Genomic DNA, 54,739 nt, shown 5'->3' on the forward strand with positions numbered 1-54,739 from the left:
CTTCATTTACTTTCTGTGCCTCCGCAAGCGCATCTGCAAATGTTTTCCATGTTTCTTCCGTATAGTCTGCTTCAACTTTTTTCTCTGCCTCTGCGATTACAGATTGTAATTTTGTCTTGTCTGCTTTCACTTCAGGTTTTACATATAATTTAGCATCAGCCCAGTCTACACAATCGTCATTTTTATTTTCCACTTCGTCTGCAACGAGAATTAATTTATTTACATCGCTGACATCTAAGCTGACAAATTTCGCTTCATCCGGCTGTTTGATTACTCCTGACTCATAAAGCATATTTTCTTTCGCAACTTCTTCCTTATAAATAAAGAATTTTGCACCATCACGTCCCGTTTTTCCTGCTTTGATATAATCAATACCCAACCATGTCTGGAAATATTTTTCTGTTCCTGCAACCTTACTTAAATCATAAGTAATCTGTGCATTCGCATTTGCACTTAAACCTTTTGTAAATATTGTCTGCACACCATCAATTTTCATGCTGATATCCGTTTTCGATTTATCTGTTCCTGTGTCCGCTTTATTAATGTGAACGCCTCCCCAGCCGGATTCAGCCTTCTCATACTTCAATACCTGATAGCCTTCTCCTGCTTCCATGGCGCCTTCGACACCATCTCCTGTTAGATAGTATGTATCTAATTTCAACATATCTTCTCCAACCGTTACTTCCACAGTTGTTTGAACTTTTGAACTATCTTTTGCAGTTACTTTCAATGTCGCTGTTCCATTTCCAAGGGCGCGAACTTTTCCATTTTCGTCTACCCTCAATACTTTCGCATTAGAACTTTCAAATGTCACACTCTTATCTGTAGCATTTTCAGGCTCTGCTTTTACTTTTAGTGTAAATGTATCACCCGCATTTACTCTTTCCGGAATACCTTCTATTGTAAGTTTCGTAACAGGTACATTTTCCGGTTTTTCTCCGGCAAGTTCCTTTAATAACTTCAAATCATTTTCAGAGAGTTTTCCGTCATTGTCCAAATCTCCTGCACGAAGATAGAGAATATCCGCTTCTTCTCCTGCAAGATAAGCTTCCATTTTCTCTATATCTGCCGCTGTAACAAGTCCGTCTGCACTTCCGTCAATATCTCCGCTGACTGCCAATGTCAGTGTATCTTTGATTGTTCCGTTGACTGTAAGCGTCAATTTATATCCGGTTGCTGCCGGAGAAGTATCTGACTGTTCTCCTCCCATTGCCTCAGCCATTGTAATCGTTGCCCCGTCAACTTCCTTGAACATTTTCTTCAAATCTCCTGCTGTTGTACCTGAAGCGATACCGTACAGAATATTGTTTTCTCTATCCATTTTTGCCTGTGCATCTTCTTTTAACTCGAAGCGGTCTTCTTTCTGCTCCCCGTCATCTTTTACAAGTTTCGGATCTCCCCATGTAACCATATCGTGTCCGTTACTTCCGAGCATATCGGCATATAACATAATTTCTTTTGCCCCTTTGACATCAATGTCAAAGTAATGTGCATCCTGTCTATGTTTTAATACTTTTGAACGTTCAGCTTCTTTTCCGTCAACGTAAACGGCAAGTTCTACACCGTCTTTTGACTTATCTTTATGACAATCAATTCCTCCGTATACCTGAAGTCTTGAAGCATTCAGACCTGATATATCGAAGTATAGTTTAGATTCTGCATTTACTCCGTATCCGGTTGCAAATGTTGTTCTCTTTCCATCTATCCAAAGGTCAAGGGCGGTTCCGCCGTTGTCCTCATTTACATGAATTCCGGCATAACCTGATGTACTTCTTGCCGTGTCATATCCTACGTCTGTCAAAAGAATTTCTTTGCTCACTTCCATTTTGATTGTGTATGTCCTGCTGTATCCGTTTTTGGCAATTGCTTTTACCGTTGCTGTTCCCGGTACTGCTTCTGCCTGTGTAATTTCAACTTTTACATCTTCGGATGCTGCTTCTGCCGTTACCTGTGGAACTTCCCCCTCCATTCCGTAAGCATCATAAGTATAAGAAGTTACCTCATTGTTAAAGTTTGGAAGGTCTTTTCCTCCCACCTTAATTCCTTTCAAAAGAGTTGTTTCATCTTTTACCGTCACTTTACTTTCTTCAATCATCTGCTCTTTCGTTTCTCCTGAAAGCGCTTTCAAATGATATGTATATGAATACATCTTTGAACTTGGAAGTCTGTATTTTGAAAGAGCTGCAGGGCCGCAACTTGCTGTTCCAAGCCCCATCTGTGCGTAATCAATAGTGAGAACCGTATTTTTTGTTCCTTCCAACTGATACGGATGATCCGCTTTATTCAAATCTTCCTGTGTATAATGTAACGCGCTCATCTGAAGCAGATGATCTGTTGCATCAACAAGTAAACCATTTCCGTCTCTATCCGTTAAAGCCATAAAACGTACGTCTGTCTTATTCCCTGTTTCCTGAGGATATACAAAATTTACAAATTGGTCTTTCACCTTGCTTTCGTAAACTCCTACATCATATCCTGTTTTACGGTCACTGTAACTATCCGCTTCTCCACGTCCGTACCATGTCATATTTTCCAGACTTCCGTCCAACTGTACTCTGTTTCCTACACGAAGCAAATCTCCCATCTGATTTGAAGGAATCAGTGTACTCTTTACGAAAATATCTCCTGAAGAGTAAATTGTATATGTCAAACTATCTTTGGAGTCTGAACAGTTTGTCAATGTACGGTCTATTGTCACATAAATCGCTTTCTCGCTTTTTGTCACATGAACCGCATCCACTTTTGCATTTTCATTTGCTTTCTTCCAATTCGCATCTACAGCCTCTTTTTTATCATTGTCTGTATATGCTCTCCAATAATTCGGAAGTAAATCTTCTGCAATCATTTCTTTTCCGTTTACTTCAAAAGAAGAAAGACTGCCTTTTTCTTTGTTAAATGTAACTGACCAGCCATCTTGTGTTACCGTTACTTCTTTTTCCGTTTCTTTTACCGCTGAATCCTCAAACACTTTCATTGCCGCTGTATCCAGTCCCCGATCTGCCACCTCTTTTTCAAAGTTCAAATCAAACTGTGCTTCCGCAACAACATCTCCTGCTTTACCCCAACTTGTGTCTGCCTTTGTTACAAATTGAATGTGTAAGAAATACTCTTCTCCTTCTTTTGCATCCGCAGGAACGGTATACGGAATTTTCACATCTTTTGTTGTAAGCGGAGCAATATTCACATCTGTGATTTCTCCGTTCTGAACAGGCATTCCGTCTTTTTCCAAACTCCAAAGCATTTTGTATTCATTTGCATTCGTGTCTGTATACTCATTGCTGATAGAAATAGTCTGTGCTTTTTCATCTGCTATTTTCATCTGAAGAGCCTGATAAACACGTTTTACTTCGTATGCTTCCGGCTGTAATGTACGGTCTGCGGAAATAATACCGTTCACACAGAAATCTGCATTTCCTGATTTCCATGATGCATATTCACCTTTATTCCAGTCACCGTCATATCCCCAGTATGTTGTTTTTCCATCCCATTTTCCGTCTTTAATTACAGGTGTGTTAAACGTCTGGTCTACCCAGTCCCAAATAAAACCTCCCTGTAAAATACCATATTTTCTGATTTTTTCCCAATAATCAATCATTCCGCCACCGCTATTTCCCATTGTGTGCAGATATTCACACATGATATACGGTTTTGTATAATTTGTTTTGATTTTATCTATTTCAGGATACATATTTGACTCTACATCTACGCCTGTATTTGCATTCCAGCCCTGATAATGCACTACGCGCGTATCATCATTGTTTTGGAAATAATCAATTTCTTTCTGAAGAGAATCTCCTGTACCTGTTTCATTTCCCGGTGACCACATAATTACACTCGGATAGTTTTTATCACGTTCCAACATATTAATTGCTCTGTCTTCTGCCGCTTCCACATATCCTGAAAGACTTCCCGGAACATTATACTGACTTCGACCATTATGCGATTCTACGTTTGCCTCGTCCATAACATAAATTCCATATTCATCGCACAATTCATAGAAAACAGGGTCGTTTGGATAATGAGATGTACGAACTGCATTGACATTCAACGATTTCATCAGTTCGATTTCTTTTCTCATATCTTCTTCGGTCAGATAACGTCCTGTTTCTGCATCATTCTCATGACGATTGACTCCATATAATGTGATAACCTGTCCGTTTACACGCAGTCTTGCATTATTTGTTCCTTTATTCGTAATTTCTACTTCACGGAAACCTACTTTCGTTGATGTAACTTCCGTTTCTTGTCCGTCTTTTTCCAAAACAAGTACAAGACTGTATAAATTTGGATGCTCCGCAGTCCACTTTTTCGGATTTGTAATCTGTCCTGATAATCTAACGGTTGTTTCTTTTTTATCTCCAAAAGTTGCTTCCGCAGTGAGAGGTGTATTCGCCACAAGATTTCCTGCTGCATCGTAAAGATAACCTTTTACGCTATACCCCTCTTTTTTGCCATCAAAATTTCTCAAATCCACATCTACATTCAATGATGCATTTTCATATTTTTCATCTAAATCTGTCACAACCGTGAAATCTCTGATTTCCGTCTGCTCTTTTGCCGTCATATAAACATCACGGAAAATTCCGGCAAGTCTTAAGAAATCCTGATTTTCAATATAACTTCCGTCACACCAGCGATATACTTCCACTGTAATTACATTTTCATTACCTTTTGAAAAATCCAGTGCGTCCGTAATATTGAACTCATTTCTTGTAAAACTGTCCTCAGAATATCCGATATATTCTCCATTCACCCAAAGATACATTGCAGATTCTACGCCTTCAAAGTTCAGAAAAATTTCTTTTCCTTCCCAACTTGAATCTACCGTAAATTTTTTACGGTAAGTTCCCACCGGATTACATTCCTCAGGTGCTTGACCAACTTTATAGTTTTTGTAATTCTTCCCCTCCGCATTCATCCACGGATAATTTTGATTGGAATAGATAACCGGATCATATTTAAAAGAACCGTCTTTATTCAAATATGTTTGCCAGTTTCTCGGAACACTAATATTATCCCAGTTACTGTCATCATAGTCTTTTTTATTGAAATTTTTGTCTTTTTCTGCGATACGGTCAGAAGGCTTAACCGCCCAACTGAATTTCCAGTCATCACCATTTAGTAATTGATAGTAACTTGAAGATTTCTTATTACCTTTCTTTGCTTCTTCCACATTATCATATCTATAAAATGTGGCACGGGCTTTTTCCCTGTTCACTTGGAATATACCCGGATTGTTTGTCCACTCTCTTGTATCCGATTTTGCTGCCAAAACATTAAGCATATCTCCGCCAAGTCCCCCAAGCCCTGACAAAGCCGAGCCTAAAACAAGTGACCCTGCCAAGAGAGTTGAAATTAACCGTTTTTTTCTCATGTCGCTTCTCCTTTCTCATTCACAATTTATTCTATTAAAGTATATTCCTCTGACATTCTATAATTCAATACAATTTCTTTGGAAAAAAGTTCGATTTTCTACGAAAAAAATTAAAAAAAATTGATGCCTGACAGATTTTCTCTGATAAAGCATCAATTTTCTTATCATTTATTCTATTTTGCACCGTTAATTCGAGCCATTGCTCTCTTAAGCGCCGCTTCCGCACGGGCAACATCAATTGAATCACTTTTACTGTTCAAACGTTCTTCCGCACGTTTCTTTGCCTCTTCTGCACGGTTGACATCAATTTCGTCCGGCCACTGTGCATCTTCGGCAAGAACGGTAATTTTTTCCTGAAGAATTTCCAAAAAACCTCCGAGAATAACCGCCTTTTTCACTTCCGTTCCTTGATGAATTTTCATTACACAAGGCTCTAAAATAGTTGTCAACGGAATATGATTTTTGTAAACTCCCATTTCTCCTTCTACGGATACAAATTCAAGGAAGGACGACTCTCCCTCATAAAATACCTCGTCAGGAGAAATAATTCTCAATTCAAATACATTCTCTGCCATAGGAAACACCTCCTACTTCACGCGTGCTAATACATCGTCAATATTACCTGCGTTTAAGAAATATCCTTCCGGAACATCATCATGTTTTCCTTCAAGAATTTCTTTGAAGCCTTGAATTGTTTCGCTGATTGGAACATATCTTCCTTCAAAACCTGTAAACTGTGTTGCTACGAAGAATGGCTGTGACAAAAATCTCTGGATTTTTCTTGCACGAGATACTGTCAATTTATCCTCTTCTGATAATTCATCCATACCAAGCATTGCAATAATATCCTGCAATTCTTTATATTTCTGAAGGATTTCCTGCACACCACGGGCAACTTTATAATGTTCTTCTCCTACAATATGTGGATCTAACATACGAGATGAAGATTCCAACGGGTCTACAGCCGGATAAATACCAAGTTCTGTAATCGCACGGGACAATACGACTTTCGCATCCAAGTGGGCGAATGTTGTAGCTGGCGCTGGGTCAGTTAAGTCATCGGCAGGCACATATACTGCCTGTACAGATGTGATAGAACCGTTCTTTGTAGATGTAATACGTTCCTGTAATGCACCCATTTCTGTCTGTAATGTAGGCTGATAACCTACCGCTGAAGGCATACGTCCAAGCAAAGCGGAAACTTCCGAACCTGCCTGTGTAAAACGGAAAATATTATCAATGAATAAAAGAACGTCTTTTCCACCCTTATCACGAAAATACTCTGCCATTGTAAGTCCGGTAAGTCCTACACGCATACGCGCTCCAGGCGGCTCATTCATCTGACCAAATACCATTGCTGTTTTATTGATAACACCTGATTCCATCATTTCATAGTAAAGGTCGTTTCCTTCACGAGTTCTCTCTCCTACACCTGTAAATACAGAATATCCACCGTGTTCTGTAGCAATATTTGTAATCAATTCCTGAATTAATACTGTTTTTCCTACACCTGCACCACCAAACAGACCAATTTTACCACCTTTCTGGTAAGGGCAAAGCAAGTCGATTACTTTGATACCCGTTTCAAGCATCTCAGCCTCTGTTGCCTGTTCTTCAAATGCAGGAGCTTTTCTATGAATCGGTGCATACTCTACATCTGTCGGTGCAGGTTTCTCATCGATTGCTTCTCCAAGTACATTAAAGATACGTCCTAATGTATTTTCACCTACCGGCACGGAAATAGGTGCTCCTGTCGCAACTGCTTCCATACCGCGAACAAGTCCGTCAGTCGGACCCATGGCGATACATCTTACCGTATCATCACCCAAATGCTGTGCAACTTCCACAACTAATTTTTCACCATTACTTCTTGTAATATCAATGGCTTCATTAATTTCAGGAAGGTTACCATCGGCGTATTTAATATCCAATACCGCACCGATAATTTGAGTGATTTTACCTATATTTCTTTCTGCCATTTTTTCACTCCTACCTTTTTTCTAAAGATAAACGCCGATGCTATAGTGCATCTGCACCGGCTATAATTTCTGTCAATTCCTGTGTAATAGCACCCTGACGGGCTCTATTATATTTCAATGCCAAGTCTTCAATTATTTCTTCCGCATTATTTGTTGCAGAATCCATCGCCTGCATACGAGCACCGTTTTCACTCGCAACCGCTTCCACGAACGCACCATATAAGATACTTGTCATATACTTCGGAACGAGAAGACTGATTGCTCTCTCCTCGTCCGGCTCAAAGTTCATCAGCACGTTGTTGTTTTCTGACTTATTTTCTTCCGTTGCATCCGAAGTGTCAACCGGAAGTAATTTCTTAAATGTCGGAATATGTGTCACCGTATTTTTGAAAAATGTATAAGCCACATAAATCTCACCAATCTCTCCATTGGCAAAATCCGTAAGCAGTCTTTTACTCAGTGCTTGTGCATCTGCATAAGTTGGCTCTTCTATCATGTCGGAACAGTCAAGGGCAACATCATACCCTTTTCTTACAAGGCTCTCTGCCCCCTTCTTACCGACAAGATAAAGACGAACGTCTTCTTTTGCGATACCGCTTTCCGTAATGAGTTTCACTACATTTGAGTTGTATCCTCCGGCAAGTCCTCGATTAGATGTAACGACAACAATCCCGACTTTCTTTGACTCTCCTGCTTTCAAATACGGATGTTCAATATTCCCCGCCTTTGCAAGCATGGAAGTCACTGTGGAATACATACACTCAAAGTATGCCTTTGAATTCTCTGCACGCATTCTTGCTTTTTGCAGTTTTACGGTAGAAATAAGTTTCATGGCTTTTGTAATCTGCTGTGTACTCTGCACACTGCTCTTACGCCGTTTTATTTCTCTCATTGATGCCATGACAATTCTCCTCTATTTAGAATTCTTTTTTGAACTCATTAATTGCATTTACAAGTGCTTCCTCTGTCTTATCTGAAATCACTTTTTCCACTTTGATTGCTTCCGGAATTTCCGGATATTTTGTCTGAATAAATTCAAACAATCCTTTTTCAAATTCAAGAACACGCTCTACCGGAATATCTAACAGATATTTCTGTGTTGCGGCATAAATGATGATAACCTGATACTCAACCGGCATCGGCTGATACTGAGGCTGTTTCAACATTTCCTTAATACGCGCTCCCTGTGCAAGACGTTCTGTTGTATCTGCGTCAAGTTCTGAACCGAACTGTGCAAACGCTGCCAACTCACGATATTGTGCAAGGTCGATACGGATTGGACCTGCGATTTTCTTCATCGCTTTAATCTGTGCCGAACCACCAACTCGAGATACGGAAATACCAGGGTTAATAGCCGGTCTGAAACCTGCGTTGAACATTTCTGTTTCAAGGAAAATCTGTCCGTCTGTAATTGAAATAACGTTTGTCGGAATGTAAGCAGATACGTCACCTGCCTGTGTTTCAATAATTGGAAGTGCTGTAAGCGATCCTCCTCCCAACTCATCTGACAATCTTGCCGCTCTCTCTAACAGTCTTGAATGAAGATAGAATACATCCCCTGGATAAGCTTCACGTCCAGGTGGTCTTCTCAGAAGTAAAGAAAGTGTACGGTATGCTGTCGCATGTTTGGACAAATCATCGTATACAATCAGTACGTCCTCTCCTTTTTCCATCCATTCTTCACCCATAGCACATCCTGCATATGGCGCAATATACTGAAGTGGGGCAAGTTCACTTGCTGTAGATGCAACAACTGTTGTATAGTCCATTGCACCGTATTCTTCAAATGTCTGTACGATGTTTGCAACTGTAGACGCTTTCTGTCCGATTGCAACATAAATACATTTTACCCCTTGTCCTTTTTGGTTAATAATTGTATCAATGGCGATTGCAGTTTTACCTGTCTGTCTGTCACCGATAATAAGTTCACGCTGACCTCTTCCGATTGGCACCATAGAGTCAATCGCCTTAATTCCTGTCTGTAACGGTGTATCTACTGATTTACGGGAAATAACACCTGAGGCAACTCTTTCAATCTGACGATGTGCTTTTGCCTGAATAGGTCCTTTTCCATCAATAGGTTGTCCAAGTGCGTTTACAACACGACCTAACATACAATCTCCAACCGGAACTTCTACTACTCTTCCGGTTGTTTTTACGGTATCTCCTTCGTTAATGTTTCTGTTATCTCCCAAGAGAACAGCACCAACATTATCTTCTTCAAGGTTTAACACCATACCGTATACTTCTCCGGGGAACTCTAAAAGTTCTCCCTGCATTGCGTTTTCTAGACCGTGGATACGCGCAATACCATCGGCTACTTGAATAACCGTTCCCACATCAGATACTTCTAAATCTGACGCATATCTTTTAATCTGTTCTTTAATGACAGAACTGATTTCTTCTGGTCTTAAATTCATGGAGCGAATCCACCTTTCTTTTATATTTTATATCTGAATACTTCTCAACTGCTTAGACAACTCATAGAGTTTCGTCTTAATGCTGCTGTCCACAACCCTGTCGCCAATGCGGATAACCATTCCACCGATAAGACTTTCATCTACGGAATAATTCATCTCAAAAGTTTCGTAACGGGTTGTTTCTAAAAGTCTTTTTTCCACTGCACTTTTCTGTGCGTCTGCCAATTCAACCGCAGTTGTAATAAATGCAGTTCCTATTTTCTTTTCTTCTTTTACAAGTGCGATAAAATAGTCAAATACGGACGAAATGTCTTTTGAATGCCCTTTTGAAATTAAAAGTGCAATAAGCCCGATGATTTCTTTTGACACATGACTTGTAAAAGTTTCTTCGATAAGTTTTATCTTATCTTCTTTAATAATCTTTGGATTATCCATTAATTTCTGAAGTTCCTGATTTTCAGAAAAAACGGTTGCCAGTCCTTTCGCCTCCTCAGCAAAAGCGTCCACACGGTTCTCTTCCACAGCTACAGAAAATAATGCATCTCCGTATGTTTTAGAAACTAATTTAGCCATGTACTGTCACCCATTTCTTTTAATGTTTCTTCAATCAGACTTTCCTGTACATTTGTGTCAATGGAAGCAGATACGACCTTTCCTGCCATCATAGATGCAATTGTAATCATTTCCTGCTTCATTTCATCTAATGCACGTTTCTTCTCCAATTCGATTTCCGCATTTCCGCGTTCTATAATACGGGCTGCCTCTTCTTTTGCTTCAGCAATAATTTTTGCTTCATTTTGCATTGCCTTTTTGCGTGCGGCACTTAAGATTTCCTGTGCCTCTTTATCCACTTCTTTTAGTTTCTTTTCGTATTCTTCCTTATATGCAGTCGCATCCGTTCTTTCTTTTTTCGCCGTTTCCTGCTCATCCAAAACACGCTGTCTACGCTTTTCCAATAAGTTTCTTACCGGTTCGAATAAAAGATAGGACAAGAATGTAAACATGACAAGCATACTGATTGCCAATACTACAGCATCGAAAAGGAACTGTGCATCAAGGGTAAATAATCGTTCCAAGGTTCAGCCTCCTTCCTTATCTTATTTTCAATTTCCGTTATTCTTAAAGTTTACCTAAAAGTGGGTTAGCGAATAACAGAATAAGTGCGATAACCAAACTGTAAAGACCAGTTGTTTCCGCTACGGCCTGACCAAGTAACATTGTAGATGTAATGTCTGATTTTGCCCCTGGGTTTCTACCTACTGCAGATGCACCGTGACCTGCTGCAACACCCTGTCCGATACCAGGTCCGATACCTGCGATCATCGCAAGACCTGCACCGATTGCTGAACACGCTAAAATTAATGCTTCATTTGAAATTCCATTCATAGTTAAATCCTCCTAAAATTTGTTTTTGTTTTCTCTTGTTACTTTTTGTCCGGTATCTTGTCACTGACAAATACCATTGTCAACATACAGAATACGTATGTCTGAATTGCTCCCGAAAAGATATCGAAATAAATGTGTAAAAATCCCGGCCATGCAATTGCGATATTGGATAACAATCCGTAAAGCAAAGCCATAATTACTGTTCCCGATAATACATTTCCGAACAAACGCAATGATAATGAAAATGGCACCGCAATTTCTCCAATCAGATTTATTGGGAATAGAAACGGCAATGGCTTAAACAAATCGGTAAATGCACCGAATTTATTGTACCTGATATTATTAAACTGAATTAAGAAGAATGTAATAATACCAAGTGGAAATGTAACGCCATAATCCGCTGTTGGTGGTCTTAAACCAAGCAATCCTGAGATATTACTAAACAGGATAAACAGGAATAATGTTCCGATATAGTTTCTATACGGTATTCCCTTTTTGCCCATACCACCGTGTACCATACCGTCTAACATCTCAACGATGTACTCTACAGCATTTTGAAATTTGCTCGGTTTTCCATCGGTGTCTTTCAACTTTATCCTTGCGACAAGAGCAAATATAATCAGCCCGACGCATATGATAAAGATACTGACATGAGTCGTTGTCAGGTATAACTCTTGGCCGAACAGTTTGAACTTTACAAGTGAATGAATCATAAAGTCCGCTTCTTTAGCCGCTAATATCCCTAGTCCATTTCCCACGTGCTTCAACCTCCTTTACTTAGATTTTTTAAGTTTTAACAACACTTTATGTGTGTAGGGCTGCAAATAAGCCCCTATTTTCAGTCCCAAAACTCCGACAAGCAGCGTAATCGGACTCCCAACGTCAAAATAAACCGTTGCACCAAATGCGATTGCCACTACGACATACCGCAGTGCATACATCTTTCTCATATGTTTCGCCGCTCCCGCTTCTCCTAAATCCAAAGCGTCTTCAATGGAACGTTTCATATGAATTGCCATTCCAACTGCCACGACAACGCCTATCCACAATCCGAAAGACAAATAAGAAAGATTCCCTGTGGCAATAAAGCACACCGGAATCTGTACAATCGTTCCATATACAATGATACCCGCGATTAATTCCTTTAATGTTTCATTTGCTGAATTATCTGTCATCTTCTTCATCCTCTGAATCTTCATTCGCGTGTCTGACTAAATAGTAAACATTTCTCCCGCCTGCCAAAACACCAAGAATTACAAGCGGAATAAATACAGGCCATGAAAATTTCTCTTCTAAATAAGAGCCTAACCATGTACACAGCAAAATCGGAACAAGCATACTTATCCCTACCTGTGTAATTAAGGCAAATGTTCTGTGAACACTTCTTTTATATTTCATAAAGTCCCTCCAAATTCATGCCTCGTTATTGTTATAACATTTTTTATACTTAAAGTCCACAGTTAGAGATTTAGAACTTTAGTCCTTCCACTCCAACCGATGAAGATGTCCTTCTTTCTCCATATTGGCAAAACCGTTTTGTCGAAGCGCTTCGTACAGCACAATCGCCACGGAATTTCCTAAATTCAATGAACGAATATCATGCGACATCGGAATACGGATACTCTCCTCCTGGTGCTCCACCAGAATTTCTTCCGGAATGCCCGCACTTTCCTTTCCAAACATAATATAGCAGTCCGGCTCATAAGATACATCTGTGTATACATTTTTTGCCTTCGTTGTCGCCATATAAATTTTCGCATTTGGATTTTTCTCCAAAAACTCTTCAAAATTGATGTATGTTGTCACATCCAAATCGTCCCAGTAATCCATACCCGCGCGTTTTAACGCTTTCTCATTTAATCGAAATCCCAAAGGCTCAATCAAATGCAGTCTTGTGTTTGTCGCCACGCAGGTTCTGCCGATATTCCCCGTATTTGCGGGTATTTCCGGTTCAAATAAAACAATGTTAAGCATTTTCTTCCGTCCTTTCTCTCAATCGGCTGATAAATCTCTCCAGTCTGCCGATTGCCTCTTTTAAATCTTCAAGCGAGTACGCATAGGAAATTCGCAAAAATCCTTCTCCGCACTCTCCAAACGCCGTCCCCGGCACAACTGCCACCTTTTCCTCCGCCAAAAACTTCATGGCAAATTCCTCCGACGACATACCAAACTCTTTAATACTCGGGAAAATATAAAATGCCCCGTAAGGCTCAAAGCAGTCTAATTTCATTCGCTTAAACTCATTGACAAGGAAACGTCTGCGCTGATTGTAAGCGTTTCGCATCTCCTCCACTTCCCCCTCGCAGTTTCTAAGTGCTTCCACCGCCGCATACTGACTGTTCGTCGGGGCGCACATAATGGCGTACTGATGAATTTTAATCATCTGCTCGATAATCTTTTTCGGTCCGCAGGCATATCCGAGTCGCCAGCCTGTCATCGCAAATCCTTTTGAGAACCCGTTAATTAAAATCGTTCTCTCTTTCATTCCCGGAAAACTTGCAATGGAAACGTGTTCTCCCTTATAACTTAATTCCGAATAAATTTCATCGGACAGTACGAATAAATCATGCTCCACAACAAACTTTGCAATCGGATCTAAATCTTCTCTCGTCATAATCGAACCTGTCGGATTATTCGGAAACGGCAATACAAGTATTTTCGTTTTCTCCGTCACCGCATTTTCCAATTCCTCCACCGTCAGTTTAAATTCATTTTTTCTTTGCAGAGGAATAATCACAGGAACGCCGTCCGCAAGCACCGTACACGGAAGATAAGAAACATAACTCGGCTGCGGAATAAGCACCTCGTCACCCTTGTCCAACATGGCGCGCATGGCAATGTCAATTCCCTCGCTTCCGCCTACCGTCACGACAACTTCATTTCTGAAATCATACTCTACATTTATTTTTCTCGATAAATATCTGCATATTTCCTGTTTTAACTCTTTCAATCCGGCATTTGACGTATAGAACGTTCTTCCTCTTTCCAAAGAGTAAATGCCTTCCTCGCGTATTCTCCACGGCGTATCAAAATCCGGTTCGCCCACTCCAAGAGAAATGGCATCGTCCATTTCACTGACCAAATCAAAAAACTTTCGGATACCTGACGGCGCAATATTTACGATTTTCTCTGATAATGGATTTCTCATTATGGCATCACCGGTATCCTTTCCCCTTTAGATTTATTTACCAGTATCGTCGAGTGGTCTTTATATTTTTTCAAAATAAAATGTGTCGCCGTACTGATAACCGACTCTATCGGTGAAAGTTTTTCCGAAACAAACATGGAAACTTCTTTCAACGTTTTTCCCTCCAAAGTGACAAGTAAATCATACCCGCCCGAAATCAGATATACTGCGGAAACTTCCGGATAATTGTAAATTCGCTCGGCAATGCGGTCAAATCCCTGATTTCTCTGTGGTGTCACACGCACCTCGATAAGAGCGGTAATCTTTTCCACCCCCGCTTTATCCCAGTCAATCAATGTATGATAACCGCATATAATCTTCTCTTTTTCCATGTCGGCAATCTCATTGGCAACCGTAATTTCATCACTGCCCAAAAGAACCGCCAGTTCTTTTAATTCCACTCTGCTGTGTGTTTCAATATAACTCAATATTTCTTTTCTCATGCCTGCCTCCTTTACTCCGCATATATCTTCAGCAATTCGTCCTGCGCCGGTCTGTCAATATATCTTTTCTCATCCTGGTTGAAAATGACTCTATCTCTGTCTGCTGTAGTTCTTCCAATTACCTCTGCCTGAATTTCATTTCTAAGCAGTAAATCCACCAAGCCTTTTCCATTATCCGCCATTAAAAGTACGCTTCCCGCCGATGTCATTTGATACGGATTTAATTGAAAATATTCACATATCTCGATCGTTTCCTGTTTAACCGCAATCTTTTTCAAATCCACTTCCACGCCCACATCCGACGCTTCCGCCATATTCCACAAAGCTGCAAGAATACCGCCATCTGTAATCTGATGCATTGCGGAAACACCATATTCTTTTGCCAACTTCAATTCTTTATCCGCAAACAGATTTTTCTCAAGAGCATTTACCTGTGACATAAATGCAGGGACAAAACGCTTCGATAATTCTTCTCCTTTTTCCCGTACAATCCGAAGCATTCCTTCCAAACCAATCCATTTTGTCATAACAATATCCTGATTTGCTCTTCCCATGTTGCTCTGAAGCAATTCTCCTTCTTTTACCGTCCCTATTCCGACAACAGTAACAACCGCTTTCGTAATAACCGGACTGACCTGTGCCTTTACATTTAAAATCTGTATATTCTGCTTCTCCGCCACTTTCTCCGCAAATTCTACCATAGATTTCAAACGCGATTCATAGGCGTACGGCGGAAGCAAAATGCTTAAATTCACCCCAATAGGAGTCGCCCCTCTAGTGTATAAGTCATTCAATGCCTGCGCCAAACCAAACACTGCAATGTCTTTCTCGTCCCCATAAAGTGTCACGTTTGTAAAAACTATCTGCTGACCGTTCGGAACAGAAATTCCCGAACACATTTCTTCTACGGAAGGTTCTATGACCGCTTCTTCCCTCTTCGTCTTTAATTGTTTTAATATCGACCGTCTAATGACCGTCTGTGATACATTTCCTATCTTCATCTCTACTATCCTTTTATTTATTGTATCTAAGGTGTCGTCTGCGGCGTTGCCGGTGGTGCTGGATTTTGTGGTGCAGGATTTTGTGGCTGTGGTGCAGGTACAGGAACCTGTGCAGCCGCTTCTTTAGCCTTAATATCGGCAATCACCGCTTTAATTTTATTTTCATCCTGTGTCTTAATCGCATCCTGCATTTGTTTTGTATATGCTGGATTGGAGGAAGCCGTTCCAACTGAAACAGTTGTCACTGAAGGTTTATAAACACTCTTGTTAAAAATCTCTCTGCTTACTTCTTTACCACCCTCATAGACCACCTTCCAAAGTCGTGCCGTCATACCTTTGTGCGTACCCTTTTTTTCCGATATAGAGCCTATACCCGCACCTGTCTGTGCCACAAATTTCTTCTTCGGCGCTTCCGTGGAAATCACTTCACTCACATATTCTACTTTTCTGTCCTGTTTTCGTATCTCTTTACCATAAATCGTAAAGACAACATTCCCATTCGACACATATCCCTCTACAAAAATCGGAGTATCTAAATTATTTTTAAACCGAAAATCTTTGTAATCTCCGGCAATCGCTGCATCTCTTGACGGTTTCACATAATTAACCGTCATGGAATGTGGCTGTCTGCTCGTCACTTCCAACTCGGATTCAATAACTGCATTATATAAAGTCGTGGACACCTGACAGATACCTCCCGCAATACTCTGCACAAGTTCTCCATTCTCAAATGCCCCTGCTTCCACATAACCGTTGCTCTTTTCAAATGGCTGCATCGCTTTTCCCGCAGAGAACTCCTCTCCCGGCATAATAACCGAGCCATTAATCTTTTTCACGCCATTTTTAATATTCACGACTCTTGTCTGACCGCTTCCGCAATAAGTGGAAAATGTTCCTAATACATCTTTAATACTTTCTAAATCTCTCTTCTGTACATGAGGCTGCTTTACGGTAGAAACTAATTTCACTTCCCCGCTTTCCCCATTCCAATCTTTATTCAAGTATTCATTGATGGCAGTTATCGTCTTCTCCATATCCAGTTCTTTTCCCTGCTGCTCTTCAGTCAAAACGAACGCCCCGTCTTTTCTTGCAATCGTTGCGTCTACCGCCTTCGGCAGACGATCCGCCGCTTTCTCTTTTAAAACTTTCTCCGCTTTCTCTTTCTCTATCTGATAAACCGGTTGTAACGTTTTCTTATTTTTCTTTAGATTTCTTATTTCGGCATAACGGCTAAACACATTTCCTTTTTTCCCATAATCCACCGCTTCTTCAATCAATTTCTCTTCTTTTGAAATATCAAAACCCATTTCTTCCAGCGTGACTTCCAGTTTCTTCCCTTCAACTGACAGAGAAATCTTCTGCTTTCCATACACTTCCGCCTGCTTATCTACCGCAGTCTGAGCCTGTTTTTTATCCATGCCTGAAACGTCCGTCCTGCCAATAAAAATACCTTCACATATTCTATCTTCCGCCTGTTTGCTGACCTGATGATACAGCATGGCGTATATTGCCCCGTAAACAAACAAAAAACACACGAAAATCAAGCCACATATTTTGGCTGTTTTCCGGTGTTTTTTTCCCTGCTCATTCCTTCTTTTGCTATCCTTGATTCTTTTACGCATAAACCAACCCTCTCCCTCGATTTTGGTTCTCTTTACATGATATACGGTAATACGGATGTTGCCAACATTGCAACGATAATTACCAGTATGACGACAGATACTATCTTCTTAAACTTTTTATCATAGAAATTCATCTTGTTACCCCTTCTCTTCTAAAGAATACTTTCATTTTATACTCTTTAACGCCTTTTTGCAAGAAACAATAGTCACAATTCTATAAACGAAAAATCGTTGCCTGATAGTTTAACTTGCTACGGTTTTGATAATCAAACAGAATAACGGTATCTTTTTGTGTGCCATTCCCCAGTACATCATAATTAAATTTCTCTATATGCGTCATTTTCCTCAACTGACGTTTATCGTATTTTTCATATCCCCGCAAATATTTATGCTCTTTCGACTCTTCTTCATAAAATCCGCTAAGCCACTCTTTATCCACTGTATTTTCCCCTGCAAATACGGGGCGGCTCTTTATATTCTCACGAAGATACAAATCAAACACTAACAGTTCTCGATAAAAATCCACTCTTTCACTTACATATTTTTCTACAAATCCAAGTAAAATTTCATATCTTGTAATTCTTGAGTGACTTATCATATGAAATGCGTGTTTTTCGTAATATTCCCCCAACTGTTCAAAAAAGGCAAACGGTGTCGCAAATTCCCCGGTCAAATGCTCCAGCGTATAAGAAAATTGTCCGCTATTATAATATACTTCCACCATTTCCTCGATTCTTTTTAATTTTAAAACATCTTCATACGAAAGCCATTTCGTATAAAGTACCTCGTACGGCGGAAGACTTTTATAAACCAGCCCATACTCCTCCGTATGCTCTTCCATATAAGAGCCTTTCAACACTTTCAAAAAGCCTAATTGTAACTGTTCCGGCGAAAGAGCATACACATCGTTAAATGATGTACCAAAACTCTCATAATCCTCATACGGAAGCCCTGCAATCAAATCCAAATGCTGATGAATATTTCTTCCCGCATTCACTCGCTTTACTGCGTCAGACACCTTCTCAAAGCGCATTGTCCTCTTAATCTCCCCGATCGTCTTCGGGTTTGTAGACTGCACTCCGATTTCCAACTGCACCAGACCTTCCCTCATCGTTCCCAGAAGCGCCAACTCCTCCTCGTTTAACAAATCTGCCGAAATCTCAAAATGAAAATTCGTTATGCCGTTATCATTCTCCGCAATATATCTCCATATCTCTAATGCGTGATCATGTTTACAGTTAAATGTCCTGTCTACAAATTTAACCTGCGGTACTTCATTGTCGAGAAAAAACTGCAGTTCTTTCTTTACCAATTTCAAGTCACGGAAACGAAGACATTTGTCAACTGATGACAAGCAGTAACTACATGAAAACGGACATCCCCTGCTTGTTTCGTAGTAAATGATTTTATTTCTAAATTCATCCATATCTTCATACACAAACGGAACTTTACTCAAGTCCATAATTTCACGCCACTGATTTTCTTCAATCTCCCCGTCATGTTTCCGATAAGAAATCCCTTTTATACCACAAAGATATTCCTCACCTTTTCCTTCTACATAGTAAGATGCGAGTTCCAAAAATGTTTCCTCACCTTCTCCCTTAACAACTCCCGTCACTTCAGGAAGGCGTCTTAATACTTCCTCTGCATCATAGGAAACTTCCGGACCTCCAAGCCAAATAGGAAGACTTGGCAAAATCTTATGTATCTCACGGATAAGCGTTTCCACATAAGATATATTCCAAATATAGCAGGAAAAACAAAGTACGTCCGGCTTTTGCTTATAAATATCCATTAAAATCTCATCTAATTGCTGATTTATCGTATACTCCGCAAGAAAAATATGTTCTGCATACTTTTTCGCATACGCTTTCAAACTGTAAATCGCCAGATTAGAATGGATATATTTTGCATTAATTGCCGTCAGTATAATCTTCATCATTTCCTCCTACTATCAAAAAAGAGTCCTTACGGACTCTATAATTCTCTTTCTTTCGTGCATTACACTTCGAACTCATTTCATGAGCGTTACCTTTGTAGTTAACTCAGCCCAGGCACCCTTACGGCACCCAGAAGGTTCCACTTAGTGCTGCTCCGTTCCCGACCTGACACGGTTCATGGATTCCTGTCGCGTAAGACCCAAACATCAACGCCACTTTCAAAGGGCAGCCTCACAAAATAAAGCCCTCCGTGTAATATCACCCCCACTATAGCGGATTGTGGGTACAAGGTACCGCTAACACCCCGGCTGCACGAGTCTATATTATACCCTCTTTCACATATAAATGTCAATGCTTCTGCTTCGCTTTTCGCAGTTCTTTGAAAAAATTTTTCATCAAAAGACTACATTCTTCTTCCAAAACACCCGTTTCCAGTTCCACCTGATGATTAAATTCGTCCATTTGCAGAAGATTTAGTATCGAACCGGCACACCCCGCCTTCGCATTCATGCAGCCGACAACTACCCTTTTCATTCGAGATTGTACAATCGCCCCCGAACACATTTGACACGGCTCCAATGTCACATACATTATGCAGTCTTCAAGCCTCCAGTCACCAACTTTTTTGCTCGCTTTTTTTATCGCTATCATCTCCGCATGGGCAAGGGGATTTTTATCTGTCGTTCTCCTATTATATCCTCTGCCTATAATTTTATCTTCACAGACAATTACGCAGCCAATTGGCACTTCGTTCATCTCATATGCTTTCTTTGCCTGTTTAATTGCCTCTCTCATATATTTTTCATCCTGATTCATTCGTTTTTCTTAATCCTCCTACAAAAATATCCAAAATCTTCTCTCGGATTTCTCTCTTCCTCGGTAAGTTCCACCTCACCGTTTTCCATTTTTCTAAATTGTGTAAATCCAAACGCTCTTGCCGCCTGCACTTCTCTGGCATGATTTACTCCCGGAACACCGATATATAACTCATTGTCTTCTTCTATCCAAAGTAAATGATGATAATTATAAAATCCATGAAGAAGAAAATTATTGTTCGCCAGTTTCCATTCTCTTCTCGGCAACCTTACCAAATCTTTCCTCTGGATTTTCTCACAAAAATTTCCCCTGCGGTCAGACTCCTGTATCTCTATCTCTTTCAAATGCTCTGTAGAAATCGTATCCGCATTTATCGTTTCTCCGTTCCAGACAGCCATATATCGCTTCTTCTCTCTGTCCTCAAGGAAAATCCCACACACTTCATTTCCTATTTCTTCACTGGAAAATGTCAGTATGTATTGCATAAGAGGTTTATTCTTTCCTATCTCTCCCTGTAAAATCCCCTCATACATACCGTTTTTTTCATAAAACAGATATACTTTCAACTTCTCTGTCGGAGAAAAGAAAAGCCCCCTTGTCTGTATCTGTATTCTCCCCCCATCTCTTCCCTGTTCTACCTTGACAAACCCTATATTTTTGACTTTTTCACTCTGCCGATATTCATATAAATACTGTGTAAACCGTTTCAATCACAATCCCTCAATCTTGTCTTTTTATACATATATCTATTCTACGGATCTCTTTTATATGATTGCTTTTCCCATACAATGAAAATAGAATGTGCCAAGGCACATTCTAATCTAAATAAATCGGCGGTTCATAGTCTTTCCCGAGCAATTTTTTCTTTCGTTCCTGAAAACCTAAAAAAGCCCACTCTGTCATATCCGTCCACTTATGTTCCGACCTGTCATACACCTGCACATAACCGATTCGTTTCGGATGCATACGAACACTGTTATTTTCATACTCCCGCCTTGTGTAAGGGTTAATATCGCCGATAATCTGTTCTTCCTGTTTCCTCATTTCACGTACGGTTGTATTTCGATAGGCCGGTCTTTTAAATCCTTTAAATCCACCTGTACCTGTTGATGTTGATGTCGGTTCTGTCTTCTCAACCGCTTTTTTCTCCTGCTGCACGGCAGGTTGTACAGTCTGTTTTACTATCGGCTCTGCTTTTGGCTGCTCTTTTACTACTTCTTCCACATCCACCAAGTCTTCGATTGTCACTTCCCTTTCCACAATTTTTTCTTTCTTCGGTTTTGTGACAGGTTCACTTTCTTCAAGGATACTTAACTGAAACGGGCAACCTAAAATCTCAGCAATCTGACGCATATCCTGTTCCTGAAAATTATCTCTGTTTAGGCGCTGTGTCAGATTTTGTCTGGACATTTTCTTTCCGGTCTTTTTTTCTATTAATTCAGCCAAATCTTTAATTGTCATCCCCTTGCGGTTCAGAACAATTTTCACCTGCTCACCAAATGTGAGATTCATCATCGGTTTTCCCTCCTCACGATTTCTCTAGTATTTATTGTAAACATAATCGTTTATTTCGTCAATCTTCTGTTTACACTATTCTCCCAAATACTCCTCCAGTGTAATGCCACGCTCCATAATCTTTTTCGCATCCTCTTTTCCTACATAGCGGTAATGCCACGGTTCGTAAATAATTCCCGTCACCTCTGTTTTATCTACAGGATAACGCAAAATAAATCCGTATTTATGGCAATTTTTTGCAAGCCATTTTGCCTCCGGAGTATCTTTCTGTTTCTCATCTAAAGCAGTATATTTTGCCGAAACAATATCTACGGCCAAACCAAGATTATGCTCACTTTTCCCCGGATATGCGGTGGATTTGATTGTTTCTTCCAACGCCTGCCAATAACTCTTACCCGAACGCACTTCATTCCCCATATAAAGATTATACAATTCTTTCTGCTTCTCTACCGAACGGTAAGCAGAACAAATTGACAGATTCATTCCGTCTTTTTTCGCATCAGCAAGCATCTTTTTCAAAGGCTCTGCAATACGGGAGTCAACCTGATAATCTCCCGCAATCGTTGTCAATTGAGGTACGAATCCCTCCTGCATTGGATTTGTATCATTTACCAAAGTCAAATACCATGGTCTTTCCTTGGGTGATTTGATTTTCATTTCCCATAGTTGTCCCTCCAACTCTTTTTCTTTCTTCATATATTTTGCCGACAACTCTTCTCTATCTTTTCTTGCCTTATTCTCCGCAAAATGCTTTCCCGTAAAATACCCCGCAATGACACCCGTAATCAAAACCACGACTGCCCCGATTGCAAGCCATGCCCTTTTACTTAAGCGGATACTCTTCAAAGTTTCCTCTATCTTCTGCAACTTTTCCTTCATCATCTATCTCCAGTATATACCTAAATCCATTTTTTCTATTTTCTCTGCAAATATATCACTTGTAGAACATACTGCCGCCCTATACGGCAAATTAATTTCATACTCTTTAAAATAAAACTTTTCACAAATCTCTTTCGGCTGGTGTAACAATCTAGCGCCATTATCGTCACACAGAATTTCAAAGGTATCTAATCCCAATTTCATCCCATACCTTGTGGCTTTCATAAAACTTTCCTTTAACACCCAATAACGATAAAAAGCAACTATTTTCTCTTCTTCTGTCTGTTTATTTAAAATAAACTCTTCCTCGGATTTTAGAAAATAGCGTTTAATTAGTTTCGTATGCAGTTTTTTTATTTCTTCAATATCACAACCGACCTTAACAGTTTTTTCTCCTCTGTCCTCAATTGAACAAAGAACCATTGCTCCTGAATGCGACAGATTAAATGGTGCTTCCGCGGAAGCACCACATTTTTCTCTCACACTTTCATATAATAACCATGCCCCTACACTTAACGCTTTATCTTCCAAAGGCATAATTTTATCCGCCTTCTCTCTGCGAAATGCAGGGATTTTCTCATAACATTTCTGATAAATCGATTTCTCCAAAAGAGGAGTTACCTCTGCCATCCATGTTCTTATCATTTCAGCAAATACTTCCTTAACTTATTCCATACAAAAATTTGAAAATAATCGTGTGCCTTATCATAAACAAACAGTCCAATCTGTCCTGCCAACCACATGACAAAAAGAAACGGCATACTAATCTCCTTTGAAATCAATACTTGAGGCGCGAAAATAATCATCGGAACATACATCACATTAAAAGCAATATATTTCCCACACCATAATAATGCCTTTTTATTCCCAAACTTATTCCACAAAATTTCTGCGAAACATAAATATAATCCCATGCCCGCAAAAGTTACACAATATATTTTATTTGGGGCAACTAAAAGTCCTACAAGTATCGTTGCCGCAAGAAAGGAGATTCCATAACGCAATCCCCATTCCCGAATAGCTATTCCCACGCAAAAACTTGCTGCGCTTAAAAAAAACAATGTACTTGTTTCAATTACCGCACCAAGTACAATAAGCAATACAGAAAAGGCCGCCAATACACCTAAAGTTGCCAATCTCTTTGTCCTTAGCACAGATCTCCCCCCATACATTCACACATCGTATCTGCACACCATAAATCACAGCATAAATTTCCCGTACCAAAAGATGGGCGTCCATAACCATAGCCTGTATTCTGGTATCTCTGTCCACGCCACTGCATTTGATTTACCATATTGGCATACTCCGGATTATTTGGCTCCATTGCCGCAGCCTGCTGAGCGTGTTGCATTGCCACAATGTTATTACCCATTCCATAGTTTGCAGCCGCACTGTAATAATACCACTGTGCATTTCGATTACTGATACCATTTAGCACATTCAATGCTTCTCTATAATGTCTTGCATTAATATAATTTGCCGCAGCCTGCATCTGTACAGTCGCATCCCCGCCGTTTGACGAATACGAATATCCCGACTGATTTCCTGAAAATCCGCCCTGATAACCGCCATTTTCCCTTTGTTTCATAATTTGGTCATAGGCTTCCTGTACTTCTTTAAATTTTTCTTCCGCCAAATCAGACAGCGGATTATTTGCATATGAATCCGGATGGTACTTTCGGCTCATTTCTCTGTATGCTTTCTTCACTTCATCATCAGTAGCGCTTGGAGAAACTCCCAGCACCTCATATGGATTTGCTATCATTTTTCTATTCCTTCCTCATTTTCTGTATTTTGCTTTTGCTTCTCATCATATTTATTCCAGACGCCTACATAAAGAATATTTCTCAAAATATCTGCATATTCAATGCACGGTAATTTTTCAAATGCACTGCTGCATTCCGCAAGAACAAGCGTCAGCATCTGACCGCACTTTTCCTCATATTTTTCATCACGATACAAAGGCAGAAGCGGATTGTAACTTCCACACTCTCTGTCCTTCTCCAAATCATCATAAGCATCTAAAATGTAAATATATTTGCCGAGATAAAACCCCAGCCTCTTCAATGTATGTTTCCACACATCTTCTCTATACAAAAGAAGTTCTCCCATCAATTCCCCAAAATATCCGGAAACAACATCAATATTTTCTTCTTTTCTCTTTTCTGCCCTCTGCAAACGCACAAGACATCTGCGGATTTTCTCACATTTCTTCGGGTACTTTTCTCTTATTTTCAAATAAGTCTTCCGAAGTGCCCTAATCCCAACAAGTCCGATTTTGCTTTTCTCATCATTCCAGTCATCCGCAAAATGAAAATATGTCAAAACAATATTCATATCCGCTGCATATTCCGTAATTTCATTAAATAACATATCGTGTTTCTTCACCGGATGTACAACGCAACGGTTCTGTTCATGTGTAGACTTTTCCTCATAAAGAGAAGTCAGCAGAAGTACAAGAAATGTCATATCATATGTCAATGTCATCTGTCCTAAAAAACCGTATTTCTCTTTCAGAACTTTACATAGTCCGCAATAGTATGCCCTGTATGTATAATAATCTTTCATTTTCAATTCCGGTTTACAGACTGTCACATATCCGAACATTTCTTTTTCCCCTTTCCGCTAAAATAGTCTGCACTAAGTGTCATTATAGCATATCCCTTTCTGATGAGGGAGAGAGAAATTCTAAAAAATCTGTGAACAGTTTTTACAAAATATTTCCTATTCATATACATATGTATCAAAAAGAAGCACCGCCCCCACAATTCAAAGATTGCAAAAACAGTGCTTCCTAAGTGCGCGATCAGGGGTTCGAACCCTGGACACCCTGATTAAGAGTCAGGTGCTCTACCAACTGAGCTAATCGCGCCTCCCGCATTATTAAGTTATTTCTTCTTTAACGCAAGGAATATTATATAACAAGTTTACACTTTTTTCAAGAGATTTTTAAACTTTTTTACATCTTAATCTTTCCGAGTGTAAATCCTCTTCCTTTTACCTCATTTACCTGATTGATTACCATAAATGCTTTGTTATCTATTTCCAACACCATTTCATTCAATTTCGGCAGTTCACGATTTGACACAACTGTAAAAATAGCAAATCCATCTTTATGTAAATATCCTGTTTCCGTCTTGTAAAGAGTTGTTCCCCTGTCTAATTTCTGATGAATCATTGTATTAATTTTCTTATATTCATCACTGATAATCTTAACCTGCATCTGATTTTTTCCCATCAAAAGCACTTTATCCACAAGAACCGTATAAATAATAACAAGAAGAATACCATATAGACTCTTCTCCGTATCTCTGAAAAACATCTGTCCAATCAAAATAGAAAAGTCAAACACATATAAACCTACAGACACCGGAAGTCCCACTTTCTTATTGAAAATCAATGGCGGAATATCCATTCCCCCCGTAGAAGCCCCCACTTTAATGACCATTCCGATTCCGATTCCAATACACAGTCCGGAAAAAATCGTGCATAACATTAAATCATCCGTTAAATGCCGTAAAACTTCCACCTTCTGAAAAACACCTAAAATTACCGGAAAATAAAATGTACTGATAAGTGAAGTAAGAGCAAATGATTTTCCTAAAACTACAATCGCCAAAATAAACATTGTAATATTAAATACTGCGGCAAATAATTCAATCGGGATTTGAAAATAATGATTTGCAATTAATCCCAAGCCTGTCGTTCCACCGGTAATAAGTCCTGTCGGAAGAACAAAAGCCGCAATCCCCGCCGCATAAATAGTATTTCCTAAAATAACGAAAAAAAGTCTTTTTAAATCAAAAATATCTTTAAGTTCTTTTTTTGTTTCCTCTCTCATACAGTTCTCCTTTTTATCACTTTATCAAATTAAATTCATCCCAAACGCAAGAAAAACAGGTTATATAACCTGTTTTTCCCATATTTCCAACAAATACTATAACATTTTCCTATCGGATATTCAAGTATTTACAAAACCGAAAAAATTCTCTTTACCATCAGTTTTTTATCAATCAGACCGCTCATCCTTCCCAATTCTTCTCCATTCTTACATATCAGAAATGTGGGAACGATGTCTATTCCATAATTTTCCTGTAAATCCTCGTTCTCATCTTTCACTTCAACCTTTGTCACTTGCAGCACATCTCTGTATTCCAGTGCGATTTCTTCCACAATCGGCATCATCATATTACATTTTGCGCACCAGTTACCAAAAATCACAACCAGTTCCGGTTTCATGCTCCCACCTCCATTTAACATTTACAGCGGGGATTGAGTATATACACCACTTCATCAAATGAGCGTTTTATACAGGCTAATTTCCTATTTAATTTCGGTCTGTCGTATAATATGCATTTTACTTTATTTTTTGTCCTGCTGCCCATCACATATCCCCCTTTTATATTAGGATATGTAATTTAACTTGTTCTATTGCCTTACCGCAACCAGTTTATGAATAGGATTTCCCTGTGACGAAAACTTCTGCTCATACTCCGTCATCACGTTTCCCTCATTCATCTTTTCATCATGATGAAGGTCAAAAGTATATTCTTGCACTGCCCAGCCTTCCGCTTCTTCTGCCTGTTCCAGTGAAAACTCAAACAACGGATGGTTGTCTGTCTTAAACTCCAACGTTCCGACTTCACACAATACCTTCTCGTATCTGCTTAAAAATTCTTTTGATGTAAGACGTCTTCTGGCATGTCTTGCTTTCGGCCATGGGTCTGAAAAGTTAAGATAGATCTTATCCACTTCCGCAGGAGCAAACACTTCCGCAATATCATTTGCATCCATACAGATAAAACGAATATTTTTCAACCCGGCAAACTCTTCTGTTTCATACTTTTCCAACGCCCTCAAAAGAACACTGGAGTATCTCTCCACTCCTATATAATTAATATCAGGATTTTGTTTTGCCAGTGTCAAAAGAAACTGTCCTTTCCCCATACCGATTTCGATATGCAGTGGATTATCGTTGCCAAATAATTCACGCCATTTTCCTTTATATTCTCTCTCGTTTTTAATTGCCACGGGATTAGCGTCTATCGTTTCTCTTGCTCCCGGAATGTTTCTTAATCTCATTGTCTTTCCTCTTGCCTTCTATTAAAATTCAAATACAGCAACACCATACGGTGAAAGCGGATATGCAAAAGAATATGGCTTGCCGTCGCACTCACCTTTTGTTGCCTTATATACTGTCGGACGCTTTTTGCCCGATCCGCCATACTGTTTCTCATCACTGTCAATAACGAGTTTATATTGTTTTCTACGCGTTACTCCTACACGGTAATCTGCCCATTCCATAGGCGTAAAGTTACATACAAACAGTAAATTTTTCTTTCCGTTTTTAGAATGTCTTATGAAACTGTAAATACTTCTGTTTCCGTCATTTGCATTTACCCATTCAAATCCTTCCGGATTATTATCACATTCATACATCGCCTTATTTTTACGGTATAACTGTAATAAATCACGAGTGAAATTCTGAATCGCCTGATGATTATCCTCACGAAGCAGATACCAGTCTAACTCTCTCTCTTCACTCCACTCTCGAAGTTGTGCAAAGTCCTGTCCCATAAACAAAAGTTTCTTGCCCGGATGTCCCATCATGAAAGCATATCCTACTTTCAAATTGGCAAATTTATCAAATCCTAATCCCGGCATTTTATTTAGCATTGAACATTTCAAATGTACAACCTCATCATGCGATAATACTAAAATATAATTTTCACTGTACGCATATGTCATTGCAAATGTCATCAAATGATGATTCGGACGTCTAAAATATGGATCTAATTTCATATATTCTGTAAAATCATGCATCCACCCCATATTCCATTTCAGACTAAATCCCAAACCGTCTTCTTCCGGATCGCCTGTTACCTTCGGCCATGCTGTCGATTCTTCTGCAATCATAAGTGTTCCCGGATTTCTTCCAAGAACAACTGAATTTAAGTGTTTGAAAAATTCAATCGCTTCTAAATTCTCATTACCGCCATATTTATTGGCAACCCACTGTCCATCTTCCTTACCATAATCCAAATACAGCATAGATGCAACCGCATCCACTCGAAGACCGTCCACATGAAAATGTTCTATCCAGAACAATGCATTCGCAATTAAAAAGTTCTGTACCTCTGATTTGCCATAATCAAAAATCTTTGTGCCCCAATCAGGATGTTCTCCTTTTCTAGAATCTGCATATTCAAAAGTAGGTGTTCCATCAAAATCTGCCAATCCATGAGCATCTCTTGGGAAATGTGCAGGTACCCAATCCAAAATAACACCAATTTTATTCTTATGGAAATAATTTATCATATACGCAAAGTCTTCCGGCGTTCCATATCTGGATGTTGGTGCATAATATCCCGTTACCTGATACCCCCACGAAGCATCAAAAGGATATTCCGCAATTCCCATTAATTCGATATGGGTATATCCCATTTCCTTCATATACGCAACCGCCTCTCTGGCAAACTCGCGATAAGTCAAAAATCCATTATCCTTTTCATATCCCTCATGTCTTTTCCATGAACCCATATGTACTTCATAAATGGATATCGGATTTTCGTTATGATTCCATGTTTTTCTCTTTTCAAGCCAGTCCTTATCCGTCCATTTTAAATTCGTAATATCTGTAATGCGGGACGCTGTTCCCGGACGTACTTCTGCATAGTTGGCAAAGGGGTCTGCCTTATAAAGAAATTCCCCTTTATATGTTTCAATACAAAACTTATAAAGCATTCCTTCTTTTGCTTCAGGAATAAAACAAGTATAAATCCCTAATGGTTCTCCCCTTTCCATTGGGTTTTTCTCTTTGGCCCAGTCATTAAATTCCCCAACAACCGAAACTGATTTTGCATGAGGCGCCCAGACGGAAAAATATATTCCCTCTTTCTTTCCTCGTTTCACTTTATGTGCTCCCATTTTTTTATAAATTTCGTAATGAGTTCCCTGTCCAAATAAATAATGGTCCAACTCACCGATTTCGTATGAATATTTCATTTTTTTGTTTGTCATATATTCACCTTCCCGCATATTTTCCTTCTCTTCATTATACTTTAGTCCCAATTAAAAAGAAAGGGTTTTTACACCCTTTCTTCATAAAACCATTATTTAAAATCCTGTTCTGTCAAAATCACTCTGTCAGCATTATCCGTATGTTTACCAAACAGACGTTTAAAGAAATGTTTTACATTCACGCGCTGTGCTTTTTCAATTGCATGGTCAATAATTTCTTTTACTTCCGTAACTGTCACCGCATGATCTTCTTTCTGTAAAATATCAATTCTGCTATAGAGTGCTAAGATACCCATTTCGTCAATCTTATAACCATTTTCTTTTGCATAAGTCTGTCCAAATGTAACAAGTTCATCATTGATGAAAATAGGAAGTTCTAATTTAGAAGTAAATTTTCTTCTAAATCCCGGATTTTCTGAAAGAAGTTTTTCCAAAGGTTTTCTTTGTTCTTCCAATACAACAAGAAGTTCTCCTGTCTGTTCTTCCATTCTCTCATTCAACTCTTCAATCGTTGCCTGATTCATTTTTCCAGCTTTTTCAACGATTAACGCTCCGCCTTTTAATTTGCCGAGAACTGTTGACAAGTCTTTTCTATTCAATGCCTCTCCTGTTACAATAGCAACTTTTCCCTGTTTTAGCCTTCTCGCTTTCTGGATTGCTTTTACTACATTGACTGCCAAAACAGTTTTTCCTGTTCCCTGACGTCCTACAACAAGAATATTCCCCGTGCGTGACGTTCCATATCTTGTATTGCAATTTTTATCATTTTCAAGTACTTCTACAATCTGTTCGCTCATTCCCCTTACCGGAACAAAATATGAGAATAATTTCTTCTGTTCCTCTGTAAGCCCTGCTTTTAAGCCAATCTCACTTTGTGCTTCCAAATCATATTTTCCCTGTACGATAAATCCTGTGTCAAAGGATACTCCTTCCGTATCCTTTGATTCTGTCGTCATTTCACTTTGTAACTGTTCGAGTTCCTCGTCTTTCCCTGCTGTTTCTTCTGTTTCTTCCTGAAAAGAAATATCGAATTGTTTTTCGATAATATCATCATCATCTGCAAAATCTTCAACAGGTTCTCTGACTGGTTCTTCCTGAGATTCTGTTATCGCTTCTGTCATTTCTTCTTCCACAATCGGTTCTTCTGTTTCTACAGTTTCCATTTCAGTCACTTCCTCAACAATTTCTTCCTGTACTTTCTCTGCCGGCTCCGTTGTTTCCGTGTCTTCTATTGTCGGCTCTTCTGCAATTTCTTCCAGTTCTACATCTTCTTCCGCTTCTTCTGATTCTTTCATTTCATTTTCCAAATCATCCAACAACTGCTGAATATCATCCGGAATAATCGGAGTTGTATTAAACATACTCTGTGCCGCACGCTCTCTTCTCTTTTCTTCTCGCTCAGCCTCTGCCTGTTGTTTCTTTCTTTCAATTTCCTGTTCTACTGCACGTTGTGTTTCTTCCCAGTTCTGAAGAATCCCTTCAAGTTTCTCCTGCGCAGACACCGGTTCATCTTCCATCTCTCTTGCAGTTACGTTCACCGCTGCTGCTACTCCTTTTGCAACTGCCTCTTCCAAAGTAGAGCCTACTACTGTTTCTTTAATAATACTTTCCGGCTCAGTTTCTTGTACTATTTCTTCTACAGCTTCCTCTATCACTTCTTCAGCCGGCTCTTCTACAACTTCCTCTATTACTTCTTCCACCGGCTCTTCTGCTACTTCCTCTATTACTTCTTCCACCGGCTCTTCTGTTACTTCCTCTATTGCTTCTTCCACCGGCTCTTCTGCTACTTCCTCGACTACTTCTTCTACCGGCTCTTCTGCTACTTCCTCGACTACTTCTTCTACCGACTCTTCTGTAGTTTCTTCTTGAACTTCTGACGCTTCAACCGTTTCTTTTGGAAGTTCAATTTTTCGCGTTGTTTCTAAATTTTCTTTCTCTTTCTTTACCTCTTCCTTCTTCTCTACAAAACGGTCATATTTTTCTTGCTGAAGCGGAGTAAGTGGCTTATGCTTCATCTTTAGTTCCATTGCCTTCAACACATATTTGCCTTCACTGAACCATAAAATTAGGTCATCACACTCTCCAAGACATTCCGGTATCATTCCTGCTGCCTCATATAACTTAGCAAGTTCATATGCCCATTTTTCCACATATTCCATTTTCTTAAAATCAACAAGAGCCTCTATCTGTTCTTCAAACGGTGCATTTTCCGCTTTCAAAATCTTATATTTTAAAATATATTGATTCGGGTCTTTTGGTGCAATAGAAAGAAATTCTTCATAACAATCCATTGCTTCCTGTAAATCATCAATTTTAATCGCCAATGTTCCCAAGCGGTATACTATCTTTCTGCTGCCTGGAGAACGGTCATAAGCAATAAATAAAATATCCCTGCTCTTTTGGTTCTCCCCATTACACTCATATATTTCGCTTACGCTACTGAGCATGGACAAACTTTTTACTCTGTGCCAGTCGATTGTATCCGCAATTTCCATTGCTTTTTTATACTGTTTCTTTTCCATGTATTCGAGCATCTGCTCTGTCTTTACACGATATTCATGCTTATCCAACGTTTTTTCACCTCTATTAATTATTTTTAACCTTATTTTCTATAGTTAAACTTTTACTGTTATAGTTTATCACAAGGGATTGTCAATGTCAAAAAAATAGCCACTATAATGTATGAGATTATAATGGCTATCTTCATATTTAATTTTATTTTATATATATCGGAGGGATTTTTTGATTCTTGTTCCTAATCGCCCTTATTTTTATATAATCCAAAGTTGAATATTATTTTCAATATCTGTTATTTATAAATTATAAATCTGACATTTATCCGATGTTTCTTTACACATCATCTAAAACATTGAATTACTGTGGTATCTTCTCAATATATCTGCAAATACTGAATCTTCTATAATTATTCCGGTTTCTTTTACTTCTCCGAACGATTTCATCTTATCTTTCTTTACCGGTTTATCTATGGTTAAGGCTTTCAACATAGGAACTTTGATTTGCCATACCACTGATATATTGAATTAAATTTTCTATCGTGTCCACTGGAGTAAGCCTCCTTCCTTTCGTTTGAAAAAACTCTTTTGTTATTTGTTGACTTTATAATAGCACTTGGCTTCTTTTTTGTCAACACTTTTTTATTTATTTCTATTTGTTTTTTTATTACATTATTTTATTTTAAAAATATTCTGAATATTTATTCTTTCTATTATTTGACAGATTGTTACCTCTTACTTATAATAAACGTGATACTTTATCAGAGTAATTCAAGAAAATTATGAGGTATGTTATGAGCAGACAAATTGAACACACACTTACAACCAAAAATCTTGTACGCATCGGATTAATGACAGCACTTTTATGTATCATTGCCCCTTTTGCATTCCCGCTTCCTTTTAGTCCAGTCCCAATTTCTTTTGCGACTTTCATTATTTATCTTGGGACTTACACATTAGGGAAAAAATACGGAACAATCAGTTGCCTGATTTACCTATTATTAGGAAGTGTAGGACTTCCTGTTTTTTCCAACTTTTCAGGAGGAATCGGAAAACTCGCCGGAGCAACAGGTGGATATTTGATTGGTTATCTTCTACTTGCATTTATCGGGGGATGGTTTGTTGAAAATTATGAAGGACGTATACTTCCGTCCGCTTTCGGATTAATTCTTGGAACTGCACTTACATATGCTTTTGGAACAATCTGGTTGTCACAGCAAATGTCACTTTCTTTTTCACAAGGATTGGCAATTGGAGTTTTACCTTATCTTTTAGGAGATACTGTAAAAATTATTGCCACTCTGATTATAGGACCGATTTTAAAGAAAAGACTTCGATATATCAGATAAAAAATTTTTATTCTTCAAACGATAAACAGGCGTTATAATTATCTTCTAATTATAGCGCCTGTTTATCTTTCTGTTGTGTCCAATGGTTTGTTCTCCTTTCACTTTAATTAACAAACTGTTGAATTACAATAAAGGAATGATTTTATGAATAAAAAAAGAAAATTTTACTCTTCCTACTTGAAAATGTACTGCTTTGTCTTCCGGCTACTATCTAATTTCCTTTCTCGTCAGAAATTATATCTCTGCTTTCTTTACAAATTTTCTATTTCCTTTTCAGTTTGTTCTCTTTTCTTTTGTTAATTGTATACTGTCACTATTTTTTTGTTTTTGTCAATATTATTTTTAAAAATTTTTATATTTTCTGTTTTTAATATTTTTGTTTATTTTTAGTCTAGAAATATTAATATTAAGAATCAAAAATCGGTAAACACATTTTTTCCACCTGCATTTACCGATTTTTCTTATTATCCTCTATAATAGTTAATCAGACAACCTTTTAAAATAATTTCTCTCTCATTATCCGTAAGTTCCCCTAATGTCAAATTAAGTTCCTTCCATTCATTTCCTACAACATAAGCCTTGATAACACTTTGCTTTTCTTCAATGGCTTTGCGAATTTGCGGGAAGAAAATGTAATCACCATTTTTAAAACTTAATTCTGTATCTTTTTCTTCCGTCAAAAGTGGAAGCATACCCCAGTTGATAAGATTAGAACGGTATCTCTTTGTAGCATACTCATTTGCAATATTTGCCCAGCCGCCCAAAACCTTCTGGCAGGAGGCCGCTTGTTCACGGGCAGAACCATCACCCGGCTTTACTGCAAAAATTGTACTTCCAATACCAAGTGTATTTTTATCTAACTGCGGATTTTTCTCAAAAATCTTATCCATAACCGGTTTTAATTCTTCCAATTCTTCAAGAGGACATCTGCCTTCCTCAATGGCTTTCTGTGCTTTCTGTACTTCTTTTGCACGTCCCACATAAGCAGGGTCTTTTCTTGAAAGTGCAAATTCCGCAAGTCCTAACGGATTTGAGCGATAAGATGATGTTTCCCCTGATGGAATCAACTCGTCTGTTGTCGTTACAGGGTCATGGATTTCTGATACTACTTTTACAATTAAATTCTCAGGCAATGCAGACATTTCAGGCCAATCTTTAATATTCGGTCCAAATTTAATTTCTACTGACGGATCTGCCACTCCTTTACTGTCGAACACACGATTCGCATAAATAGAAGAGTCAAAATGATATTTCGGAGTCTGATATTCTCTGTCAACCACTTCCGTTGCCGGAGTTAAATATCCTTTATTCAGGGCTGTTGCCGCAATTGAACGTGCATCCATAAGTGCAACTGATGAAATCTGTCCACTCTGTAATTTTGAACCTTCACGGTTAGGGAAATTTCTTGTTGAATGTCTTATGCTAAACGCATTGTTTGCCGGAGTGTCCCCTGCCCCAAAGCATGGACCACAAAATGCCGTTTTGACAATCGCGCCTGCTGCCAACAGATCAGCTGCTGCCCCGTTTTTCACTAATTCCATATAAATCGGTGTACTTGCCGGATATACACTAAAGGTAAATTCATCCGCACCGATATTATGCCCCTTCATAATATGAGCCGCCTCACAAATATTTTCAAAACCACCGCCCGCACAGCCTGCGATAATTCCCTGTTCTACATATAATTTTCCGTTTCGGATTTTATCCTGCAAAGAATATTCCACAGCGCCATCCAAACTTATAAGCGCTTTCTGCTCCACATCATGTAAAATATCTTTTAAGTTTGCATTTACTTCATCAATCGTATACACATTGCTTGGATGGAAAGGCATAGCAATCATTGGTTTGATTTTACTTAAATCTACATAAACCATACCGTCATAGTAGGCAACATCGCCCGGATTTAATTCCTTAAATTCTTCTACACGTTTATGTGTTTCATAAAATTCTTTAATTGTATCATCTGTTTTCCAGATAGAAGACAGACAGGTTGTTTCCGTTGTCATAACATCAATACCGATTCGGAAATCTGCACTCAGTTTATCTACTCCCGGTCCAACAAATTCCATAACTTTATTATTTACATAGCCATTTCCAAATGTCGCTCCGATAATGGCTAATGCAACGTCCTGAGGTCCTACCCCCGCCTGCACTTCCCCATCTAAGTAGATTGCGATAACCTCCGGCATTTTAATGTCATAAGTTTTGTTCAACAACTGTTTAACAAGTTCAGGACCTCCTTCACCCATAGCCATTGTGCCTAATGCACCATAACGAGTGTGGCTGTCGGAACCGAGAATCATTTTTCCGCCTCCGGCAAGCATTTCTCTTGCAAACTGATGAATAACTGCCTGATGAGGAGGCACATATACTCCACCATATTTTTTCGCACAAGTCAGCCCAAACATATGGTCATCTTCATTGATTGTCCCTCCTACCGCACAAAGACTGTTGTGGCAGTTCGTCAGCACATACGGTACCGGAAACTTCTCAAGTCCTGACGCTCGTGCTGTCTGAATAATTCCTACAAATGTAATATCGTGGGAAGTCAATTTGTCAAATTTAATCTGTAACCGCTCCATATCCGAAGAAGTATTATGCTCTTTCAAAATACCGTATGCAATCGTATTTTTGCGTGCTTCTTCTTTACTTACCTGCGCCTCTTGGGAAACTTCTTTCCCGTTTAACAGATACATACCATGTGGATATAATTTTACCATTTTGTTTCCTCCTTTGTGTTACTTAGCACTGATTTCTGCAATGATTTTAAATGATTTGAAACCATAAGTGCAATTTTAAATGTTAATGCATCATCAAAAACTCTTACATCCAAGCCCGTTTTTTTCTGTATTTTTTCCAAACGGTAGACAAGAGTATTTCTATGTAAAAATAATTGTCTTGCTGTTTCAGATATATTTAAGTTATTTTCAAAAAATTTATGAACGGTTGTCAGCGTTTCCTCATCAAACTCTATTTCTTTTCCTTCAAAAATTTCCGTAAGAAACATATCGCAAAGAGAAACCGGAAGTTGATGAATGAGGCGTCCTATTCCTAACTGATTATATGCAAGTACGTTTTTTTCTTCATAAAAAATTCTTCCCACATCCAACGCCATTCCGGCTTCTTTATAGGATTTGGACACATCTTTTATCTCATCTACAATAGTCCCATAGGCAACACGGACATTTACCATCGCCTCTGTATTTAAAATATCTACTATATATTTAGCAATCTTATTAAGTTCTTTATAGCCTTCCCGTTCTTCCAGCATTTTCACTAAAATAATATGGCTTTCATCAACCGCAGTCGCAAAATCTTTTGTACTTGTTTCATAAAGTCCCTTCAGCACTTCCAAAATCAGATTATCATTTGGATTTTTCGGCTCTATCATAATAACCGCACGCCGTGCTTCTATAGGTATGTGCATTTTTTTCGCACGGTTATAAACATCCACAAGCAGAAGATTGTCCAACAAAAGATTTTGTATAAAATGGTTGCGGTTCATCTTCTCCTGATATAACTGAAGATACCCTTCCAATTGTTTTGCGCCCAGACGTCCCACCATCTTCATCTCCGGCAAATCCGAATGCAAAACAAGAACATACATCAGCCCTTCCTCCGAAGATACGCTGAAAAAACTTTCGTTATTCTCTTCCCACTCTTCCTCTTCCGGCATTTCTTTTATGAAAACAGACAATTCTTTCTCTTCCTCACCCGAATAGGCAAGACAGGTTCCATCTACATTCCATATGGAGCACTCCGTCCCCGTAATGTCCCGCATATCGCAAACCGTTTTTTTCAATATCTGTACCGGTAACACTCTGCCACACCCTTTCTTCCGTTATGAAAAAGACGGAGTCATTAAAACTCCGTCTTTTTATCCTTGTTGGAGAAATATATTTTACAATCTTTTTAATAATTCTTCTCTCTCGTTTTCAAATCCCGGTTTTCCAAGTAAGGCAAACATATTTCTCTTATAACTTTCTACTCCCGGCTGATCAAATGGATTCACCCCTGAAATGTAACCACTAACACCACAAGCAAATTCAAAGAAGTAGAACAACTGACCTAAGTAATATTCATTTTGTTCCGGAATATTTACCATAAGGTTTGGTACATTACCGTCTGTATGTGCCAAAATTGTTCCGTTCATTGCACTCTTATTGATAAAGTCTACGGTCTTTCCTGCAAGATAGTTCAATCCGTCTAAATCAACAGGTTCTTCTTTCAGCACAATCTCTTCTGTAGATTTCTCTACATTTAATACAGTTTCAAACATAATACGGCTTCCATCCTGAATAAACTGTCCCATAGAATGTAAATCTGTTGTCAAATCTACAGATGCAGGGAAAATACCTTTCTGGTCTTTTCCTTCACTTTCTCCGTATAACTGTTTCCACCATTCAGATACATAGTGAAGGCTTGGCTCATAATTTGCCAAAACTTCAACTAATTTTCCTTTACGATGTAAAATGTTACGAATTGCCGCATATTTAAGGGCGTCATTTTCCGCAAAATCACTTTCAAGCGCAAGTCTTCTTCCTTCCTGAGCGCCCTCCATTAATTTTGTAATATCTGCGCCGCTCACTGCGATTGGAAGTAAACCTACTGCCGTAAGAACTGAGAAACGTCCTCCTACATCATCCGGTACAACAAAACTTTCATATCCTTCTTCTGTTGCAAGATTTTTAAGTGCTCCTCTCGCCTTATCTGTTGTCGCATAGATTCTCTTTCCTGCTTCTTCTTTTCCGTATTTATTCTCCAATAATTCTTTGAACACACGGAATGCAATAGCAGGTTCTGTAGTTGTTCCCGATTTAGAAATCATGTTAATAGAAAAGTCACGGTCACCAATTACATCAATTAAATGTCTGATATATGTGCTGCTGATATTATTTCCCACATAGTAAATCTCCGGTGTTTTTCTCACTTCTTTAGAAACCATGTTATAAAAACTATGTCTTAAAAATTCGATAGCCGCTCTCGCACCTAAATATGATCCGCCGATACCGATTACAAGAAGTACTTCCGAATCATTCTGAATTTTCTCTGCCGCTTTCTGAATACGTGTAAACTCCTCTTTGTCATAATTTACAGGTAAATCGATCCAGCCTAAAAAATCATTTCCCGCACCCTGTCTGCTTACAAGAAGTTCCTTTGCGTCCGAAACTAATTTTCCCATGTAATCTACTTCATGTTCTTTAATAAAAGCATTTGCTTTTGAATAATCGAATGTCACTTTATTATTCATGATTCTCAATCCTCTCTCTGAAAAATACTATATACTTGTATTTTATCAAATTGACTCTTGTTTATCAAGCCAAAAACTCTTCTAAAATTTCGCGAAGAATCACTTCCTGAGGCACTTTCTTCTCTTCCTTTTCCTGTCTGATTTCTTCCTGTCGGATTTCCGGTTCTTCCTTTGAAATTTGTTCCGTTTCTGCTGCCTTTACTTCCTCTTCAATTGTTTCTTTTATTTCTTCTATCTGTTCTCCTTCATTTTCTTTTATTTCCTCAGGCTCTCTCATCATTTCTTCCATTCTCTGCATCTGCAAAGCCTGTTGTTTCTGATAACGTGGGGCACATATATTTTGCAAATAATCTACCATATAAACCTGAATTGTATCCATTTGATAACTTTCGTCAGTAGAAATATATACAAGGAATAACGCTACCATTCCAACACCTGCCAACGCCGTATATTTAAACATTTCTTCCTGCACGCCACCAATCCTGTAACTTAAAAAAGCACCTATACATCCCGCTACGCCACAAAACCACATAGACTGTTTCTCCAAATATCTCCAAGTATGTAAATGCAATCCCCACACACGATATTCAAAAATATATTTTTCCACAAACGCATGGATATTTTCCACTTTCTCACTGACCATAATTGTATGTTCAAATTTTGCTTTTACGAGTTTCATTAACTTATGCGTACTTTTCCCCATTTCACCTGACGCTTTTACAAGTTTTCCCAACGTCACTACTGTTATTATCTTTCCAAGTATCCCAATTGCGATAATCCCGCCCATCATCCAAAGTATTACATTTGCTTCCATTATTTTTTCTAACATATAAAAAGCCCTCCTTCTTTTATCTAGCGATATTATAGCGTAAACAAAAGAATTTGGGCGAAGATTCGTTCTACAGTTTTCTACATAAAACGTCATTTCTGATATTTATTTTCAAGATTTTTTTAGCCTAATTTTTTCATCAAACCACGCACAAGCCTTACAGAATGTACGATTGCCTGTCTTTCAAACTCCGGATAATCCATAACCGCACTATTGTCGGCTTTGTCCGAAATTGCTCGAATAATGACGCACGAAACTTTATTTAAGTATGCCGCATGAGCAATTGCAGCGCCTTCCATCTCCGTACACATTGCATTGAAGTTCGAAACAAGTCTTTCTTTTACTTCTGCTGAAGATACAAATTGATCTCCACTTACAATTCTTCCCGTAAATGTGTGAATATCCGGATTTTCTTCCTCATTGACTTCTTTTGCCAGTTTCACCAAATTTTCATCGGCAGGAAATGAAAATGTATCCATTCTCGGTATCTGACCGACAGGATCTCCAAAAATACTCGCATCCATATCATGCTGTACCGCATCAGTCGAAATCACCATATCCCCAATATCAATTCCTGCATCTAAAGAACCTGCTATTCCGGTATTAATTAATGTATTCACCTGAAATACATCCACCAAAATCTGTGTACACAGAGCGGCATTCACTTTCCCAATTCCGCTTTTTACGATAACGACTTTCTGTCCACATAATTCTCCCTTATAAAATACCATACCTGCTTTTTCCACAGTTGCCTCTACATTCATTTCCTCCTGCAAAAGAGATACCTCTTCCTGCATTGCTCCTATAATTCCAATCATAATGCATTCTCCTTTAAGTTAATTCCTACGCTTTTCCTTTTCCAGTATAACAGAATTTTGATTTCTTACCTAGTTTTTTTTGAACACCTTTGTTATAATAGCAAAAGCAAAGGAGGTTACAGATATGGAATACAGACCACATGGAGTATGTTCACAGAAAATTACATTTGATATTCAAGACAATACCGTTCACGCTGTTCAATTTACGGGAGGATGTTCTGGAAATTTACAGGGAATTGCAAAGTTAATTGAAGGGATGAATGTAGATGAAGCGATTTCTCGCATTGAAGGAATTAAATGCGGATTCAAATCCACATCTTGTCCTGATCAACTTGCACAGGCTTTAAAAGAAGCGACAGGACGCTAAGATTAGAAACTATTGACAATAAAATTTGTCGATAGTTTTTATTTTTATTAGACAGAGTTGTTTTGCCTTCAACTCCATAGAAATGATATAGTCTGATTTTTGAAATATTAATATCTATAATTAATATTATAAAGATTTATCTCATCCAGAGGGACTGCTGTAGCCATTGCAGGATTCCGGTAGTTTAGTGTAAAGACATGAGATAGGAAAAACTACTTGAATCTTCGTTAACAGTTTCTCTTCCGTAACTGCTGCAATGGCTGCAGCAATCCCTCTGAATCGAAAACTAATCAACGTAGATTGCGTTAGTATTTGAATCTCCTACATCCGTATTCGCAGAATGAACACTTCTCACACGATAATAATATCCTTTTGGAACAGTTAGAGTTTTAGAAGTTGTAATAAAGTATGAATTTGTGTCACTCGCATTCCACGAAGTATAACTTACCCAATCTCCCTTTACCCGACGTTCCACCATAACGCTTACTTTGATGTTAGAAACAACTTTTTGAGCAATTGTTGTCCCTGATACTTTAATTTTTCCACTTCCGATTTGACCTATACTGGAACTACCTGACTGTAAATACTGTCCTCTTGGTTGTATAAGCCCCTCACTTAGTTTACTTTCTTCTGTGGCAGATATATTCTGCACATTTGCGGCTGCCTTCACTTCTCCTGCTCCGCCCGAAACAGTTAAAGAAAGTAGTACGGCAGCAACTGTAATTGCTATTTTCTTTCGCATCTTTTCTCCTCCTTATTTTGTCCTACATTATATATACAATCCAAGAAGGAAAATCTGACGCCATTTTTTAAAAAAAGTGTAAATTTTTAATAATTTTTTCAAATTCTGCTTGATTTATAATCCCCGTAAGAAAATATTCACTGTTTTTATATGTAAATTGTGCTATATACTCTTTCTCGCCGGTTTCCACAATATTATATTCCTTAACATTAATTTTTGTTTCCGGCAACTCTATAACATACTCTTGAACCAATTCATCTGAAATTTCTATTCCGGTTGAACTCTTCACATAACGAGATACAATACGAAAATTTAGCACTTTATCTCCTATTGAATAAAATAAAGTTGCTTCTTGTAAATCTTTATCCACTACTACATTTAAAAATTTTGTGTTTTTAGGTTTATATGTCATTCGAATAGGTTCTTCTCCCAAAATCACTTTTATTTCTTCCCATGCCTGCTCCTCTGTAATTTCTCCCACCATTTCAGAATCTCCTGATTCCACATATGTTTTATCTTCTCCACCGAAGTTTTTCTCAAAAACATCCACAAAAAGTTTCTTACCGCCTACACTCGTCACACCAACTCCAATAACTACTGCAACTGCTGCCGCAAGCCCTGCCATACGTCGTAGTGCTTTTCTATTCCGTTTTGCACATTCTCTCTTATTCTGTACTTGTCTTCCGATACGCAATGCCTCCTTATCCCTTTCAGGCAGAGCATTCCGCAATTTTTCCTCTTCGTACTCTTTAATTTTATTCATTAATGAAATATGTACCTCCTCAGGCATTTCTATTTTCTGCAATTCAGGTTGATTTTCTATAATTGCTCTTATCTCATCCGCTTCTTTCTGTAATTCTTCATCGGAATATTGTGCAATTACGTCTTCTTTCTTATTCATGTGTCACCTCATCTTCTATTGTCTATTTTTCATTTCCCTTGACCTTTTTTTGAAATCTGTTTAATATAAATCTTATATACTGTATTTCGGAGGGAAATTTATGAAACGAATTATACTTACCGGGGGAGGAACCGCAGGACACGTTACCCCCAATATTGCTTTATTGCCACGTTTAAAAGAGTTAGATTATGATATTCATTATATCGGCTCTTACAACGGTATTGAAAAAGAATTAATCGAACAATTAGGTATTGACTATCACGGTATTTCGTCCGGAAAATTACGCCGTTATTTTAGTTTAAAAAACTTTTCAGATCCTTTCCGTATTTTAAAAGGATTAAATGAAGCAAATAAATTAATGAAATCTTTGAAACCGGATGTTGTCTTTTCTAAAGGCGGTTTTGTATCTGTTCCTGTTGTTATGGCTGCGAAACGTCATCATATTCCAACCATTATTCATGAATCGGATATGACTCCGGGGCTGGCAAATAAACTTTCCATCCCTTCCGCCACAAAAGTATGCTGTAACTTTCCGGAAACATTAGAATATCTTCCAAAGGAAAAAGCAATTCTTACCGGTTCTCCTATCCGACAGGAACTCCTATCCGGAGATAGAAAAGCCGCCTTAGAATTTTGCGGTCTGACAGAAGATAAACCTGTCATTTTGATTATCGGTGGAAGTTTAGGTTCAGCAATTGTTAATGACGCAATCCGCACTATTTTACCTGAACTTTTACAAAACTTCCAAGTTATTCACCTATGCGGTAAAAACAAAGTGGATTCATCCTTCAATCATTTAAAAGGTTATGTGCAGTTTGAATATGTTCAAAATGAATTAAAAGATATTTTCGCCTTAACAGATATTGTTATCTCCCGTGCCGGTGCAAACGCTATCTGTGAACTGCTCGCTCTTCGCAAACCAAATTTACTAATTCCACTTTCCGCTAACGCAAGCCGCGGCGACCAGATTTTAAATGCACGTTCTTTTGAACGACAGGGATTTAGCATTGTAATCGAAGAAGAAGATTTAAGTAACGAAAAACTTCTTGCTTCAATCCATAGTCTATATGATAACCGTGACGCTTATGCAAATGCAATGAGTCAGTCCTTACAGCAAAACTCAATTGATACTATTATCAAATTAATTGAAGATGCTGCTCAATAGATAAAAAATAGAATGTGCATCGCACATTCTATTTTTTATTTAACTCAATGTACTTCTGCCTTATTCAAAGATTTTTCCATACCGTTCTCCATAATTGCGTTTTATCCAACGCCTTGCTCTATAAATAGTGGCATAGATAACATCTTTACTCACATGAAGTTCCTCAGCAATTTCTGTGGACGTTTTACCTGAGCAATAAATACCGCTAATCACTTCGTACCATCTTTCATTTTCTTTGTGTAACTCGTGAAAAATCTCCTTACTTAAAAGTCCAAAGTCTTGTCTGCGTTCTTTCTCAAGCACACTATATTCTACACTTTCAATCAGCAAATCTTCTCTTTCCTGTAAACACTCTATACTTCTTGTTTCAGCATTAATTTTATTTATCCAATTTAATGATTTATTCTTTGCAACGGTAAGTAACCAGTTCTCCACTTTTGCCTCATCTATTTCTCCGATTTTTACATACAATTCCATAAAAATCTCTTGCGTAATTTCTTCTGCAATTTCCATCCTTTTCGTATAATATAACACTGTCTGAAATACTTTATTTCTGTTCCTGCCATATATACTGTCGAATTTTATATTACCGGTAAATTCCATTTTCACACTTTCTATCTCATTCATTATTACCATCTTTCTCTGCTTGTACTACCATTTATCGAAGTTTTGATAAAATTTCCTCTTTTACCTCTTCACTCAGTGTACCCGGAGTCCACTGAAGTCCTACATTATCTCCCTCATATCTTGGAATCAAATGTAAATGAAAATGATTTACTGTCTGCCCTGCTGACTCTCCATTATTCTGCACAAGGTTATAACCATCACAATTTAACACTTCTTTCATTTTTGTAACTACCTGCTTTGCAACAGGCAATACTTTTGACGCCACCTCATCGTCCAACTCAAAAAGATTTGCATAATGCTCTTTTGGCAAAATTAATGCGTGTCCTTTTGAAGCCGGTGACAAATCTAATATCACACGAAAATCTTCATCTTCATATATTGTTGCTGATGGAATTTCTCCATTTGCTATCTTACAAAAAATACAATTATTATCTCTCATTATATTCCCTCTTTTCTTTTGTTCTATGATTTATTTGTCGAAATTTGTTCTATTCTTTTTATTGAATCCAGCCTGCCCCAATGTTACACTTTTTGCAGGAGGATGTAGATATGTTCACATTAGACGATGAAAAACAATTACACCGATTGATGAATGAAAACTCCGACAATTATATACTAATTCAAAAATTATTGGATTTTCAACAACTTACCATAAGCAAAATCAGCCATGAAATAAGAAATCCACTCACTCTCATTTCAAGCGCTTTACAATTAATTCAAAAACAACATCCTGAAGTCATCCACTTTTCCTATTGGAAACAGATGCTTGGAGATATTTCTTTTATGAAAACATTGTTGGAAGAACTTTCTTCCTACAATAATGGTTCTCGTTTACATAAAACTACGATTCATTCTACTGATTTTTTCAAAAGACTTATTCTGTCTTTTGCAACAACACTATCGGATGGCTCTATTGAACTAACCTCACAAATTGAGCAAAATCTTCCGGATATGTCCGGTGATCCGATAAAACTACAAGAAGCGTTGCTTAATCTTTTATCAAATGCTAAAGATGCCGTAAATTCTAACGGAAAAATATTCTTCTCCGCACAATATAAAGATAATTCTATTATTCTTAATATAAAAGATAACGGCTGCGGAATCCCGCAAAATCATCTCTCAGAGATTTTTACGCCCTTTACCACCTACAAAGAAAATGGTACAGGACTTGGACTTGCAATTGTCAAAGCAGTTACGGAAGCACATCATGGAACAATTCATGTACAATCAGTTCCATTCCACAGCACTGCTTTTACCCTGACGCTTCCGATACAAGATAAATGCAAGTAAAATTCCTGACACCAACCCACCGATATGCGCCATGTTGTCTACGCCTGTACTTGTAAATCCATGATACAGACTACAAACAACCATAAATACCATACCCCTTCCGTTCAAGGTTCTTAAATGTCCGTGATTTTTGGCTACGATAATGAGCAACGCCCCAATCACACCAAAAATTGCTCCTGACGCACCTGCGGATACGACAAATTCCCCCGTCTTTAAATCCATCGCTGCCGACAAAAGATTTCCTGCCAATCCACTCACAAAATATAATAAAAAGTACTTAAAACCACCGATTTCTTCTTCCAATATACTTCCAAGAAAGAATAGCATGACCATATTATTCATCAAATGCGAAAAACCAAAATGTAAAAACATACTGGTTATCAATCGGTAGTATTCGTGATTGCCCAACACAAGTGGAACAAACATTGCCCCATGTTCTAACATATAGCCGGCATCCTCTGTCATTCCGAAAAAAGATAGCCATACAAACACAAGAGCATTTATTCCGATAATTCCCATTGTTATGATTGGTTTTTTCTTTATCGGCATCCTCTTCCTCCCTTTATGTTAATCAGAGATTTTTTCCATCAATTATTCATATAACGTACTGTTTTTGAAATTTAACTTTAAATATATTATAACTGTTATCTCTTATTTCCACAACTAAATTTTTACCCACCTTTCCAGTATTTTACAGTTTCTCTCTTTTCCTTATTCCTTATTCCTTTTCCCACTCTCCCCATTTCCCTGCTTTTTTTCTTCCGACTTTTTCCTTCCACAGCCTCCATTTCTCCTCTAAAACATTTCCTTTCTTTTCCTCTTCTTCGTCAAAATCAATCCAATCATCCTCGTACTCCTCTTCCTTGATTTTTTCTGTTCTAATTTCATTTTCACTCACTGTTATTGCCTTTCCGACAATCTTCTCCAAACTATAATTTTCTTCCATAGTTGCTTTGTGTAATTCATAAGCAAGTAGAATTGCCGACTGCTCTTTATGATTAATTTTACTGACAAAATACTCCGTAAGGCAATGAAAGCTATAACAGAATTGCTCCTCTTCTATCGGCAGATAACAGAAAAAATATTTTCCGTCTTCATAGAAAATATATTCCGGTTGAAGCAAAATACAATTTGCACTTAAAAGGTAATTCTCTATCTGACTGAGCAGATTTAGAAACTGCTGTAAAAAATTTGTCAGTTCTTCCTTTTCAATTGCCATTTTTTCGTAAACCGATTTCATGGAAACTTTCCCACTAATTTCATAGCTGTACTGACTTTTACCATTTATCCCCTGTCCACTGACTTGTAGAAGTCCTTCAATTTTATTTTCCTTCATCATCTTCATCTGATAATCTTCCTCATAAAACTCCGGTCTTTCCAAAATAAAATACATATGATTCCAATCCTGTTTATATTTAGTTTCCATAAATTTTCCTTTTCTTTCTTATATACTTCTCCGGCATTATTACCGTTCGCTCTTGCCTGACATTCAAAAGCATTTTTCCCTTTCTCGCAAATGCAACTACCGAAAATTTATCCTTTTCACATTTTACAGTCACTTTGGGCATAGAAAAGAAAATCATCTTTCCCCGTACTCTTTCCCGAAAAAATGTTTCCATTTTCTTTTCTATATTTTCTTCACTCCATTTCACCTTTTCGCTTCCTACAACTGCTGTTTCGTACCCTGCTCCGAGAAGAATATTTTTATCATGAAAATAGAACAACATATACACTCCTATCAAAAAACTCAGAAAAATTACAGGCATAATGTATGCTGTCTCAACCATAAGACTTGCTTTCATTGTTTTCATATATACATCACTCCCATATAAGATATTGTCAGAAACGGAATAAATGGAATTGTTTTCTCTTTGTATCTGCTTTTCCCCACAAAGAAAATTAACGAAAATATCCCTGCCAACCCAAAAGCAACCGTGATTATCCAAAGTATATTTATAAATCCTACATAACCGCCCAACAGACAGATGAGAAGACTATCCCCATATCCCAATGCTTCCTTTGTCACTTTGCTTACAATAAGACAGATAGCACCAATTCCGACACCTCCAAACACACTAAACAGATTTACATCATTCCAAAATAGGTGAAACAAAATTATTCCTCCTGCTCCCACACCAAGCAGCCATATCGGTATCCTTTTTGTGTGCAAATCCCACACGGAACAAATCAAAAGGAAGATTAATCCCCACATCTTGAACATTCTCCTTTCCCTAATGCTTCTGAAAGCGGTATGGCATAAACCTTTCTCTTCAGTCCACTGCAACCTATAGATTTGTGATACCTATTTCCCTGACCGGTTATATACACATTTATACCCGCTTTTCTGCCACATTTCTCACAAGCCTTATATTTCTCACCGTCTTCATTACGCAACTTTGCAATATCTTTTTTCCCCACCATGCGAATAGATAAATCCAAATAAGTACATTGGCTATTTCTGTGATAAACCATACCTGTTTCCGTGACATATACAATATCTTCCTTATCCTGAAAACCAAATTCTTTCTCATATCCCGTCCAGCCTTTCAGACACAACTCCTCTCTACATGATAACGCCAGTTTTCCGAAAGTATATATGGGTAATTTTATTCTATACTCTGCACACATTTTGATAATTTTACTTTTCCCCGAAATGCTTGTCTTACTCAAGTCCAATCCTCTGCTCCCCCCTGAAACAGCACTTTTATCCAACCGTTCTCTCCCGATATGATTTACTACTTTTTCTTCAAGTTCTCCTGCAAAGACAAATGGTTTCCCATATGCTTCGACCGCCGCCTCTCTTCCCACTTCATCAAGCGCAGACCTTATCGTCAGTTGAATAGACATCACTTCCAAAAGGTAACATAAACAACAAACAGCCAAAAAGAACAGTGGAAGTATTAGAGCGGTTTCCACCGTAATACTCCCTTTAAAAGAGGTGAATAAGGATGCCCTCTCTATGTGTTTTGGGAAATATGATGTTATGGTTTGTGTCTTAGTAGAGTCTTCCTCCTTCCTTACGTTATTCATTTTTTCTTTTTTTGATATGTTTTGGGAATTTATAAATAGAAAGGACATCCTTATTCACCTCTTTTCTTTTATTGGTATCCGTATAGAGTAGAAAAACGATATGTAATCTTCTCTCTAATTGCACAGACACTTTTTATTTCTAATTTACTTACACATGAATCCACTCTGAAAAAGTTTCCCCTTTTCTGTCGTATATTCATCTCAACAATATCTAAACTTCTCATCGTGCATTCTTCTTCCTTTTGTAAAAAAAGCAACATACGCAAATATTCACGATAGGAAAGTCCGTTTTCACTTTTTTGTACATCTACATCCTCCTTTCCCAGTTTCAATAATGATGATAACTGTAATTTCCAGTTCTTCCGGTTTTTCAATAATTCAATTTTTCCTCCTGTCATCAAAGAACGAACGTCCATTATACTTTCACCGAATGCCCACGCCAGTAAAATCGCCTGTTTAATCACACCTATTAATGCAGGCAGGGCAATCACCCCCGCCAAAGTTGTAGCCATCGTTTCTGCCTCCGCTTTTTTTACACTGTCACTTAAAAGAAATCCATAGTTCACCGGAAAACGCATACCGACAAGTTTCGTAACAACTATATCCAAATTTTCTCGGTCACTTTCTTTTCCACCAATCACATATTCTAATTCATAAGATAATTTTTTCTTCTCATCAGGATTGTCTGCCGCTGAAAATTTTTCTAATAAATATGATGCAAAATATAATTTAGACATCGTCACATTTTTTTCTTTCGGCGTTTTAAATGTCCCCCTGCCTTTTCGCAGTTTTCGATTAGACGGTAATTCTTGCAATGTAACTACCTTTTGTGAAACATTCATCTCTTTTGGAACTGTCATCCAAAGCATCCCTTTTGCTTTTATCTCTGAAAAAATTCCAAATGGATTATCTTCTTCGGGGAGTTGCTGCTCTGCCTCCGTCAAAGATTGTTCTAAACTTCCCGTCACCTCCTTCCCCTCTTCTTCATATATTTCCTGCTTTTTCTCTTGTTCTTCCCATTCTGTTGTTGTTCCTGCAAGTTCTTCCATATTTCCGATACCGCTTTTCTGTTTCCTATATGCAATCACCTGTTCACGAAACGCTCTGCCAAAGTCATCACTTAACAACTGTATTTTTTCTATTTCATGTATTCCTTTTCCCACACCGTAAAATTTCATCCTGTCCAGCAATTCTTTCTCTGAAAAAACGCCTTTTTCATATGTCCCCTCCAACGCAAATACATCATACTCTTCCAATAAATTTTTTTGATACTCCGCAAAAGAAGATTCCATTGCTCTTTCCACATCTGACCGCCTTTTATTTTTTGTTATCTGCACAGATGCACTCTCAATAATTGTCGCTGTTAAAGATAAAAACAAAAGAAATACAATGCTCAAAAAAGCGGTAACTTCACCTTTTTTCATCTTCTTATCCTCTAAATACCGGAACTTTCGCTTGTAATTTTCTCAAAAATAGACTGAACAATTTCTGTCAATTGCGATTTAAAAATAATAACAAGCCCTATCAGTACAACCAAAATTAGTATGACTTCTACCACACCGATTCCTTTATCATTTTTCAACGTACTCCAAAATAATCTGATTCTATTCATATTTTCTCCTCCTAAATGGATATGGATAAAAACGCCGGCACAATTACAATAATCAGCACAACAACTAACATCATACTCATTGGCAACAATAGTTTTGTCCCCGCCGTTTCCCCATATTGTTTTGCTCTTTGTCTTCTTGTTTCTAATGCTTCCTTTGTTTCTTTTTCCAGCAATTCAGTCAGACCCTTTGACCCCTTTCTCACGTTTTGGGAAAGAATTGTCCCTAATTTCATATAAGAAGAAATGCCACATCTCTTGCCAAAACGCTCATAACTCTCCGCTTCCGTCATTCCTCCCTGCATTTCCCGCATGGTAGAAGACATCTCTTCATATGCAAAACGAATCTCCCTCTCTTTTCGTTTCTCATATTGAAACATCATTTTTTTCCACGCATTTTTTACTGTCATTCCCGAACCGATAAGCAATGCCAACTGACTGATAATTTCAGGATAATCAATATTCATCTGTTCTGTTCTTTCTCTCTCTTTTTTCTTCTTTTCCTCCTTTTCTCTAGTATAAATCGCAACCGTACAGACTCCTCCAAGTACCAATATATAGAGAAACTTATAGTCCATTTCTTTCTGCCATATAATTTTTTCCCCGCTCACTTCTGCTGGAAGAGGCATTTTAGAATTATTTTTACTTTGCTTGTCCAAAAAATGTACCTTATCCTGAATTTGTGCCAGCATTCTTTCCTTCTTACTTAGTGTTTTCGGATAGACCATCACATTCATCACATACATACACTCTTCTTCTCCGTAGGAAAGGCATCCTTTTATTTCCACCATATCGCCTTCCGATGAAATATTTTTCTCCTGAATTTCTCCCTGCTCATTGATAATCTCATTTTTATCCGTTTCCCAAGCAATTTTTATCGGGAAATCCGGCATCTCCGTAATCAAATTTAAATTTTTCTCTACATGATCGGCACTCTCGTTTTCTGCCAAAACAATTTTCTCTAATTTATCCATTGTCTGCTTAAATACTTTTCTAACTTCCTCAACTGTATACTCTTCCTCTCCCACTTCAATTTCTAACGGCTCTTTCTTAAGAATATCTCCTACAGTCACTTTATATCTTTCCTGCTTTTCACTTTTTCCGTATCCATTCCTCTCCACCGTATTCACACGCAAACTTCCTATTTCTAAAATCAGACTCCCAAATGTACATATAAGAGTTATTACGCCAGCGAAAAGCATTTTTCCCTTCGTTTTCCTGTCCACGTTACACCTCTATTTCCAATATTTTTCTTCCCCACTGATAAGCTACAAAATAAATTGCCAGACAAACCGTCATCACTATTTTCCCAACTATACTTCCGTAAAGCACTGATAAAAATTCAGGAAAACTCATTTTCAGATAGATAATAATTCCCATCGGTATTGCAGACATAATCTTAAATTCCATTTGTTTTGCCACGATTATCGTATAAATTTCCTGTTGCACTTCCAATTTCATACAAATGGTTTGTATCGTCTGTTTCAGAACTGCTATCATATCTCCTCCACTTCGCTTAATAGTAGAAAGTATCGTAACAAAGTGTGTCACCTCACTTATTTCTACCCTATCCGCAAACGCTTTCCATGCCTGTTCCACCGGAATATTCATTTCCAACTGCCTGACAAGATAAGAAAATTCTTTTGTGATAAGCGCCTCCTTCCCATATATCGTAGCCAATTCCTTTTGTACTTCTCTCACTGCATTTTCAATAGAATACCCTACATTTAATACCGTTCGCAGCGACTGTAATGCCTCTTTAAACTGTCTTTGAAATTTTTCTTTCTTTTTCTCCGCATAATCTTCCTTCCATGTTCGGTAATGAAAAAACAAAAGAGGCATTAAAAATACATAACCAATCCACGAGTGATAGAATAAATATGCCAGAACACCTGCCTCGCCAAGACCTTGTATTATTGCCAGTACTTTATCCCTTTTGCGTATATCCCGCTGCCAGTAGTTTTCCTCTTTTCTCCATTTCATTGATTTTTACCCACTTTCCTTCTACTCTTCCTCCTTTTTCTCCTGTTTCCTGAAATTGATAAAGCATATTTAACCGAACCCCTTCACTATCACATCCTGCAACCTCTTCTATGGAAATTAATTTTCTACTTTTATCCCGAAATCGTCCGAGATGAATTAATATATCTACCCCCGATGCAATCTGCCTTTGAATTGCCGGCAGCGGTAAGTCCATTCCCATAAGTACCATCGTTTCCAACCTTGTTATCATGTCCTTTGAACTGTTAGCATGCCCTGTGCTGAGTGAACCGTCATGTCCCGTATTCATCGCCTGAAGCATATCAATCACTTCCTCTCCCCTTACTTCCCCGACAATAATTCTATCCGGACGCATTCTAAGCGCCGTTTTAATTAAGTCGCGAATACTAATTTCCCCTGCTCCTTCAACATTTGCCATTCTCGCCTCCAAACTAACAAGATTGGGAAGTTCTTTTATCTGCAATTCCGCATTGTCTTCAATTGTAATTACTCTTTCATCTTTTGGTATATGCTGCGATAACGCATTTAGAAATGTGGTTTTGCCTGTTCCGGTTCCACCACTAATAAAAATGTTATATTTTGATTGAATTAAGATTTGCAAAAATGAAATGATTTCCTGATTTAACGCTCCCCATTGCCGTAATTTCTCCAGTGTAATACTTTCTTTTGGAAATTTTCGGATAGTGACAATCGGTCCGTTTAATGCAATCGGATATAAAACCACATTCACTCGTGAGCCATCCGAAAGTCTTGTATCTACAATAGGTACCGCCTCATTTACAATCCGATTTGTTTCGGCAACAATCTGCTGAATGACATCTTCCAGTTTCTTCTTGGAAATAAATCGCTTATCACTTAGAATAATTTTACCGTTTCTTTCAATAAAAATATTTTGATTTCCGTTAATCATAATCTCCGTAATGGTTTCATCTTCAATTAAATTTTGTAAAATATCCAATTTACGAAAGGCATTAAATAGTTCTTGTCCCACTTCCACCTTATCCTGTAAAGAAATATATTGCTTTTCTCCATATTCTTCTAAAACCTGATAGATAACCTCTGTAAGTTCTTCATCATCGATTCCCTCCGATAAATCAATCCTTTCCAATATCTTCCCATGAAACTGTTCTGCCTGCATCACGCTGTTTTTCCTCCTTCTTTAGTAAATCTTTCACATAGCCCTCCATATCTTCCGCAATTTCCAACTGTATAATCTTGTCCAATATTTCTCCATATCCTAGAACATCCGCATTTTTCTCAAACTGTGTTACCTTTGCCACAGATTCCCTCTGCCTATTAATCGGCATATAAATTCTTCGGCACATTTCCAACAATTTCCATAAACCCTGCACACATTCTCCAAAATCAATAATGATTTTCCGGTATAGCCGCAAATGTAAAAGTTGATCGAATAACTCCTGCCACTCTTCGTAAGTGACCGCCTTCAAATCTTCGCTGATTTTCATCGGCGCAATGTATTCTAACTGTCCTATTTTTTCCGTCATAACGCTAACTTTTGTACTAATTCTACTGTTTTCCTGTCGCGTATAATAGAGTAAATCTGCAATTGTCCGAGAAGATTTCATCATCATTCTATCTTCCCAGCCGGAATATTCTTCCAAGTTCAAATATAAAGTTCTCTCCTCTTTCGCAAGTTCTTTTCCAAGTGCGATTGCAAAAGTCGTTTTCCCCACACGATGAACAGGTGAATATACTCCGATAATTGAGCATTCTTTATATCTGCTCTGTCTTAAAATATCTCTGTCCTCCTCTCCTGCGTAAATATTAAGCAAATCTGAAAGTATATTGTCTGCCGACTGATATTTATAAATCCTCTGCTTTTCTTCCACATTTTCCCTTTCCCGTGTAAGATAAATTACCCTTTTTGCTATATTCTCCTGTACTTTTCCACTAAATTTTTCTTCTAAAAGTAATATTTCGATTGGAAGTTCATTTGCTATTTCCTCAATCTGCTCTGCCAAAGAACAGACATATACCGGAAAATCTATTTTCTTTCCTAAAATAAATGATAGTTTCTCCGCATAAACGATTTCACTATCGCAAACGACAAAACATCTGCTCTTCACAATCTCCTCCTTATCGTATATGAAATTTTCTTATTGGATTTCTTGTCCGAATGGACTGATTATCTTAGAATCTATGTGACTTGTGAGTTGTATTATAAATCTGTTTTCCTCTCTTGTCCATAGTTAAAAATGATTTTCCAAAACTTTGTAAAAACTCTACAAATTTTGATACACTAATATGCCATAAAGCAAAGCCACTCCCGGCACGCCTAAAAATCCGGATGCCAAAACGGACACAGGGTTAATCCCCACCGCAATTTCTATCTGTTTATAAGAAAGATATTCGTTCACGAAAAAAATAAGTCCGATTCCTATTACTGCCCGAACAATAAAATTAATTAAAATACCTGAACGTTCCTTTTCCATCTGTCACTCCCCCTACTTCATATCTATACAGATTGACACCGTTTCATTCCTCTTTTCATTAAAAAACTGATATTCCCTTATCCGTGTATGAAACCTGTCTTCCTTGACTATACTAGAAGTAGGAACAATAAGTTATCACTAGAAAGCGGGAGGTTATATGAAACTATTTCAAAAAAAACGAAGAGAAAAAGTTGTTTATCGGGAACATACAA

55 protein-coding genes, 1 tRNA gene and 1 other RNA gene are annotated in these 54,739 nt (G+C 38.1%); 4 read left to right on the plus strand and 53 right to left on the minus strand.

Features of this window, described 5'->3' with window-relative positions; all coding sequences use genetic code 11:
• From lacZ to ACYPXO_RS07330, 32 genes are all read right to left on the minus strand, one after another.
• Positions 1-5,374, minus strand: a 5,374-nt coding sequence (gene lacZ, locus ACYPXO_RS07175; RefSeq protein WP_459639927.1) for a beta-galactosidase, LacZ type, incomplete at its 3' end; no start/stop codon positions are given.
• Between the two features lie 173 nt (positions 5,375-5,547).
• Positions 5,548-5,949: an ATP synthase F1 subunit epsilon gene (atpC, locus tag ACYPXO_RS07180; protein ID WP_459639928.1), complete on the minus strand. Its 402-nt coding sequence runs from the start codon at positions 5,947-5,949 to the stop codon at positions 5,548-5,550.
• A 12-nt stretch (positions 5,950-5,961) separates the two neighbouring features.
• Entirely contained in the window at positions 5,962-7,353 is a 1,392-nt protein-coding gene (gene atpD, locus ACYPXO_RS07185) for a F0F1 ATP synthase subunit beta (RefSeq protein WP_459639929.1), read from the minus strand.
• A gap of 40 nt (positions 7,354-7,393) precedes the next feature.
• Complete coding sequence (gene atpG, locus ACYPXO_RS07190) at positions 7,394-8,254, minus strand: ATP synthase F1 subunit gamma (protein WP_459639930.1); 861 nt, start codon at positions 8,252-8,254, stop codon at positions 7,394-7,396.
• Between the two features lie 16 nt (positions 8,255-8,270).
• Positions 8,271-9,773, minus strand: a complete 1,503-nt coding sequence (gene atpA / locus ACYPXO_RS07195) for a F0F1 ATP synthase subunit alpha (protein WP_459639931.1) — start codon at positions 9,771-9,773, stop codon at positions 8,271-8,273.
• A 27-nt stretch (positions 9,774-9,800) separates the two neighbouring features.
• Positions 9,801-10,346 carry an ATP synthase F1 subunit delta gene (gene atpH, locus ACYPXO_RS07200; RefSeq protein ID WP_459639932.1) on the minus strand — a complete coding sequence of 182 codons (546 nt, stop codon included), beginning with the start codon at positions 10,344-10,346 and terminating at the stop codon, positions 9,801-9,803.
• Positions 10,334-10,849 carry a F0F1 ATP synthase subunit B gene (gene atpF / locus ACYPXO_RS07205; RefSeq protein ID WP_459639933.1) on the minus strand — a complete coding sequence of 172 codons (516 nt, stop codon included), beginning with the start codon at positions 10,847-10,849 and terminating at the stop codon, positions 10,334-10,336. The genes atpH and atpF overlap by 13 nt, the downstream gene beginning before the upstream one ends.
• A gap of 43 nt (positions 10,850-10,892) precedes the next feature.
• Positions 10,893-11,159 carry an ATP synthase F0 subunit C gene (atpE, locus tag ACYPXO_RS07210; RefSeq protein WP_009461770.1) on the minus strand — a complete coding sequence of 89 codons (267 nt, stop codon included), beginning with the start codon at positions 11,157-11,159 and terminating at the stop codon, positions 10,893-10,895.
• 38 nt (positions 11,160-11,197) lie between these two features.
• The gene (atpB, locus tag ACYPXO_RS07215) at positions 11,198-11,917 is read right to left on the minus strand and encodes a F0F1 ATP synthase subunit A (RefSeq protein ID WP_459639934.1); all 720 of its coding nucleotides are present in this window, start codon (positions 11,915-11,917) and stop codon (positions 11,198-11,200) included.
• Positions 11,918-11,932: 15 nt separating this feature from the next.
• Positions 11,933-12,334 (minus strand): hypothetical protein, encoded by a 402-nt coding sequence (locus tag ACYPXO_RS07220; RefSeq protein ID WP_459639935.1) that lies wholly within the window; start codon positions 12,332-12,334, stop codon positions 11,933-11,935.
• On the minus strand, positions 12,324-12,557 hold the full coding sequence (locus ACYPXO_RS07225) for an AtpZ/AtpI family protein (RefSeq protein ID WP_459639936.1): 234 nt from the start codon (positions 12,555-12,557) through the stop codon (positions 12,324-12,326). Before ACYPXO_RS07225 ends, ACYPXO_RS07220 begins: the two co-directional genes overlap by 11 nt.
• 78 nt (positions 12,558-12,635) lie before the next feature.
• Positions 12,636-13,133 carry a tRNA (uridine(34)/cytosine(34)/5-carboxymethylaminomethyluridine(34)-2'-O)-methyltransferase TrmL gene (gene trmL / locus ACYPXO_RS07230; protein WP_459639937.1) on the minus strand — a complete coding sequence of 166 codons (498 nt, stop codon included), beginning with the start codon at positions 13,131-13,133 and terminating at the stop codon, positions 12,636-12,638.
• Positions 13,126-14,307: an aminotransferase class I/II-fold pyridoxal phosphate-dependent enzyme gene (locus ACYPXO_RS07235; RefSeq protein WP_459639938.1), complete on the minus strand. Its 1,182-nt coding sequence runs from the start codon at positions 14,305-14,307 to the stop codon at positions 13,126-13,128. Before ACYPXO_RS07235 ends, trmL begins: the two co-directional genes overlap by 8 nt.
• Positions 14,307-14,789: an Lrp/AsnC family transcriptional regulator gene (locus tag ACYPXO_RS07240; protein ID WP_009461785.1), complete on the minus strand. Its 483-nt coding sequence runs from the start codon at positions 14,787-14,789 to the stop codon at positions 14,307-14,309. The genes ACYPXO_RS07235 and ACYPXO_RS07240 overlap by 1 nt, the downstream gene beginning before the upstream one ends.
• An 11-nt stretch (positions 14,790-14,800) precedes the next feature.
• Complete coding sequence (locus ACYPXO_RS07245) at positions 14,801-15,790, minus strand: AIR synthase-related protein (RefSeq protein WP_459639939.1); 990 nt, start codon at positions 15,788-15,790, stop codon at positions 14,801-14,803.
• 26 nt (positions 15,791-15,816) lie between these two features.
• Positions 15,817-17,412 (minus strand): VanW family protein, encoded by a 1,596-nt coding sequence (locus ACYPXO_RS07250; RefSeq protein WP_459639940.1) that lies wholly within the window; start codon positions 17,410-17,412, stop codon positions 15,817-15,819.
• Between the two features lie 214 nt (positions 17,413-17,626).
• Positions 17,627-19,351: a B12-binding domain-containing radical SAM protein gene (locus ACYPXO_RS07255; protein WP_459639979.1), complete on the minus strand. Its 1,725-nt coding sequence runs from the start codon at positions 19,349-19,351 to the stop codon at positions 17,627-17,629.
• Positions 19,352-19,406: 55 nt separating this feature from the next.
• Positions 19,407-19,668: signal recognition particle sRNA large type (gene ffs / locus ACYPXO_RS07260), an RNA gene on the minus strand.
• A gap of 32 nt (positions 19,669-19,700) precedes the next feature.
• Complete coding sequence (tadA, locus tag ACYPXO_RS07265; RefSeq protein WP_459639941.1) at positions 19,701-20,168, minus strand: tRNA adenosine(34) deaminase TadA; 468 nt, start codon at positions 20,166-20,168, stop codon at positions 19,701-19,703.
• Positions 20,165-20,878 (minus strand): DUF6128 domain-containing protein, encoded by a 714-nt coding sequence (locus tag ACYPXO_RS07270; RefSeq protein ID WP_459639942.1) that lies wholly within the window; start codon positions 20,876-20,878, stop codon positions 20,165-20,167. The genes tadA and ACYPXO_RS07270 overlap by 4 nt, the downstream gene beginning before the upstream one ends.
• Positions 20,879-20,984: 106 nt before the next feature.
• Positions 20,985-21,683 (minus strand): hypothetical protein, encoded by a 699-nt coding sequence (locus ACYPXO_RS07275; protein ID WP_459639943.1) that lies wholly within the window; start codon positions 21,681-21,683, stop codon positions 20,985-20,987.
• Between the two features lie 75 nt (positions 21,684-21,758).
• Complete coding sequence (locus ACYPXO_RS07280; protein ID WP_459639944.1) at positions 21,759-22,562, minus strand: M15 family metallopeptidase; 804 nt, start codon at positions 22,560-22,562, stop codon at positions 21,759-21,761.
• Between the two features lie 3 nt (positions 22,563-22,565).
• A complete protein-coding gene (locus ACYPXO_RS07285; RefSeq protein WP_459639945.1) occupies positions 22,566-23,207 on the minus strand; it encodes a 4'-phosphopantetheinyl transferase family protein in 642 nt (213 codons plus the stop codon).
• Complete coding sequence (locus tag ACYPXO_RS07290) at positions 23,204-23,716, minus strand: hypothetical protein (RefSeq protein ID WP_459639946.1); 513 nt, start codon at positions 23,714-23,716, stop codon at positions 23,204-23,206. Before ACYPXO_RS07290 ends, ACYPXO_RS07285 begins: the two co-directional genes overlap by 4 nt.
• Entirely contained in the window at positions 23,710-24,327 is a 618-nt protein-coding gene (locus ACYPXO_RS07295; RefSeq protein ID WP_459639947.1) for a J domain-containing protein, read from the minus strand. Before ACYPXO_RS07295 ends, ACYPXO_RS07290 begins: the two co-directional genes overlap by 7 nt.
• Positions 24,324-25,169, minus strand: a complete 846-nt coding sequence (locus tag ACYPXO_RS07300; protein WP_459639948.1) for a DUF5685 family protein — start codon at positions 25,167-25,169, stop codon at positions 24,324-24,326. The genes ACYPXO_RS07295 and ACYPXO_RS07300 overlap by 4 nt, the downstream gene beginning before the upstream one ends.
• A 192-nt stretch (positions 25,170-25,361) precedes the next feature.
• Positions 25,362-25,434 (minus strand) — tRNA-Lys (locus ACYPXO_RS07305).
• An 87-nt stretch (positions 25,435-25,521) separates the two neighbouring features.
• Entirely contained in the window at positions 25,522-26,403 is an 882-nt protein-coding gene (locus ACYPXO_RS07310; RefSeq protein ID WP_459639949.1) for a YitT family protein, read from the minus strand.
• Positions 26,404-26,531: 128 nt separating this feature from the next.
• The gene (locus ACYPXO_RS07315) at positions 26,532-26,801 is read right to left on the minus strand and encodes a thioredoxin family protein (RefSeq protein WP_459639950.1); all 270 of its coding nucleotides are present in this window, start codon (positions 26,799-26,801) and stop codon (positions 26,532-26,534) included.
• Positions 26,802-26,990: 189 nt separating this feature from the next.
• Positions 26,991-27,644, minus strand: a complete 654-nt coding sequence (trmB, locus tag ACYPXO_RS07320) for a tRNA (guanosine(46)-N7)-methyltransferase TrmB (RefSeq protein WP_459639951.1) — start codon at positions 27,642-27,644, stop codon at positions 26,991-26,993.
• Between the two features lie 21 nt (positions 27,645-27,665).
• Positions 27,666-29,582: a 1,4-alpha-glucan branching protein GlgB gene (gene glgB, locus ACYPXO_RS07325; protein WP_459639952.1), complete on the minus strand. Its 1,917-nt coding sequence runs from the start codon at positions 29,580-29,582 to the stop codon at positions 27,666-27,668.
• Between the two features lie 92 nt (positions 29,583-29,674).
• A complete protein-coding gene (locus tag ACYPXO_RS07330) occupies positions 29,675-32,152 on the minus strand; it encodes a hypothetical protein (protein ID WP_459639953.1) in 2,478 nt (825 codons plus the stop codon).
• A 737-nt stretch (positions 32,153-32,889) separates the two neighbouring features.
• Between ACYPXO_RS07330 and ACYPXO_RS07335 the strand changes: the two genes are divergently transcribed.
• Positions 32,890-33,444 carry a biotin transporter BioY gene (locus tag ACYPXO_RS07335; protein WP_459639954.1) on the plus strand — a complete coding sequence of 185 codons (555 nt, stop codon included), beginning with the start codon at positions 32,890-32,892 and terminating at the stop codon, positions 33,442-33,444.
• A 464-nt stretch (positions 33,445-33,908) separates the two neighbouring features.
• On the opposite strand, the gene ACYPXO_RS07340 is transcribed toward ACYPXO_RS07335, so the two are convergent.
• From ACYPXO_RS07340 to ACYPXO_RS07360, 5 genes are all read right to left on the minus strand, one after another.
• Positions 33,909-36,164 (minus strand): hydratase, encoded by a 2,256-nt coding sequence (locus tag ACYPXO_RS07340; RefSeq protein ID WP_459639955.1) that lies wholly within the window; start codon positions 36,162-36,164, stop codon positions 33,909-33,911.
• Positions 36,158-37,264, minus strand: a complete 1,107-nt coding sequence (locus tag ACYPXO_RS07345) for a PucR family transcriptional regulator (protein ID WP_459639956.1) — start codon at positions 37,262-37,264, stop codon at positions 36,158-36,160. Before ACYPXO_RS07345 ends, ACYPXO_RS07340 begins: the two co-directional genes overlap by 7 nt.
• A gap of 81 nt (positions 37,265-37,345) precedes the next feature.
• Positions 37,346-38,695, minus strand: a complete 1,350-nt coding sequence (locus ACYPXO_RS07350; protein ID WP_459639957.1) for a glucose-6-phosphate isomerase — start codon at positions 38,693-38,695, stop codon at positions 37,346-37,348.
• Positions 38,696-38,759: 64 nt separating this feature from the next.
• A complete protein-coding gene (locus tag ACYPXO_RS07355) occupies positions 38,760-39,524 on the minus strand; it encodes a hypothetical protein (RefSeq protein WP_459639958.1) in 765 nt (254 codons plus the stop codon).
• A gap of 122 nt (positions 39,525-39,646) precedes the next feature.
• Entirely contained in the window at positions 39,647-40,342 is a 696-nt protein-coding gene (locus ACYPXO_RS07360; RefSeq protein WP_459639959.1) for a 5'-methylthioadenosine/adenosylhomocysteine nucleosidase, read from the minus strand.
• A gap of 124 nt (positions 40,343-40,466) precedes the next feature.
• On the opposite strand from ACYPXO_RS07360, the gene ACYPXO_RS07365 reads away from it, so the two are divergent.
• Positions 40,467-40,709 (plus strand): TIGR03905 family TSCPD domain-containing protein, encoded by a 243-nt coding sequence (locus ACYPXO_RS07365; protein ID WP_459639960.1) that lies wholly within the window; start codon positions 40,467-40,469, stop codon positions 40,707-40,709.
• Between the two features lie 286 nt (positions 40,710-40,995).
• Here ACYPXO_RS07365 and ACYPXO_RS07370 read toward each other — a convergent pair whose 3' ends face one another.
• Positions 40,996-41,451 (minus strand): DUF6147 family protein, encoded by a 456-nt coding sequence (locus ACYPXO_RS07370; RefSeq protein WP_459639961.1) that lies wholly within the window; start codon positions 41,449-41,451, stop codon positions 40,996-40,998.
• A 67-nt stretch (positions 41,452-41,518) separates the two neighbouring features.
• Positions 41,519-42,352, minus strand: coding sequence for a DUF4367 domain-containing protein (locus tag ACYPXO_RS07375; protein WP_459639962.1), 834 nt, complete (start codon positions 42,350-42,352; stop codon positions 41,519-41,521).
• 100 nt (positions 42,353-42,452) lie between these two features.
• Here ACYPXO_RS07375 and ACYPXO_RS07380 point away from each other — a divergent pair, with 100 nt between their 5' ends.
• On the plus strand, positions 42,453-43,517 hold the full coding sequence (locus ACYPXO_RS07380) for an undecaprenyldiphospho-muramoylpentapeptide beta-N-acetylglucosaminyltransferase (RefSeq protein WP_459639963.1): 1,065 nt from the start codon (positions 42,453-42,455) through the stop codon (positions 43,515-43,517).
• 60 nt (positions 43,518-43,577) lie between these two features.
• Here ACYPXO_RS07380 and ACYPXO_RS07385 read toward each other — a convergent pair whose 3' ends face one another.
• Together ACYPXO_RS07385 and ACYPXO_RS07390 are read right to left on the minus strand one after the other, a co-directional pair.
• The gene (locus tag ACYPXO_RS07385) at positions 43,578-44,144 is read right to left on the minus strand and encodes an RNA polymerase sigma factor (protein ID WP_459639964.1); all 567 of its coding nucleotides are present in this window, start codon (positions 44,142-44,144) and stop codon (positions 43,578-43,580) included.
• Positions 44,145-44,175: 31 nt separating this feature from the next.
• On the minus strand, positions 44,176-44,583 hold the full coding sequence (locus tag ACYPXO_RS07390) for an HIT family protein (RefSeq protein ID WP_459639965.1): 408 nt from the start codon (positions 44,581-44,583) through the stop codon (positions 44,176-44,178).
• 110 nt (positions 44,584-44,693) lie between these two features.
• On the opposite strand from ACYPXO_RS07390, the gene ACYPXO_RS07395 reads away from it, so the two are divergent.
• Positions 44,694-45,434, plus strand: coding sequence for a sensor histidine kinase (locus ACYPXO_RS07395; RefSeq protein WP_459639966.1), 741 nt, complete (start codon positions 44,694-44,696; stop codon positions 45,432-45,434).
• On the opposite strand, the gene ACYPXO_RS07400 is transcribed toward ACYPXO_RS07395, so the two are convergent.
• The 12 genes from ACYPXO_RS07400 to ACYPXO_RS07455 form a co-directional block, all read right to left on the minus strand.
• The gene (locus tag ACYPXO_RS07400; RefSeq protein WP_459639967.1) at positions 45,372-45,983 is read right to left on the minus strand and encodes a rhomboid family intramembrane serine protease; all 612 of its coding nucleotides are present in this window, start codon (positions 45,981-45,983) and stop codon (positions 45,372-45,374) included. The two genes, ACYPXO_RS07395 and ACYPXO_RS07400, sit on opposite strands and share 63 nt — an antisense overlap.
• 169 nt (positions 45,984-46,152) lie before the next feature.
• The gene (locus ACYPXO_RS07405; RefSeq protein ID WP_459639968.1) at positions 46,153-46,860 is read right to left on the minus strand and encodes a DUF6382 domain-containing protein; all 708 of its coding nucleotides are present in this window, start codon (positions 46,858-46,860) and stop codon (positions 46,153-46,155) included.
• Positions 46,850-47,245: a TadE family protein gene (locus ACYPXO_RS07410; RefSeq protein WP_459639969.1), complete on the minus strand. Its 396-nt coding sequence runs from the start codon at positions 47,243-47,245 to the stop codon at positions 46,850-46,852. The genes ACYPXO_RS07405 and ACYPXO_RS07410 overlap by 11 nt, the downstream gene beginning before the upstream one ends.
• Complete coding sequence (locus ACYPXO_RS07415) at positions 47,242-47,646, minus strand: prepilin peptidase (protein ID WP_459639970.1); 405 nt, start codon at positions 47,644-47,646, stop codon at positions 47,242-47,244. Before ACYPXO_RS07415 ends, ACYPXO_RS07410 begins: the two co-directional genes overlap by 4 nt.
• Positions 47,634-48,350, minus strand: coding sequence for a pilus assembly protein (locus ACYPXO_RS07420; protein WP_459639971.1), 717 nt, complete (start codon positions 48,348-48,350; stop codon positions 47,634-47,636). Before ACYPXO_RS07420 ends, ACYPXO_RS07415 begins: the two co-directional genes overlap by 13 nt.
• Before the next feature lie 182 nt (positions 48,351-48,532).
• Complete coding sequence (locus ACYPXO_RS07425) at positions 48,533-49,888, minus strand: DUF5702 domain-containing protein (RefSeq protein WP_459639972.1); 1,356 nt, start codon at positions 49,886-49,888, stop codon at positions 48,533-48,535.
• 11 nt (positions 49,889-49,899) lie between these two features.
• Positions 49,900-50,076 (minus strand): Flp1 family type IVb pilin, encoded by a 177-nt coding sequence (locus ACYPXO_RS07430; RefSeq protein WP_459639973.1) that lies wholly within the window; start codon positions 50,074-50,076, stop codon positions 49,900-49,902.
• Between the two features lie 11 nt (positions 50,077-50,087).
• Positions 50,088-51,299, minus strand: coding sequence for a type II secretion system F family protein (locus tag ACYPXO_RS07435; RefSeq protein ID WP_459639974.1), 1,212 nt, complete (start codon positions 51,297-51,299; stop codon positions 50,088-50,090).
• A 1-nt stretch (position 51,300) separates the two neighbouring features.
• The gene (locus tag ACYPXO_RS07440) at positions 51,301-52,056 is read right to left on the minus strand and encodes a type II secretion system F family protein (protein WP_459639975.1); all 756 of its coding nucleotides are present in this window, start codon (positions 52,054-52,056) and stop codon (positions 51,301-51,303) included.
• Positions 52,001-53,215: a CpaF family protein gene (locus tag ACYPXO_RS07445; protein WP_459639976.1), complete on the minus strand. Its 1,215-nt coding sequence runs from the start codon at positions 53,213-53,215 to the stop codon at positions 52,001-52,003. The genes ACYPXO_RS07440 and ACYPXO_RS07445 overlap by 56 nt, the downstream gene beginning before the upstream one ends.
• Entirely contained in the window at positions 53,169-54,161 is a 993-nt protein-coding gene (locus ACYPXO_RS07450) for a P-loop NTPase family protein (RefSeq protein WP_459639977.1), read from the minus strand. The genes ACYPXO_RS07445 and ACYPXO_RS07450 overlap by 47 nt, the downstream gene beginning before the upstream one ends.
• Before the next feature lie 156 nt (positions 54,162-54,317).
• Positions 54,318-54,527 (minus strand): pro-sigmaK processing inhibitor BofA family protein, encoded by a 210-nt coding sequence (locus tag ACYPXO_RS07455; RefSeq protein ID WP_459639978.1) that lies wholly within the window; start codon positions 54,525-54,527, stop codon positions 54,318-54,320.
• Positions 54,528-54,739 lie beyond the last annotated feature (212 nt).

Source organism: Faecalimonas canis, from assembly GCF_054601575.1.

What these genes read in the sequence shown, in the direction of transcription:
- ACYPXO_RS07365 (WP_459639960.1), top strand. Translation starts at nt 40,467, where the DNA reads ATGGAATACAGACCACATGGAGTATGTTCACAGAAAATTACATTTGAT.
- ACYPXO_RS07240 (WP_009461785.1), bottom strand. Translation starts at nt 14,789, where the DNA reads ATGAGAAAAGAAATATTGAGTTATATTGAAACACACAGCAGAGTGGAA.
- ACYPXO_RS07390 (WP_459639965.1), bottom strand. Translation starts at nt 44,583, where the DNA reads ATGAGAGATAATAATTGTATTTTTTGTAAGATAGCAAATGGAGAAATT.
- atpC (WP_459639928.1), bottom strand. Translation starts at nt 5,949, where the DNA reads ATGGCAGAGAATGTATTTGAATTGAGAATTATTTCTCCTGACGAGGTA.
- ACYPXO_RS07385 (WP_459639964.1), bottom strand. Translation starts at nt 44,144, where the DNA reads ATGAATGAGATAGAAAGTGTGAAAATGGAATTTACCGGTAATATAAAA.
- trmB (WP_459639951.1), bottom strand. Translation starts at nt 27,644, where the DNA reads ATGAGATTAAGAAACATTCCGGGAGCAAGAGAAACGATAGACGCTAAT.
- atpH (WP_459639932.1), bottom strand. Translation starts at nt 10,346, where the DNA reads ATGGCTAAATTAGTTTCTAAAACATACGGAGATGCATTATTTTCTGTA.
- ACYPXO_RS07375 (WP_459639962.1), bottom strand. Translation starts at nt 42,352, where the DNA reads ATGAATAAGAAAGAAGACGTAATTGCACAATATTCCGATGAAGAATTA.
- ACYPXO_RS07315 (WP_459639950.1), bottom strand. Translation starts at nt 26,801, where the DNA reads ATGAAACCGGAACTGGTTGTGATTTTTGGTAACTGGTGCGCAAAATGT.
- ACYPXO_RS07440 (WP_459639975.1), bottom strand. Translation starts at nt 52,056, where the DNA reads ATGAAATGGAGAAAAGAGGAAAACTACTGGCAGCGGGATATACGCAAA.
- ACYPXO_RS07255 (WP_459639979.1), bottom strand. Translation starts at nt 19,351, where the DNA reads ATGAAGATTATACTGACGGCAATTAATGCAAAATATATCCATTCTAAT.
- ACYPXO_RS07430 (WP_459639973.1), bottom strand. Translation starts at nt 50,076, where the DNA reads ATGAATAGAATCAGATTATTTTGGAGTACGTTGAAAAATGATAAAGGA.
- glgB (WP_459639952.1), bottom strand. Translation starts at nt 29,582, where the DNA reads ATGACAAACAAAAAAATGAAATATTCATACGAAATCGGTGAGTTGGAC.
- ACYPXO_RS07335 (WP_459639954.1), top strand. Translation starts at nt 32,890, where the DNA reads ATGAGCAGACAAATTGAACACACACTTACAACCAAAAATCTTGTACGC.
- ACYPXO_RS07300 (WP_459639948.1), bottom strand. Translation starts at nt 25,169, where the DNA reads ATGTTCGGATATGTGACAGTCTGTAAACCGGAATTGAAAATGAAAGAT.
- ACYPXO_RS07425 (WP_459639972.1), bottom strand. Translation starts at nt 49,888, where the DNA reads ATGAAAAAAGGTGAAGTTACCGCTTTTTTGAGCATTGTATTTCTTTTG.
- ACYPXO_RS07285 (WP_459639945.1), bottom strand. Translation starts at nt 23,207, where the DNA reads ATGATAAGAACATGGATGGCAGAGGTAACTCCTCTTTTGGAGAAATCG.
- ACYPXO_RS07380 (WP_459639963.1), top strand. Translation starts at nt 42,453, where the DNA reads ATGAAACGAATTATACTTACCGGGGGAGGAACCGCAGGACACGTTACC.
- ACYPXO_RS07370 (WP_459639961.1), bottom strand. Translation starts at nt 41,451, where the DNA reads ATGCGAAAGAAAATAGCAATTACAGTTGCTGCCGTACTACTTTCTTTA.
- atpG (WP_459639930.1), bottom strand. Translation starts at nt 8,254, where the DNA reads ATGGCATCAATGAGAGAAATAAAACGGCGTAAGAGCAGTGTGCAGAGT.
- ACYPXO_RS07400 (WP_459639967.1), bottom strand. Translation starts at nt 45,983, where the DNA reads ATGCCGATAAAGAAAAAACCAATCATAACAATGGGAATTATCGGAATA.
- atpE (WP_009461770.1), bottom strand. Translation starts at nt 11,159, where the DNA reads ATGAATGGAATTTCAAATGAAGCATTAATTTTAGCGTGTTCAGCAATC.
- ACYPXO_RS07310 (WP_459639949.1), bottom strand. Translation starts at nt 26,403, where the DNA reads ATGAGAGAGGAAACAAAAAAAGAACTTAAAGATATTTTTGATTTAAAA.
- ACYPXO_RS07340 (WP_459639955.1), bottom strand. Translation starts at nt 36,164, where the DNA reads ATGGTAAAATTATATCCACATGGTATGTATCTGTTAAACGGGAAAGAA.
- ACYPXO_RS07220 (WP_459639935.1), bottom strand. Translation starts at nt 12,334, where the DNA reads ATGACAGATAATTCAGCAAATGAAACATTAAAGGAATTAATCGCGGGT.
- ACYPXO_RS07415 (WP_459639970.1), bottom strand. Translation starts at nt 47,646, where the DNA reads ATGTGGGGATTAATCTTCCTTTTGATTTGTTCCGTGTGGGATTTGCAC.
- ACYPXO_RS07410 (WP_459639969.1), bottom strand. Translation starts at nt 47,245, where the DNA reads ATGAAAACAATGAAAGCAAGTCTTATGGTTGAGACAGCATACATTATG.
- atpD (WP_459639929.1), bottom strand. Translation starts at nt 7,353, where the DNA reads ATGGCAGAAAGAAATATAGGTAAAATCACTCAAATTATCGGTGCGGTA.
- ACYPXO_RS07395 (WP_459639966.1), top strand. Translation starts at nt 44,694, where the DNA reads ATGTTCACATTAGACGATGAAAAACAATTACACCGATTGATGAATGAA.
- ACYPXO_RS07455 (WP_459639978.1), bottom strand. Translation starts at nt 54,527, where the DNA reads ATGGAAAAGGAACGTTCAGGTATTTTAATTAATTTTATTGTTCGGGCA.
- ACYPXO_RS07235 (WP_459639938.1), bottom strand. Translation starts at nt 14,307, where the DNA reads ATGAGAAATCCATTATCAGAGAAAATCGTAAATATTGCGCCGTCAGGT.
- ACYPXO_RS07225 (WP_459639936.1), bottom strand. Translation starts at nt 12,557, where the DNA reads ATGAAATATAAAAGAAGTGTTCACAGAACATTTGCCTTAATTACACAG.
- ACYPXO_RS07275 (WP_459639943.1), bottom strand. Translation starts at nt 21,683, where the DNA reads ATGATGAATCTCACATTTGGTGAGCAGGTGAAAATTGTTCTGAACCGC.
- ACYPXO_RS07250 (WP_459639940.1), bottom strand. Translation starts at nt 17,412, where the DNA reads ATGCGTAAAAGAATCAAGGATAGCAAAAGAAGGAATGAGCAGGGAAAA.
- ACYPXO_RS07295 (WP_459639947.1), bottom strand. Translation starts at nt 24,327, where the DNA reads ATGATAGCAAATCCATATGAGGTGCTGGGAGTTTCTCCAAGCGCTACT.
- atpA (WP_459639931.1), bottom strand. Translation starts at nt 9,773, where the DNA reads ATGAATTTAAGACCAGAAGAAATCAGTTCTGTCATTAAAGAACAGATT.
- tadA (WP_459639941.1), bottom strand. Translation starts at nt 20,168, where the DNA reads ATGAATCAGGATGAAAAATATATGAGAGAGGCAATTAAACAGGCAAAG.
- ACYPXO_RS07405 (WP_459639968.1), bottom strand. Translation starts at nt 46,860, where the DNA reads ATGGAAACTAAATATAAACAGGATTGGAATCATATGTATTTTATTTTG.
- ACYPXO_RS07355 (WP_459639958.1), bottom strand. Translation starts at nt 39,524, where the DNA reads ATGTTAGAAAAAATAATGGAAGCAAATGTAATACTTTGGATGATGGGC.
- ACYPXO_RS07350 (WP_459639957.1), bottom strand. Translation starts at nt 38,695, where the DNA reads ATGAATAATAAAGTGACATTCGATTATTCAAAAGCAAATGCTTTTATT.
- ACYPXO_RS07360 (WP_459639959.1), bottom strand. Translation starts at nt 40,342, where the DNA reads ATGATTGGAATTATAGGAGCAATGCAGGAAGAGGTATCTCTTTTGCAG.
- ACYPXO_RS07245 (WP_459639939.1), bottom strand. Translation starts at nt 15,790, where the DNA reads ATGAAGATAGGAAATGTATCACAGACGGTCATTAGACGGTCGATATTA.
- trmL (WP_459639937.1), bottom strand. Translation starts at nt 13,133, where the DNA reads ATGCTTAACATTGTTTTATTTGAACCGGAAATACCCGCAAATACGGGG.
- ACYPXO_RS07280 (WP_459639944.1), bottom strand. Translation starts at nt 22,562, where the DNA reads ATGAAGGAAAAGTTGCAGAAGATAGAGGAAACTTTGAAGAGTATCCGC.